The organism is Bacillus thuringiensis (assembly GCF_022095615.2).
GTDB lineage: Bacteria > Bacillota > Bacilli > Bacillales > Bacillaceae_G > Bacillus_A > Bacillus_A cereus_AG.
Genome location: NZ_CP155559.1, coordinates 4,570,708 through 4,612,500 on the forward strand (window position 1 = coordinate 4,570,708; position 41,793 = coordinate 4,612,500).

Here is a 41,793-nt window from a genome sequence, read left to right on the forward strand (position 1 = left end):
ACTTTCGTTCCTTTACCGCTTTTCTTTTCCAAATATCCTTCTTGAGCAAGTTCTTTAATCGCATTACGCACTGTAATTTTACTCACCTTGAACTCTTCTTCTAACTGCGGTTCGGAAGGAATATTCGTATGAATCGCATATACACCATGCAATATTCGATCACGAATAATATTTTTTATTTGTAAATATAATGGTCCTTTTTTCCTCGTTACGTTCACCGTTACACCCACTACCTTTCTACATCACCTACTGATGCCGTCATTGCCCGAAGTATATCCTTCTCTGATGACATTGGCGTATCACCGACGATTGTATGTGCAAGCATTCCAGCTGCTGACGCAAATGAAACAGCTTTCTCTGGTGCAAACTCTTCTATCTCGCCATGAATAATCCCGCTCGTATAAGCATCTCCAGCACCTATTCTATCATATACAGAAAACGTAAGTGTTTTTGCAAAAGTGAACGCACCATCTTTACATATAAATCCGCGAAGCGAATGTGTATTATCGCTATTAATAGAGCGATGTGTACCAGCAATTGTAGTGATATGATATGTTTTAGCAACCTTTGGAATAAGATCAACAAGTTGCGCCTCTCGCTCTGTCTCTTCTGTTTTCATTCCAAGAACGAACATTGCATCTTTTTCGTTCATCATAACGATATCAGCAAGAGCTAGCATTTCTTCATAATGCGGTTTCGCCTGCTCATATCCGTCTTCTCCCCAAAGAGATGGACGATAATTGCAATCAAAAACGACAGTGCCTCCGTTTTCTTTAACTGCTTTCGCTAAAGATTTCATATGATGGCGTACAGTATCATTCATCGCAAGTGTAATCCCACAAAAATGAACGATATCAATTTCCTTTGCGATTTCTTCAAATTGATACATTTCTTCACATGCCGTATTGAAGCTACTTTCTAATCGATTCGAATATGTAACGCGGCTTGCACGTGCTCCAAATCCATTTTCTAAAAAGTACATGCCGACATATTTACCGCCTCTTGAAACAAGCGAGGTTTGCACACCCAACTTTTGAATGTACGATAATGCCGCATCTCCAACCGAATTTTCCGGTAAAGTTGAAATAAGAAGCCCTTCATGCCCTAGATGAGAAAGCGCGGCTGCAACATTCACACCTGTACCAGAAAAGGAATAATTTAATGTGTTAGCTTGCGATAACAATTCATATCCCGGTACTTGCAGGCGCATCATTACTTCGCCAAATGCTGCAATTTTCTTACGCATATTGATCAACTAACTTCTTCACTACTGCTAGTAATTCACGGACATCTTCTGTTTTCGTATTGCCAGTTTCTTTATCAATAATAGAAGAGTACACGTGCGGGATAACTTGCTCTACGTTTGCTTCAAGCGCAATACGTACAATTGTTTCGAAGTTTTCTTTATCAATTCCGCCTGTTGGCTCTAATGCAAATCCTTCTTCCGCACATGCTTTCGCTACTGCACGATATTCTTCTTCATGAGCTAAACCTTTCATTGGGAAGTATTTCAATGAATTTCCGCCCATATCACGTACAAGTGCGATCGCTGTTTTAATTGGAACAATTGCTTTCTCTTCTCCAGCTGCACTAATTGGACCAGTAGAAATATTTACGTAACCTACTTTTCCTGTTGGTGATACTAAACTATTAATCCAGCTATCTTTGCCGCCAAGATTTGCACGCGTTGCTCCAACTGAAGGGAACACTTGGTTAATATGGCTACCAGGATAATGCTTCGCAATTTCAGCTACTACTGCCGCTTGGCGATTATCTCCTGCTCCTAGTCCGATTGATACAGCATCATCAATTTCTTTTCCGTATGCTTTCATCGCTGTCACTGCTTCTTCCACTGTTGGGTAGTCTTTTGATAACACTCCCACTACTACATACCCTTCTGCTGCTTCAAAAATATCTTTCGCATTTTCGATATTGTTCGCTAATACATTTAATGCTACGCGGCCTTTATAAAAACGTTTTTGAATGTTTGTCATTTTAGTTTCCCCCTACAATTTCTCTCATTTTTTCTTCAATTACATGTATGTCATCACCTTGAAGTGGACGTGGATCAATATCAAAGAATCCTTGTCTTACGCCGTAATCACGTGTGTAAATGGCAATTTCCCCTTCGCGTAATGCATTTACAACGTCTTTTGCTGATTTATTTAACTCGTTCTCGTTAATATGAATACGCGCTCTAAAGATTGCTCTTCCTGCTTCATCTTGAACAATCGTTACATTTACACCATTTAATTCTTTTAGCGGCATAAGTACTTGTAATAGCTCTTTTTCTTGTTCACTCTTATCTTCTTTTACTCCGTACTCATCAAGCGCTTGAAGTAAACCGAAAGTTGTTTCTTTCCCAACTTTCATACTTCTACCGCTGCAATGTAATTGCACTTTCAGCCACTCAATATATTTTCGTTTCCCGCCAACAATACCAGAAGTAGGCCCTTCAATTGCCTTTGAACCGCTATAAATGGCAAGGTCTGAATACTTCACATATTTTTGAATATCTTCTTCAGCTGCCGCATCGACAATCAGTGGTACGTTATTTCGCTGCGCCACTTCCCATGCTTCTTCAACAGAAATCATATTTTTTTGCACGGCATGATGGGATTTCACATACAGAATCGCTGCTGTATTTTCACCAATCGCATCTTCAATATGCTCTGCTTTCCCTTCGTTTGCGTAACCCACTTCAACAAGCTTACCGCCGCCTAAATAAATCATCGTTTCAACAGGAGCACCGTATTGAACGTTATGACCTTTTAACATAATCACTTCGTTTTTCGCGATGACCTCTTGATGAAGTCTTTCACTTTTACGACGGTTTCCTTCTGTAACGATACCAGCGATAGAAAGCGCAATTCCGCTCGATGCTGAATTTACAACAACCGCTGCCTCTGAATCTAGAATTCTCGCAATATGGTCTCCTGCTTTATCTACTAAATCAGCAATTTCCACATAATTTTGTCCACCATGTTTCATCGCATCCATAACTGTATCTGTCGGAGCGGATACACCTAAAATACTCATTCTACCGCTCGCATTAATCACTCTTTTTAATCCGTACTTAGCATTCAATGAATGACCCATTGATTACAACCCCTTTCGTATCAATTCTTCTTTCAGCAATGCGCTGATCCCCTTCTGAATCAATTAACGTAACCTTCTCATCTTTCACCGTAAATAAAGTTAAGTTTGCAATATCGCCTTCTTGAATACGACCAAGCTCTGGTTTCTTAAGCCATTCTGCCGCATTTTTCGTCACCGCATCAATTACTTCTTCTAGCGGATAACCTAAGTAAAGGAATTTCGAAAGAACGTGAGCCATACTATACACTGGACCGTGTATACGATTCTTCCGGTAAATATCTGTACTAATTGTATGAAAGGCAATATCGTGACGCTTCGCTGCTTCTGCTACTTTAAAAGAAAAACTAGCATTACCGTGACCAACATCTAAATGTACGCCGCGATTCACTGCATCTAGTAATACAGGTAGCGGTTTGCCTTCTTCATCAAATAAATTATTTTCTTTCCCGTTTAAGTAATGTGTGATCACATCATCTTTTTCTAAAAGAGGTACAACTTCCTCTATGCGAGGAGGTGCTGAACCGATATGTACCATAATCGGCAATGATGTTTCACGAGATAAAGAGCGTGCAACATGAAGCGGTTCAATTCCACTATCACAAACAACACTTTTACTCATTCTCGCCTTTAATCCGACGATTACATCTTTATACTTTTCTACTGCTTCTATTACTTTCTCTTTATCTATCCATTCCATATTGGATAGTTCATCAATTCGTTTCAAACCGATGCGAGAAATATTTAAAAAGGCAAATAAATTCGTTTTCGCCTGCTCTCTATTTTTGACTAAATCTGCAATGCGATCAGCTCCGCAGCTACCAGCATCAACAATTGTCGTTACCCCTTGCTTAACGCCAATTTCGTCTACCTCATCGCCATAAGGATCAAACTCTGGAAAAGCATGAACGTGCAAGTCAATCCAACCACTCGATACGTAAGTACCTGAGTAATCAAGAACCTTTCCACCTTCGCCAGCACCAGCTTTCGTCACCTGTGCGATTTTATTATTTTCAATTACAATGTCAATCTCTTCCCCGTTCACACGTTTCACATTACGTAGTACGAATCGTTCTGTCATTGTATTTCCACCCTTTTCTATAAGAAGCCATAAGAATACGCTTACATTAAAATTTCATTTTTTATATCTCTTTCACACGTTTAGCGTAACATAAAAAAAGGGAGAAGTAAATATAACGTTATAATGTTTAATTTTATATTAAAATATGAGTTTCCATTACATATTCGGACACCCTATACGCAGGAGGGATATTCTTGGGATTTCGAATTTTATTATTTATAATTTTAATCACTTTGTATGTACCAACAACAGTTAGCGCAGTCCCTCCATCACTCGCGGCTGCGTTTATCCGGGACCATCAGCTATGGATAAAGACAGGAAATCAAGAAATACAAATCACAAAAAATCGATATGTATCTTCTCCAAAATGGTCTTATGACGGTAGGTTTATTGGCTATATTGATAGTGATGAAGCGGGTAAAGAATCTAACTTATTCATTTATGATACGGAAGAGAAAATAAACTATCAGCCTTATGTAAGAGTCGTAACACCTGACTTTAAGTGGTCACCAAATAAAAATCAATTGGCTTACACTCATCAAGGTTTATTAAACGTTACAAAAATTAAAAACGGTCGCCCACAAGGTTTTGAAAATGTATCACTTGGGGTTAGTGATTTCGAATGGTTCCCGAACGGAAAGGAATTTATCGTCTCCTCACAATCCTGCTTACGTCCGACCGGATGGGGTACAATTCCACTTTATAAAATGCCAGTCGATGCAAATCTTGCTAAAGATAAAATAAAGCCTTTTTATACGATTCAAACAAATGAAACTGATTTATTTGCGATTAACGCTAACTATTTCAAGTGGAGTTCTGATGGAAAGTGGATTAGCTTTTTGGCTAGTCCTACTGCCTCTTTGGCAATGGATAGCAATACACTATGTGTTATCTCATCAAAAGGGAAATACTTTCGAACGATTGGTAACATGCTATGGTTCAAAGATTGGATGAAGTGGGCTCCATCAGCTAATCAACTCGCCTATATTTCAGGAGAAGGAAGGTTCTTTGTAGAAAATAAAAAATTCACAGTTGCAGACATGGTAACAGCAAAACAACAAAAGGTCTACACACCTGTCGGTTATGTAGACCTTGATTTAGAATGGTTTTCACCAAACAAAGTGGTTGTGGCTCGTGCAACAGAAAATAAGGTATGGAAAGAAGGTCCTGTTCCGACGATGTTTACAACACTTTATATAATCAATATAAAAACAGAAGAACAGAAACAAATCTCGTTCCCAAAACAGAATGAACGTGATGAAGCCCCTCAAGTTATTGGACCTTACCTTACTTGGCTTCGCAAGAAAACAAATGTATATAAAGGCGATGTCTGGATGAAGGATAGCTTACATAGTCAAGAGCATATATGGCTGAAAAATGTTGATGAGGCTCCAATCTTTTTTACTCGGAATGAACGTCATTGAAAATGTGTTCATTACAATCCTCATCATATAAAGTGAAACTTTAATCAGTGGGGGTTTTCTTCATCCCCCACTGATTATTAGCCCTCACCAATCGGACTTTTATGGGAGAATCAAGATTATCTATTCCTGAACCGTCACAATAACCCCATCCATATTATTCCCCGAAATTTCATACTGCTTATTCACCGGAACATTCACTTTCATATTCTCAGAAACTTTATAATAAGAAACAGTATATTTCTTACCTTCTACTTCAGTTGAAATCTCTTTTTCCTCTTTTAAAAACTCTAAATATTCCTCTAGTGTGAAATTCTTTTTTTGCATAATTGCGCTATGAGGTAGGCCGACATAACGGATATGCCACGGCTCATATTGAATGCCTGTAATGTTACTTTTATTTTTCGGATAACGTAATACAAAGCCGTGCTTCCATACGTTCTCTTCAATCCATTTTCCTTCAGGCGCTTTCTCCATTTTCTTTTGTGTTGAACCAACGTCCAGTGATAACCCTAAATTATGCTCACTGTATCCTGCTGGAAGTGCATAATCAGATCCCATTTTTTCATATAGCTGTTTTTGCTCTTGGAAATCTCTATAGCCACTACTAATCAAAAAATGGTTAACACTTTCTTTTCCAGCTGCATCGACAACGTTCAAAAACTTTTTTACAACATCCTTTGATAAGCGAAGGTTTCTATCAAATATTACATAGCCTCTTACTAATTCACTATTATGATTTACATTTATAATATCCGACCTAATACTATCTTTTTTAACTGGGTAATCTTTATTAACTAATAACAGATCCCCTTTATAAATTTGTTCTTTTGTAATCTCTATCTTTTCCATATTTGCAGTCTTTACTGCACTATTTTCTCCGCCAATTTTCACATCAATTTCTTTTTGAAATAACGGTGATATATAAACGCCTACACAGATTGTGCATGCGATAAAAAAAGAAATAAATACCCACTTTTTCATTTCTAGTTCCTCCTTAACGTAACTTACGTATAGAATAGAAAAAACTATTAAAATAAAAAGTGGGGTAAAGTTTAAATTTTTATTAAATTGTTACATTCTCGTCTTTTGGCAATCGTACTTCAAATATCGTTCTAACTACATTACTCTCAGCAGAAATTGTACCGTTATGTTGCTCGACAATGTTTTTCGCAATAAATAGTCCAAGGCCTGTACCACCTTGCTGCTCTGATCTTGCCTTATCACCTGTATAAAACATATCAAAAAGATACGGTAAATCTTCTTCTGGAATGCTATCTCCGTAATTCATAACTTGTACGACAACTTCTTCATTATCGATATACCCATTCAGATCAACAAATTGCCCATCATATCCGTATCGAACGGCATTTGTTAACAAGTTTTCAAATACTCTAGCTAACAATTTCCCGTCACCATTAATCGGTAAATGTGGATCAACATTCAATCTAGCTTCTAAATGCTGTTTCTCTAATAGCGGATATAATTCTTCATCTAGCTGTATAAGCAGCTCACTTATATCAATTGGCTTTTTATTTAGTTGTAACATGCCATAGTTCATACGTGTAATTTCAAATAGCTCATCAATTAAGCTTTCAAGCCTTTGTGATTTCGTAAAAGCAATCGTGGAAAAATGTTTAATTTGTTCCTTCGTCAAATTTTCATCTTTAAGAATTAAGTCTAAATAACCTAAAACAGATGTTAACGGCGTTCTTAAATCGTGAGCTAAGTTAACAATAAGCTGGTCCTTACTACTTTCCGCGAAGTCTCCTCGCTCCACTGCTTCCTTTAATTTCTCACTCGCTACATTCATTTCGCTTGCGATATATCCAAACTCATCATTTGATGAAACGCGCACTTGATTTGTAAAATCGCCGTTCGCCAAATGATGAATTCCATTTGAAATCTCATCAAAATATTTTACATAAGGCCTAGTAAGAAAGAAAAAAAACATAATGGACAGAGGGATGAAAATAATTAAAAAGAAATTAACATCTCCAATTTGTCTTACCATGGAACGAAATTGAGCTAACGGATCCTCATAGCGAACGACTAATTTATAATAAATCCTTAATCCTTCATAAATGAAATACGTTATGCCAGCAGCTAATATCATACTTAACGAAAATAGCATAACCATCTTCGAGCGAAAACTTCTCATCTTTTTAGCCATTGAAAGTATACCCTACTCCCCACACTGTTTTTATTAACTTATCCTTTCTTTTATCTTCCCCAAGTTTTTTCCGCAATGTGCGAATATGTACCATAACTGTATTTCCGCTTTCATAATAATCATCTGCCCATACTTGCTGAAAAATATTTTCCACATTGTACACTTTCTTCGGATGACTCGCTAATAAATATAAAATATCAAACTCTTTCGGTGTTAACTCAATTTGCTCTCCATACACGTTCACTGTTCTTCGCTCAGGATCAATAACGACTCCCCCTACCTCTAAAGCAGATTTATTCTCTGCTACTTTCGGCTGATTTAACGTAAGAAATCGGCGTAATTGTGCATTTACACGTGCGACTAATTCAATCGGTGTAAAAGGTTTCGTCATATAATCATCTGCACCTAATACAAGACCTGTCACCTTATCAAAATCAGATGTTTTCGCGCTTAAAAAAATGATTGGCATATGATGCTTCACGCGAATTTGACGCGTCACTTCATACCCATCCATTTTTGGCATCATAATATCTAAAACCACTAAGTCGATTGGCTGCTTTTCAATAATATGAACGGCCTCTTCCCCATCCGCTGCCTTCACAACGTGGTACCCTTCTTTTTCTAAATGTATCTCAATTAAATCAGCAATTTCTGCCTCATCATCCACTATTAAAATTGAAATGCGCTTCATTTTACTCCCCCTTTTTATACGATCGATTGTAAACTAGTCTATCCAATTTGTACAATACGAAAAGGTTACCCGTTAGAGTAACCTTGGTAAATAAAATTATATCGGCGATTTTCTAAATATATCGACTTACCGACAGTTAACGACGAAATTCGCCCGCTATTTTAAAGACTCAGCCTACCGCTCCAAAACAATCCGTTGCTTCGTGATTTCTGCTAGTCTCCCGCAATCTACCTCATACTCAGCTTCAATGCTTTGCGAAACCATTACTTTCCCGCCCTCAAGCATTACTTCCGGTGAAATAATATCCCTCTCCCAATGTCTACTAGAGGCAGATATATCGCCAGGAATCGTAAAGTTCGGCAATGAGGCGAGAGCAACATTTTGCGCTCGTGAAATCCCCATCTCCACCATACCGCCGCACCACACGGGTATGGTGTGCTCCATACAATAATCATGGATTTGAATCGACTCCGTTAATCCGCCCACTCGCCCTGGTTTAATGTTAACGATGCGGCAACTGCCAAGCGTAATCGCAACGCGCGCGTCTTCTAAACTATGGATGCTTTCGTCTAAACAAATGGGCGTTTCTATTTTCTTTTGCAGCTGTGCATGATCGAGAAAATCATAATCTGCTAACGGTTGTTCAATCATCATCAATTGAAATTCATCTAATCGTTTCAATTTCTCTGTATCCGCTAACGTATACGCTGAGTTTGCATCAGCCATTAACGGGATACCTGGGAACTCTTTACGAATCTCTTTCAATAACTCGTAATCATGCTCTGGCTTTATTTTCACTTTAAAGCGCTCGTATCCTTCTTCTGCGTACTTCTCGATTTGTTTTAACATAAACGGAATTGTATTGATACCAATTACAACACCGACCTCAATTTCAGGTCTAGTCCCGCCAAGTAACCTTGCTAGCGATTTCTGTTCACGCTTCGCATATAGATCCCAAACAGCACCTTCTATTCCCGCCTTTGCCATTCTGTTTCTCTTTATATGTTGGAACAAAACAGGTACTTCATTCGGATGAGAAATCTCCGCCTTTAATAAATCAGGTAATAAAAAATCTTGAAGTACATGTAGCGCTGTCTTCACTGTTTCTTCCGTATACCACGGTTCAGAGAACGCAACGACTTCGCCAAATCCAATGTATCCGTCCGTATCTTCTAATTCAATGACGATACTCTCACGCTTTTCATACGTTCCGTAGCTCGCAGCAAACGGGATTACGAGTGGCATTTCTGTTATATGAAGTGTCGCGTTTTTTATTTCCACCTACATCTCCTCCACTAATTGTCTTAACTCTCGTCTTAACAATTTTTTCGAAGCGTTTCGTGGCAATTCCTCTAAGAAACATGCTTTTTTCGGTACTTTATATTTCGCTAATTTCTCCTCACAAAAATGAAGAATTTCCTCTTCTGTTACCGCCCCGCTTTTTACAATAAAAGCAGCGGGTACTTGTCCCCATTTATCGTCAGTCATACCGACAACACCGGCTTCTGCTACCATCGGATGAGAAAGCAACACTTCTTCAATTTGGGCCGGATATATATTTTCTCCGCCAGAAATAATTAAATCACTGCGGCGATCTAATACGTATAAAAATCCTTCTTCATCTAAATAACCTAGGTCACCAGTGTGAAGCCATCCGTTTTGAATTGTTTCGCGTGTCGCATCTTCACGGTTAAAGTAACCGCCTGTTACGTTTGGTCCTTTTACTACAATCTCTCCTTCCGCAAACGGTGGTACTACGACGCCCTCTTTTTCAATACGAAGTTGGCACTGAAATAGTGGTTTCCCGGCTGATCCTACTTTCGTTAACATGTAATCTGCGGATAACGTACAAATTTGCGACGACGTCTCTGTCATACCGTACGTTTGATACACAGGAATTTCTTTATCTACACATATTTCTAATAACGGTTTTGGCGCTGGTCCTCCGCCAAGTAACATGCATCGTAAAGAAGATGGATATGTTCTTTCTCCAAGTCTCTCTAATAAATCAGTTAGCATTTTTGATACGACTGAAATAATCGTTACGCCTCTCGTTTGAAGTGCTTTATGAATAAAATCGGCATCATATTTCGGAACGAGTAAAATGCGCATTCCGTACATAATATTTTTCATTAAAAGAGATAGCCCGCCAACGTGGAACATCGGCATACAAGCTAACCAACAATCATCATCACGAAGCCCTAAGTTAAGCGAAGAACCGACTGCACTTGCCCAGTGATTACCGTACGTTAAAATAACGCCTTTCGGTTTCCCTGTCGTCCCAGACGTATAAATAATTGTCATCGCTTCTTCTAAAGAGAATTCTTCTTGTATAGAGGCTTCTGCCTTTGGCCCATTCATCACTTCAGTGAACGAATAGACAGGAACACCCTTAGCCTCAAAATCTTGATCCGTCACTAAACAAACAACTTCAGCATCATCCATTTGCCAAAGTAGCTCTTCTCTTGAAAGACGCGTATTTAAAAGTACAGCTACTGCACCTACGTAAGATAGGGCGTGAATAACTGAAATCATCTCCATACCATTTTTCATCAGAACAGCCACCTTTTGCCCCTGCTTCACTCCAACATGTGAAAGCTGTTCACAAACAGATACTACTTTTTCATGCAGCTCCATAAAAGTAACTTTCTCTTCCTCTATTTCAATTGCAGTGCGATCTGGTGTTAAAAATGCGCGCTGCTTTAACCAATTCGGCATCGTCTCCATAACTCATTCTCCTTTCATGAAAGAAAGAGACTTGATATGACATCAAGTCTCTTAGTTGTTTTGTTTCCGGTTTGATCACATCTAGCTACAGCGGCTAGAACAGTCGGTCGTTTCACGCCTTCCTACGAGGCAAAAAGCGCCTCTACGTCAGGAGTTCCAACGCCCTCTTGTTCTAAGCGAGCCGCTTCCGCTTTTGATCTCATCTAGCTGCGCCTCCTAGCCCCTTCCGTCTAAGAACCTTCCGCACGAGAAAGTAAAAAACACTTTCTGTGCGAAAGAACCTTAGCCAACGGGGCTAAACAGTCGGCTTCGCTTTTGATCAAGGGAAACGAGGGAATTGACCGAAGTCCGGACTGCGTTTTTCTTTGAACGCGTCGCGACCTTCTTTTGCTTCGTCAGTTGTGTAGTACAATAACGTTGCATCTCCAGCTAGTTGTTGAATACCAGCTAGACCGTCTGTGTCTGCGTTGAATGCAGCTTTTAGGAAACGAAGTGCCATTGGGCTGTTTGCTAAAATTTCTTGTGCCCATTGTACTGTTTCTGCTTCAAGCTCTTCTAATGGTACTACTGTGTTTACTAAGCCCATATCAAGCGCTTCCTGTGCGTTGTATTGACGGCATAGGTACCAAATTTCACGAGCTTTCTTGTGGCCTACCATACGAGCTAAGTAACCAGCTCCATATCCACCGTCAAAGCTTCCTACTTTAGGACCTGTTTGTCCGAATACAGCGTTGTCTGCAGCGATTGTTAAGTCACATACGATATGAAGTACGTGTCCTCCACCGATTGCATAACCTGCTACCATTGCAATAACTGGTTTAGGAATTGCGCGAATTAGACGTTGTAAGTCTAATACGTTTAGACGAGGGATTTGGTCGTCACCCACATATCCACCATGACCGCGAACTTTTTGGTCGCCGCCAGAACAGAATGCACGTCCACCTTCACCTGTTAAAATGATAACGCCAACATTTGCATCATCACGAGCGTGTGCAAAAGCGTTGATTAACTCCATTACCGTTTTTGGACGGAATGCGTTATGTACTTCAGGACGGTTAATCGAAATCTTTGCGATACCATTGTATGTTGAATAAATAATATCTTCGTAATTGCCTTCTGTTACCCATTCAATAGCCATTACAACTACCTCCTTGTATATTTCTGATCTCCTCTATAAGTGCGTCTTCCTTCTTAGATGAAAAAAGCATCACTGCATAGTTTTTAGAAATCCCTTTACTATTGTATCAAACTTTTCCGGTTGTTCCACATGAATTGCATGGCCAGCACCATCAATTTTGACAAATTTCGCGCCAGAGACGCATTTTTCGGTGTTTTTTAATATGCGAAAGAACTTTTTATCATGCTCCCCGTTCATTAAAAGAACAGGCATTTTTAAGTTTTGCAGCTCATCCCACCATGAAGGCTGTGCTCCTGTTCCCATGCCACGGAGGCTGTTTGCGAGCCCTTTTGGATTGTTAGCAAGCCTTTCTTTTCGCACTGCTTCTTGTACGCTTTTTGCTAGACTTTTTTGCGTTTCAAACAGCGGAATATTTTCCCACATCGATACAAAACTTCGGATGCCTTCTCGCTCAATTTTCTGAGCAAGTCGCTCATCTTTTTCACGACGTTCTTTCCTGTCCTCTTCTCGTTCAAGTCCAGCTGTACAATTTTCTAATAAAAGAGAACGTACATATTCTGGATATAGACATGCCATCGTAATCGCCAGTCTACCGCCCATTGAATAGCCAAGTATGTGCGCTTTTTCAATATGAAGGTAATCTAATAGTTCTTTCACTTGTAATGCCGCATTTCGAATATCATAATGCGTCACATTTTCAGGACTTTCCGTTTTTCCGTGCCCAACAATGTCTACTAAAATGACTTGAAATTGCTCGCTCCAAGAAGGAACGAAGGAACGCCACGTCTCCATGCTTCCCGTAAAACCATGAAGAAGTAGAAGTGGTTCCCCGCTTCCGACTACTTCATATTCATACGATACACCTTGCAGGGTTACGTTCATTTTGATTCACCTTGCAACGATGTAGTAATTACGTCCTGCGTTTTTGCCCATAATGCACGGTGTAATGTTAAGTTTTCATCACGGTTCGTACAAATTTCTACAACGTGTAAACCTGCCGTCGTCGTTCCCTTTTGTACCTCTTCTCGGAATTGCTCCCAACCATTTACACGGCTAAATGAACCGCCGTACATTTTGACAACATGCTCGTAATCAAGTCCAATTGGCGTTCCAAATAATGATTCGAAATGTTCCTTTTTCTCATATTGTGGTAAGAATGAGAAAATACCGCCACCATCATTGTTTACAACAACAATCGTTATATTTAATTCATGTAATTTTGCGGCTAATAATCCGTTTAAATCGTGATAAAATGATAAATCACCAATAACTAATACGAGCGGATCGCAAATAATACTCGCTCCTAAAGCTGTTGAAATGATTCCATCAATCCCGTTTACACCACGGTTTGCCATCACTTGAATATTTTTATCCGATGTGAAGAAGAATGAATCTGTATCACGAATTGGCATACTATTACTCGCAAATAATGTTGCCCCTTCTGGTAGTACGTGGACGATATCCGTAATAACTTTCCCTTCAAATGCAGTTTCATATGTTTCCATTTCACGAAGCGTTTCCTTCGTTTTTTCGTTTATATGTTGCCACATTAGGGACCAATCATTCTTTTTCATATCTGGTATTTTTTCTATTAGTGCCCTGCAAAATGCAATATCACTTGCCTGTACAACTTCTGTCGCAACTAGAGCTGGATCTCTCCATTGCCCAGATTCTTCAACAACGATATGAACAGCTTTCGTCTGTTTTTTAATGAACTGCGTTAATGCTTTCGAAACAGGCATACCACCAAAGCGAATCATAACTTCTGGCTTCCACGTTTCTTTTAACAATTCATTTCGTAAAAATGTATCGTAACAGTCGATTACCATCGCTTTATCGTGATGTCCGCTACGAATGTTAGAAAGTGGATCCGCTAATATTGGATATCCCGTTTTTTCAGCTAGTTCTACCGCAAACGCTGCGATTTCCGAATGACTATCATCTCCACAAATAATAAGCCCCTTTTCCATATGTGAAAGGCGCCCTACAAGAGAATCTACATATTCACTCGGCATCATCACGTTCCCTTGCTGAACTACTCCTGTATATTCCCCGCGTCCTTTATCCCATAAACTTTCTAATGAGAAATCTGGAATAAGCGGCTCACGAACTGGAAAATTAAGATGAACAGGTCCTTGCGGCGCTAGAAGTGCGCTTGCTATCGTGCGCTGCGTCGTCATGCGGGCATAATGATACATCGCTTCACTTGCTTCTGGAAGTGCCATCTCTGTAAATTGCTTCACAAATGTACCGTATAAATTGAATTGATTCATCGCTTGTGGCGCACCAACATCTCTTAATTCATGCGGTCTATCTGCCGTTAAGACGATAAGCGGCACTCGTGAATGAAAAGCTTCACATACAGCTGGATAGTAGTTCGCTGCTGCTGTTCCTGACGTACATAATAATGCAACAGGACGTTTTTTCGCCTTTGCGATACCGAGCGCAAAAAATCCTGCTGACCTTTCATCTACATGTAAATATGTGTTCATTCCTTCATGTTGTTCCATTAGTAGAGCAATCGGCGTTGACCGTGAGCCTGGACTAATGACAACATCACATACATTTAGACGCGTCAGTTCATCCACGAACGCGCCTAAATAATATGACAATGCTTCTATATGATTGTTCATTTCATTAATTCCTCCAAAGCACCAAGCATCGGTCTAAACTTCAAACTTGTTTCTTCATATTCAAGTTGCGGTACTGAATCAATTACAATCCCGCAGCCGGCAAATAAGGATGCTTTCTCGCCATTTAATAATCCGCAACGAAGTGCAACCGCAAATTCACCATTTCCTTTATCATCTATCCAGCCAATTGGTGCACCATATAATCCTCTGTCTAACAATTCAACATCACGAATCAGCTTCATCGCTTCCAAACGAGGTGTCCCGCCAAGAGCTGGTGTTGGATGTAATTCTTCTACCATTGTTAAAAGACTCGCATCGCCTTTTGCCTCTACAGGCGTATATAAATGAATTAAGTTCTTCGTTGTTAATAAGCCCGGACTTTCCGGAATATTAACAGATTCGCAGTGCTCATTTAATACCGACCTGATCATGTTCACAACATAACCGTGTTCAGCTAAATTCTTTTCATCATGAAGAAGCGTATTACTATTTCGTTTACTTTCTTCTATAGATTGACCATGACCAGTTGAACCAGCAAGACACATCGAAGTAAACTTCTCATCTTCTTTGCGAATTAATCTCTCTGGCGTCGCTCCTAAGAAGCATGCTCCTTTATAATCAAAAGAAAATACGTAACAATCCGGTTGTCCAATGCGAAGTGCTTCTAAAACAAGAGCAGAATCAATATGATGATCCATTTCTACTTTTAACTCCCTCGCTAATACAACCTTCTGCACGTTCCCCTGCTTCATCTCATCTTGCACTTTCTCAATGGCCTTCATCCAGCCTTTTGGATCTACTTCTACTTTAGAAGTAATTGTTAATTTCGATCCTTCTAGTGCACATTTACTCTCCTCAAAAATTTTCTCTTCTAAAGAAACAATTTCGTTATAAAGAGTTTCTGCACAATCTGTTGCTGAAACGAATGTATTCATTGTTAACCATGCTTTTTCATTTTTTACAGTTAATAAAAATGCCGGTAGTGAAAATGTAGTATCATCAAATTCTTTCCATAAGTCCGTTTTCTCTTTTTCTTGGTCAAATGAAAATCCACCAAATAAAAGAGGACCTGTTCCAAATTCGTATCTTTCTCTTTGTACAAATGCTTTCTCTTTTACTTTATCCCACTCGTCACGAGCCATTTGAAAGCGTTTGTGAGAAGAAGTTGCTATAGTGAAAACAGAGCCAATTCCAGCAAATATTACATGCTGAGCTGGGTCTGCAAAATAACATCTATTTTCGAATGCAATCCTTTTTCCTGCTGCATAAAACAGAAGCGGATCCATCCAGTCTATTTGTTTTACGAAGCTAACCAATATTTTTTCATCAGTTGCACGCTTAATGGCTGCAGCAAGAACTTCTTGCAAGCCTATTTGTTTCGTTTGAATCACAATTGTCTCCCCCCTATGGGCGAAAAATAGTCATAATTACGCTTGATTTTAAGATACACCTCAAACGAAAGGCCTGTCAACGTTTAGCAATTCTGAGAAATTCACCTTCTCTTCCTAGAAAATAAACGTTGACACTAAATGATGCTTTTTCTACACTTAGTTGTGTACAATATGTGACCAAAGGAGGATTCAACATGGAAATGAACGTCGAAACGAATTCCTCTCCTACGGCGCCAAAGCCAAGTAAGCAAACAGGCTGGCGCATTTGGTGGAGTTTACTACGTCCCCATACATTAACAGCAGCTTTCGTTCCTGTTTTCATCGGAACAGCCTATGCAATGCAGGTCGGAGGTATAAATCAAATACATCTCCCTCTTTTTCTTATGATGCTTCTTGCTTGTCTTCTCATTCAAGCAGCAACAAACATGTTTAATGAATACTTTGATTATAAAAGAGGACTCGATCACGAAGGGTCAGTTGGTATCGGTGGCGCTATCGTTCGTGATGGCATTCAGCCAAAAACAGTGCTTAACTTAGCATTTGGATTTTTCGGCATCGCAATACTATTAGGTGTTTATATTTGTATGAATTCTAGCTGGTGGCTTGCTGCAATCGGTCTTGTTTGTATGACTGTTGCTTACCTTTATACAGGTGGTCCACTTCCCATTGCGTACACACCATTCGGAGAGTTAACAGCCGGATTATTCATGGGTGTCATTATTATTGGGATTTCATTCTTTATTCAAACTGGAACTGTAACATCAGAAGTCATTTTATTATCTATTCCAAGCTCCATTTTAATTGGTGCCATTTTATTAGCTAATAACATTCGTGACTTGGATGGCGATAAAGAAAACGGCCGTAAAACGTTAGCAATTCTCGTCGGACGCGAAAAAGCCGTTGGTGTACTCGCTTCTATGTTCATCGTTTCTTATATTTGGACAATCGCTCTAATTATCGTTAACATCGTATCACCATGGATGCTTATCGTATTTTTAAGTGCACCGAAAGCATTGAAAGCGACGAAAGGCTTTATCGGCAAAAGCATTCCAATGGAAATGGTACCTGCAATGATTGCCACAGCAAAAACAAATACAATTTTCGGTCTCCTAATGGGAATCGGATTATTACTTGGATACTTCCTATAGAAAGGAGCTGCTTACGCAGCTCCTTTTTCCATACACCGACTTCCCGGCTGAAATTCATCTCATAATTCCTACTCTCAACGCTCATACTATGTAAAGAAACTGAATTGTAGGAAGGTGGACGACTATGTTAACTCCACAACAAATAAATCAATTTAAATCTATTTTAGAAAAACAACAGCAAGAAGTTGAACAAACGATACAAACTCATGAAAATGAAAACCGTGCATCTGAACGTGATTCAGTAGGAGAATTATCTAGCTATGACAACCACCCAGGTGATATGGCAACAGAATTGTACGAACGTGAGAAAGATTTCGGGCTCATCGAATTTTGGCATAAGCAGCTAGAAGATACGAAACATGCCCTACAAAAAATAGAAGCAGGTACGTACGGCATTTGCGAAGTGTCTGGCGAAGAAATTCCATTTGAAAGATTGGAAGCAATGCCGACCGCTACAACATGCATCCAGCACACGACAAATAAGTTAAATATGAATACACGACCAGTTGAAGAAGAAGTGTTGTCTCCTTCTTTCCACAAACATGATGAAGATCATTCTGTTGAATACGATGCGGAAGATGCATGGCAAGATGTTGCCAATTACGGAACGTCTGAAACACCATCTGATTTAGAAAGACAAGATTCAAAAAACTATAATGGCATGTACGTAAATAGCGAGGAAAATGTAGGCTACGTAGAGGATTTCGAAAACTTTATCGGTACAGATATGTATGGAAAAAACCCACAAGTTTTCGCTACGGAAGAGCATGAAGAATATGAACAAATGCTCGATGACTTTGAAGAGCGTACTTTCAAAGGCGAACTATCTTCAAATGAGTCAAGTTCCAAAGAATAAAAAAAAGCATTCCGAAAATCGGAATGCTTTTTATCGCTAGCTAATTAGTTTTTTGTAACGTTAGCTGCTTGTGGTCCGCGGTTTCCATCAACGATTTCGAAAGAAACTTCTTGACCTTCTTCTAAAGTTTTGAAGCCGTCGCCTTGGATAGCTGAGAAATGTACGAATACGTCTTCTCCGCCTTCAACTTCGATGAAGCCAAAACCTTTTTCGCCGTTAAACCATTTAACTTTACCTGTTTGCATGTCATGTACCTCCTAAATAAAAATGAAACTATGAATCCACATGAAAAGGTGGATATAAAGGACATGAATGTATAACAAGCTTACAGCCTTTAATACAACGTGCTTTATTTCCGTACCACATTATGTAGCTCAATAGTGTTTTCACTATATCATGCTATATCAAAAACGTCAAATGAGAACACTTTCAACCCATCGTTTTTTATAATTCTAGTATAACCTTAAATTTTCATTCTATTTTTATTCAAAAATTAACAAATCTACAGTATTCTAATTTCTTTGATTTCTGTACAATATAATTACTACATATGATGGGGTGAAAAAATGCAAGCACATGAAATCGAGTATAAATTATATGGCGATGATATGCAGTTTGTTGAAATTGAATTAGATCCTGAAGAAAGCGTTATCGCAGAGGCTGGCGCAATGATGATGATGGAAGATCATATCGAAATGGAAACCATTTTCGGTGATGGTTCTGGCCAATCTAGTGGTCTATTCGGTAAATTAATGGGCGCTGGTAAGCGTCTTGTTACAGGTGAAAGTATGTTTATGACTGTCTTTACAAATACAGGTCATGGCAAGCGCCACGTATCGTTCGCCGCTCCTTATCCCGGAAAAATTATTCCTGTTGATTTAACAGAATATCAAGGGAAAGTAGTTTGTCAAAAAGACGCGTTTCTTTGTGCAGCAAAGGGCGTTTCTATCGGGATTGAGTTTACGAAAAAAATTGGAACTGGTTTCTTCGGTGGTGAAGGTTTCATCATGCAGAAACTTGAAGGTGATGGGCTCGCTTTCATGCATGCAGGAGGAACTGTATATAAGCGTGAATTAAAACCTGGCGAAAAACTTCGCATCGATACAGGTTGTCTCGTTGCCATGACAAAAGACGTTAACTACGATATTCAATTCGTTGGAAAAGTAAAAACAGCCCTATTCGGCGGCGAAGGTTTATTCTTCGCAACGTTAGAAGGTCCTGGAACGGTTTGGATTCAGTCCTTAACACTTAGCCGTTTAGCAGCACGTCTTACAAGCCCAGCAGCTCAAAACAGCGGTGAAGGCAGCGTTTTAGGCGGACTTGGACGTCTTTTAGATGGGAAAGAATAAAGTGAAACTTTAATCAGTGGGGGTTTTCTTCATCCCCCACTGATTATTAGTTGAACCAATCGGACTTTTATGGGCAGTTGATCCCCCACCTAACTTCTTTGCTTTCGCTGAATTTTGAGGTGGGGGTCTTACTGCCCATTAAAGCGGGATAAAACAAAAAAAGATAGTCCCCTTCATAGGGAACTATCTTTTTTTTGACTGTATAAACCATTTTGAATCATATTGGATTCCATAACCTCATTTAGCCGCGCTTCTTCTTTATATTTATAAAGGTTCAAGCCTACTTTTCAAACTTTCTCAAAAGAATGAATCAAGTCCCTCACTGCATATATTGAACTATACCTTTTCTTAAGGAGGGCTTCCTTAATGCGTACTCCTTTATCCTTCGATAAAGATACTGCCATATTGTTAGCTTCTTGTTGTGAGTTAACGTATGAACAATATAAACAAAATGGGATTTTCGAAATACCAGATGGTTTTCAATATGTACAAGGCTTTCAAGGAAAAACCATTCAAACGACAGAATGGTTCGGATTCATACTAGAATCTGAGGATACAATTATTGTAGCTTTTCGCGGGACACAAACAGATACAGACTGGATTATCGACTCACTCGTCAATCAAAGACCATATCCATATGCTTTAAACAGCGGAAACGTCCATAACGGCTTTCTTTCTATTTATGAATCTTGCCGGGATTCTATTATGGATATGCTTGTATCACTACCAGCCCATAAAAAACTTCTTGCAACAGGTCATAGCTTAGGAGGGGCACTCGCTACATTACACATACTAGATGCACGTATAAACACTGCCTTCTCACAGTACGGTCTTTATACATTTGCCTCTCCAAAAGTTGGAGATATCGCCTTTCGAAATTATTATAAACTACAAGTAGCTAGTAGCTTTCGTTTCGTCAACTTATTCGATGTCGTTCCACTTCTCCCTCCCCGAAACATAAATTTTAATGATCGTGATTGGGAATATGCACACGTTCATCACAACATGACATTTACGAAAAATACAAAATCCGTTATAAATAATCATTCCATTACAACATACAAAACATGTCTGACTTCTCATTTTTAACCAGTAAACATTTGGAAATTATATATCCTTATACTATAATAATATATGAAATTATTTTTGGATGAGGGGACCTTACATGCTAAAATTTATCTTTGCACTTTTTCTCATTGTAATTTTTACGTTTACGGGTTTCTTTACATTTTCATACTTTGCGACAGGAGAATATGGTGGAACAGGTATCATATATACTGCCATCCCATTTCTTGCTTAAGCAAAAAAAGAAAACCGAGCTTAATGAGATTAAGCTCGGTTTTTTAAGCGATTATATTCCTCGTTTAAAAGTGAATACACTTTGTCTCCATGAATAAAAGCCCCTTCAAAAGGGACTTTCACTTAATACTGTGTAACCGCATTACCAATACCCCAAATTTCATTACTATACTGTAAAATTGTTCGATCACTCGCAAAATGACCAGATTGTGCAATATTTAAAATCGACATTTCTAGCCACTTCGTTCGGTTCTCATAAGCTCTACCAACAGCTTCTTGCCTTTCCGCATATGGACCAAAATCTCGCAGAACGAAGTATTCATCATTTTGAATAACGAGAGAATCGTAAATCGCTTCAAATTCAGCTCCCGAATGTGCAAAGAAACCATTCGTTAACTGATCTACTACTTTTTTAATATGCATATTATGATGATAATAATCACTTGCACGATATCCACCATTTTGATAGTAATGAAGAACCTCTTCCGCCGTTAAGCCGAAAATGAAACAGTTATCATCACCGACTCTGTCTTTTATTTCAATATTAGCTCCGTCTAACGTGCCGAGTGTAATCGCACCATTCATCATAAATTTCATATTACCTGTTCCTGATGCTTCTTTACTCGCAGTTGAAATTTGTTCACTTACATCGGCCGCTGGGAATATATCTTCCGCTAGAGACACTCGATAGTTTTCTAGAAAGATAACTTTCATATATTGGCTTACGTACGGATCATTATTCACTTTCCTTGCGAGTTCATTGATTAATTTAATAATTTTTTTCGCATAGTAATAGCCAGGTGATGCTTTCGCTCCAAAAATAAAAGTACGCGGATAAAATGTAAAACTAGCATCCTCTTTCAAACGATTATACAAATATAAAATATGAAGAACATTTAATAATTGTCGCTTGTAAGCATGCAGTCTTTTTACTTGCACATCAAAAATAGAATTAGGATCAATTGTAATCCCCATTTTATTATGAATACGCTCCGCTAAAATCTCTTTACGCTCTTGTTTTACCTCTGCAAATTTCTCTTGGAAACTCGCATCGTGTTGAACTGTTTGCAAGGCTTGAAGCTTAATCGGTTCTTTCTTCCACTCTGTTCCAATCGCCTCTGAAATAAGGTTCGTCAGCTGCGGATTCGCCTTCATTAACCAGCGTCTATGAGCAATTCCATTCGTTTTATTATTAAACTTATCTGGATAAAACTCATAAAACAATCGCATTTCACGTTGCTTTAAAATTTCCGTATGAATTTTCGCTACACCATTAACACTATGGCTACCGACAATTGCTAAATGAGCCATTTTCACAAGATCATGCGCAATAATCGCCATCTCCTCAATACGATGCCATTCATATGGATAACGTTCCCAAAGTTCGTGACAGAAACGTTCATTAATCTCTTCAATAATCATATAAATTCTCGGCAATAACGGTTTAAAAATGTGAATTGGCCACTTCTCAAGTGCTTCTGATAACGTCGTATGATTCGTATAAGAAATCGTTTGCGTCGTTATGTACCAAGCTTCTTCCCATGCTAGTTTTTCTTCATCTAATAAAATACGCATCAGTTCTGGAATCGCCAAAACTGGATGTGTATCATTAATATGAATCGCAATTTTCTCATGCAATTGGCGAAGGTCACCATATCTGTCTCTATGCAGACGAACGATATTTTGCAAACTTGCTGATACGAGGAAATACTGTTGTTTCAAACGAAGTATTTTCCCCTCATCATGCGTATCATCTGGATATAAAAACTCCGATACCGCCTCTGTTTCACGCTTATATTTCAAAATATCTTTGCAATTTTGCGGGAAAGGAACTGGTTCAGCATTCCAAAGTCTGAGTGTATTTACAGTATTCGTCTCATAACCTACTACTGGAACGTCATATGGTACTGCCATAATCACTTCTGCATTCGTATGCCTGAACTCTAAACGCCCGTCAATGTATAGCGATTCAACATTGCCGAAATAACTTACTTCTACAGCTTGATCATGCCTTCTTACTTCCCATACGTTTTCATGAAGAAGCCACTGTTCTGGAAATTCAACTTGATAACCATCAACAATTTTTTGATCAAATAAGCCGTGCTTGTAGCGAATTCCACAGCCATGACCTGGTAAGTTTAAAGATGCAAGCGAATCAAGGAAACAGGCTGCTAATCGTCCAAGTCCACCATTTCCAAGACCTGCATCTGCTTCCACCTCTTCTAGTTGTTGCAACGAAATACCAAGCTCAGAAAGTCCTTGCTCACATACATCCCTGATGCCTAAATTTAATATATTACTTCCAAGCAAACGTCCAAGTAAAAACTCAATGGATAAGTAATACATTTGCTTTCGCTCTCCAGATCGATAGCTTTCGTTCGTTGCAATCCATTGACTATTCATATACTCACGTACCATGTATCCCAGCGTATTGTATTGATCACGAGTTGTAGAATCTTTGAAACTTTTCCCATACATCGTCTCTAACTTTTCTAGAAAAGCTGATTTGAAGCTTTCAACATGAGTAAACATTTCTTCACCACCTACATGTTATTCCATGAGACTTTTATACAATTTCTTATAGGCAAGAGCTGATTTCTCCCAGCTATAATCTTCAGTCATCGCTTGCTTTACAAGCTGCTCCCATACCGGTTTATCATGATAAAATTCAATTGCACGATGAACTGTGTGCAACATGTCATGTGCATTAAAGTTCGTAAAACTGAAACCATTTCCTTCTCCAGTTTCTTCGTCATAAGATTGTACAGTATCATTTAATCCGCCTGTCTCTCTTACAATCGGAATTGTACCGTACGCTAATGCGATAAGTTGTCCCAGTCCACACGGTTCAAATAGTGATGGCATTAAGAATAAATCACTTCCCGCATACACTTGGTGAGCTAACTCTTCATTAAATCCGATATACACTTTTACCTTCTCGGGATATTCGTATGCCATCCACTCAAAGAATTGTTCATATTCCGAATCACCTGACCCTAAAATAATACATTGTACATCTTTCTCCATTATTTCACGGAATACAGTACGTACTAAATCAAGACCTTTTTGCTTCGTTAATCTAGTTACCATTGAAATAATTGGTGTATCTTCTTTTTCAGGCAAACCAAAATAACGCTGCAATGCACGTTTATTTTCATTCTTTTCCTCTAATGACTCTGCATCATACTGAGCAGTAATATACGAATCCGTTTCTGGATTATATACGCTCGTATCAATTCCATTTACGATGCCGCTAAGCTTCCCATTATATTTGCGTAACAACCCATCTAACTTCTCACCGAAAAACTCATATTGAATTTCCTCTTTGTATGTCGGGCTAACCGCTGTAATTTGATCAGAAGCGATAATACCACCCTTCATAAAGTTCACATTTCCATAAAACTCTAGCTGCTCACTACGGAAATATTCATCACCAAGTTCTAATAAGTCGTACATCACTTCAGGAGGAAATACACCTTGGAACTGCAAGTTATGAATCGTATACACCGTTTTAATATGCTCATATAATGGGTTATCTTGATACTTTTCACGCAGTAAGAAATTCACCATAGCTGTATGCCAATCATGGCTATGAAGAACATCCACTTCGAAATCAAGATGAGGAATACACTCTAAAACTGCTTTCGAAAAATAAGAAAAACGCTCTCCATCATCATAATGACCATACAGAGAATCCCTCTTAAAATAATATTCATTATCTATTAAGTAATACGTAATCCCGTCTTGCTCACCTTTTAAAATTCCGCAATATTGATTTCTCCACCCAAGCGGGACGTTAATTACTTTATGTAACGTACATCCATCCCTTAATTTTTGCGGAATAAGACTATAATTTGGGAGTATAATGCGAACGTCCACACCTAATTTTTTCAGCTCTTTTGGGAGCGCACCTGCTACATCAGCTAATCCTCCCGATTTAACAAATGGTACACATTCTGATACTGCAAATAAAATATTCACTTGTTGTCCCACTGCACGAAAAGCTTATACGACTTCCCTTGCAGCTTCCTCCCTTCGAGTTTTCATTTGAATGAATGCTTTAATCAGTGGAGGAAAAACCCCCACTGATCTTTTTAACGAATTTACCGAAAGAATTCTCCTTCCTCAACCGTATGAAGGGCAATAGCCCAACGGTAGGTCGGAGATGAATTTCGGTTTGGCATAGCCAAAAACTTTTGATAAACTAACTATATGAAGTTCTTTGATAACTTGATATAGAAGGTTGCAGGAAGAAAATAGAGTGCGAAAACCAAGCCATATTCGGTTCCTGCGTAAAATATCAACCGTACGAAAAGAGCGTCCAAGCGTTGGACATCTAGGGGTGGAACACCCCGAAGTAACGCTCAGGGAGACGAAAGGTTACTTTCGTCGTGGAACTGAGAAGCTCCCACTTCAAGTTTTGCTAAGTGGCGAGTAGTTCACGAATAACTATTAATCGTACTATTTTGAATGCTTCCTTTTTCTACAACATATGGCTCATCCACGTTTCCTTTTAAGACAACACCATCACCAATGTTCACGTCTTTATCAATAATAACACCGTCTATTATACAGTTATCTCCAATTTTGCTCTTTTGCATAATAATGCTATTACGGACAATTGAACCTTTCCCAATTTTAACAGAACGGGAGACAACACTATTTTCTACTTCACCTTCGATAATACTGCCGTTTGCAATCATTGTATTTTTCACGGCTGCACCCTTCAGGTAACGAGTTGGTGGTTCATCTTTTACTTTCGTAAAGATTGGTGCTTCTTTCTTAAATAATTGCTTCCAAATAGCAGGCTGCAAAATTTCTAAGCTATGTTTATAGTAACTTTCAATCGAATCAATAATAGCTACATATCCTGTATGCTCATACGTAGCAATATGCAGTGATTTTCCGCGCTTTTCTCTCACTACATCAAATAAACTGTATTGCTCCACATCTTTATATGTCTCGAATAAATCTAACAATAATTGTTTCTTTAACACGTATGTTTGAAGCGAAACCCCTTCATGACAAACTTCAGTAATATCAGCTTCCGTATGTATATGTCGCTCTAACACCGCTTGAAAATTTAATGCTGTTACGAGATGGCTATTCGTAATAACGACATACTCTTCTCTGGCTCTTAGAAAATAATCAATATGTCTTCTAAAATGTGCAAAAGACCCAAATTCATCTTGGTCACATTGGCAATTTGGTGGGAATAAAAACAGTCCATCTCTTTTTCTATCTAAATCCCACTGTTTTCCTGAACCAACATGGTCCATTAGCGAACGGTTTTTATGACTTGTAAAAACCGCTACACTATGAATATTAGAATTCACCATATTTGAAAGCATGAAATCAATGAGTCGATAACGGCCCCCAAACGGTAACGCCGCTAGTGAGCGATGCCCTGTTACTTTCTTTAAGGAAGGAAAACTTCCCGTTGCATTAATAATTCCTAACATTTTTTCTCCCATTCATTTCATCCCCCTTTTCTATTTCCCTTCAGCAATTAGTACTACATCGTCGACATTTTTTTCTGGACGAATAATTGTTCCATCTTCAATAACCATTTCCGATCCAACAATCGCTCTTTCAATCACAACATTTTTACCAATCTTCACTCCTGGCATAACGACAGAATCAATAACCATACTACCTTCTTCCACCGTCACCCCTTGGAATAATACAGAATGCTTCACGTCCCCTTCAATGACGCATCCTTCGTTAATAAGTGATTCTTCTACTTTTGCCTTTTCAGCAATATATTGAGGTGGCTCATTTGGATTTACAGAATAAATACGCCAATTACGATCGTTTAAATTCAGCGATGTTTCATCACGAAGTAAATCCATATTCGCTTCCCATAAGCTTTTCACCGTTCCAACATCTTTCCAATATCCTTCAAATGGATACGCCATTAGCTTTTTCCCTTCATCTAATAAAAGCGGAAGTACATCTTTTCCGAAATCATTACTAGATTCAGGATTTCTTGCATCCATCTCTAAATACTCTTTCAAAATTGCCCAGTTAAAAATATAAATTCCCATTGATGCAAGATTACTTCTTGGAAATTGCGGTTTCTCTTCAAATTCAACAATCTCCATCTCTTCGTTCGTATTCATAATACCGAAACGACTCGCTTCATCCCAAGGCACTTCAATAACAGAAATCGAAACGTCTGCTTCTTTCTCAATATGGTAATCTAGCATTTTACTGTAATCCATTTTATAAATATGGTCGCCAGATAAAATCAGGACATACTCTGGTTCATATTGACTTAAATAGTTTAAGTTTTGATAAATGGCACTTGCCGTACCTGTGTACCACTTCACACCTGAAGACTCCGCATAAGGAGGTAATACTGTGACTCCACCGCTTACTCGGTCTAAATCCCAAGCATTGCCGATTCCGATATAATTATGAAGTTCGAGTGGTTGGTATTGCGTTAAAATCCCCACCGTTTCAATACCAGAATTCGCACAGTTGCTTAGCGTAAAATCAATAATGCGATATTTACCACCAAATGGAACAGCTGGCTTGGCTAAATTTTTTGTTAATGCACTTAATCGACTACCTTTTCCCCCTGCTAGTAACATTGCTACGCACTTTTGTTTTTGAGCCATCTTGTTTTTTGCTCCCCTTTCTCGTCTTCACTGGTCGTAATATGGATACGCCAAATGGTGGAATTGTAATTTCTACATGTGCCGCTTGATTATGATACGGTTCTTGAATCGTCTTGAGACGTTTCTTATTCACTTGACCCGATCCGCCATATTGCTCAGCGTCACTGTTTAAAACCTCGTTATAATACTCGAAATCTGGCAAACCTACTTTATAGTTTTCATATGTAGCTTTCGTAAAATTACATACGACAACTAACGCATCCTCTTTTTTATCCCCTTGGCGGATAAACGAGAAAATACTTTGCTCATGATTATTAGCATCTATCCACTGAAATCCTTCAGGTGAATGGTCAAGCTGCCAAAGTGGTTTGGAGCGCTTATACAATGCTATGAGCTCTTTAAAGTAATCATGCATATAACGATGCATTTCAAAGTCATGTAAATTCCAATCCAAATCTTCAAGGTCTTTCCACTCATCAAACTGCCCAAATTCTCCTCCCATGAAAAGTAATTTCTTTCCTGGGTGAGTAAAGAAATATCCATATAATAAACGAAGTTGAGCAAACTTATCCCAGTAATCTCCTGGCATTTTATTTAATAACGACTTTTTCCCATGAACGACTTCATCATGAGAAAGCGGTAATATGAAATTTTCAGAGTAAGCATATATTAAAGAGAACGTCATTTTCTCATGAATATACTTCCTGTACTCAGGCGCACACTCCATATATTTCAGCACATCATTCATCCAGCCCATATTCCATTTGTAATTGAACCCAAGCCCACCTTCATACGTTGGAGCTGTTACAAGTGGCCAAGCTGTTGAATCTTCTGCTGTCATAAGAAAATCTTCATCTTCTGCAAACACCGCTTCATTTAACTCTCGTAAAAATGAAACAGCGTGCTCATTACTTTGCTCCTGTCCTTCTTTATTCCAGTACAGCATGTTCGCAACTGCATCCACCCTGAAACCATCAATATGGAAATATCTCATCCAAAATAAAGCATTTGAAATTAAAAAATTACGTACTTCCCTCTTGCCTAAATCAAAATTAACAGTTCCCCATACTAGGTTTTCTTGTACATCTATATCTTTATATTCATAAGTCGGTGTCCCATCAAACAAATATAAACCGTGAGCATCTTTACAAAAATGCCCCGGCACCCAATCTAAAATGACACCGATTCCATATTTATGACATTCATCGACAAAATACATCAAATCATGTGGCGTGCCGAATCTACTTGTCGCTGCATAATATCCCGTTCCTTGATATCCCCAAGAACGATCATATGGATGCTCAACAAGCGGCATAATTTCAATATGTGTAAATTGATGTTCCACCACATACGGAATGAGCTCCTCGGCCATTTCTCTGTAAGAATACAGAGCGCCATCTTCTTTCTTTTTCCAAGAACCGAAATGTAATTCATAAACTGTCATCGCTTCTTTATAAATCGATTTTTTCTTTCTCTTACGAATCCAGTTTTTATCATTCCATTCATATCCCTCTATATCAAAAACTACCGATGCCGTATTTGGTCTTATTTCTGCATATACTGCGTAAGGATCTGCTTTTAAAATCACATCACCGTCCATCGTTTCAATCGCATACTTATATATCTCATTCTCTTCAATATGCGGTACAAACAAGGACCAAATCCCCTCTTCTGTCACTTGTAGCATCTTATGTTTCTCATAATCCCATTCATTAAAATCTCCAACAACACTCATTGCTTTCGCATGAGGAGCCCATACTGTGAATCGTACACCTCGCATCCCATCTTCCGTCACAATATGTGCCCCAAAGATGTTATAACTGTCATAGTACTTTTCTGTATGAAACTCATCTCGTTTCACTTCTTCACAATTTATTACATCCAATATGTTCACCTCACCAAGATGACAGAATTTTTTTACTCTTTATCATTTCTGCGAAAAACTGAAATATCCTTGTTATTTTTTAAAAAATATTCGTTTTTTTCTTTAATTTCGCTTAAAATATTCAAATTCACTGTGTAAAATATCGAATTTTGACGAATATTCATTGCAAACGCTTCATTTTCTACTAGTCTTTCATCCTATTATTTATTTCTCAACCTTTATTTCATTAGATCTATCCTATTTTACTCGCCATTTATCACTTAAAATCGCAACAAAATAATCTGTCATAAAAAAATGTTTCTCAACATTTTTTGTCATAATTTTATTGAAATGGAAAATTCATAAGCATATACTTGTTCTCAATAAAGAACATCGAACCTTCGCAAATATAATTCATACTGAAACACTATGTTTACTCTATCCATACTCTAGGTGAAAGTTTGATAAAAATTAAATTAGGGGGGCTTTCTTATGTCATTAAAACAAAAGGTTGGGATGGGAGTTGTCACAGCTTCACTTGGCTTATCCCTTACATTCGGCGGTGTATTCGCCTATTTCAGTGATTCTGAAACATCTAGTAACTCCTTTCAAGCTGGTACACTAGATCTTTCTATTAATCCAAGTGTAATCGTTAATGTGAAAGATTTAAAGCCAGGCGACTTTATTGAAAGAAACTTCAAACTTGAAAACAAAGGGACATTGGATATTGCAAAAGTAGCACTTGAAACATCCTATGAAGTTACAGATGCAAAGCAAAATAATGATGGTGAAGATTTAGGCGATCACATCATCGTCAAATTTTTAGTGAATGATGGAAAGCCATCTAATCCAAACGATGATCACGAAATTTTGTGGGAAACAAAACTATCAGAATTAAAAACTATGAAACCTGAGGATGTAGCTACTTCTCTAGAACGTCATAACTTAATTGATGGTATTAAATCTGGTGAAACAGATTACTTACACGTTCTCTTCTCCTTTGAAGATAACGACCAAGATCAAAATAAATTCCAGGGTGATTCCTTACAGCTAAACTGGACATTCCACGCAGAGCAAACACCAGGCGTGGAGAAATAAAATTTAAAATATAAATTATCGGAGGCCTATATATGAAAAAGAAAAATCGTTTTGTTACCGGAATTGTAACGGCTGGCGTTCTATTTTCAACTGCCCTTCCGTTCAATGTACTTGCTGAAAATCCTATTAATCAAATTGACTCATCAAACGCTCAATCTTTACTATCAAAGCTCTCTAAAGACCAGCGTCAGGCATTACAAACGTTAGATGCCAATCCTGGTTTTACTATTTCGCCAGATATTAATACGAGTAGTTCTGAGCCAGTAAATATCATTGTAGAATTTCAAACTGCACCAGTAAAAATTAATGAATTGAAACAAAAAGAAAAAGGATTACAGGCTGCTCCTGAAAATATAAAAGCACGTATTGATCAAGAGCATAAAGAATTCCAAGAAGGATTAAAACGCCTTCACCAATTCAGCCCATCAGTAAAATCAGGGAATTTCCAGTCTGTACAAATTAAACGTTCTTATAAGCATGCGATCAATGGGGTTGCTCTAACGTTACCTGCAAATACAGTGGAAGAATTGTTACGAATTGGCGTTGTAAAACGTATTTGGAAAGATTACGAAGTGAAATTAAATTTACCAAAACAAGCGGAGCAAAAAGCACCTCAAAAACTAACAGATAGCATTCCGCAAATTGGTGTAGATAAGTTACATAGCGAAGGCATTACCGGAAAAGGAATTAAAGTTGGTGTATTAGACACAGGTATTGATTACAATCATCCTGACTTAAAAGACGTGTATAAAGGCTATCGCGCAAAATCTGGCGAAGATTCTAGTAAGGTAGATCCAAACTCCGTAAAAGGTTGGGACTTTATTAATAACGATGCCGATCCGATGGAGACTACTTATTCAGAATGGCAACAATCCGGTGCTCCTGAATTTGATGATCGTGGTTCTTCCTTCTACACGGCACACGGTACTCACGTAGCAGGTATCGTTTCTGCTCAAAAGAAAAACAAATCAGATTCCGCAGTAAAAGGTGTTGCACCTGACATTGAACTGTATAACTATCGTGTACTCGGTCCTTATGGAAGCGGAGATAGTTCTGGTATTATCGCTGCGATCGATAAATCTATTTCTGACGGTATGAACGTCATTAACTTATCGCTAGGTGACGATAGCAACAATCCGCTTGATCCAACTTCTATCGCTGTCAATAACGCGATGCTTTCCGGTGTTGTTACAGTCGTTGCTGCTGGAAACTCTGGTCCAAATCCAGCGACACTCGGATCACCAGGTGCTTCTCCCTTTGCTATTACAGTTGGAGCAAGTGACAGCTCTATTTCCTTACCGAAACTATCAGGTCATGCTGGACAATTACAATTCTCTAACCTAATTTTATTCGGAAAAAACTTCACTGATAAAATAGAGGATTTCAAAGGACAATCTTTACCTATTGAATCTGTAGGAATCGGTACTCCTGACGAGTTTAGTAAAAAAGATGTAAAAGGAAAAATCGCTCTCGTTGCACGTGGTACACTCTCATTTGATGAAAAAATTGCTAACGCAAAACAAGCAGGTGCAAAAGCCGTTATTATTTATAACAATGTGGATGGAGAAATTCCTTTCTACGTTGGCGAAAGCACAAAATACATTCCAGCATTCCGACTAACGAAAGAAGACGGGGAAAAACTAAAAGCTCAAATTGAACAAGGCAGTACCTCTTTAACTTTCGATGAAATCAACTACATTCAAACAGAAGGCGACCATCTTGCAGACTTTAGCTCACGTGGCCCTGTTACATCAAATGATGATATTAAACCTGATATTACAGCGCCTGGTGTTGCTGTCCTTTCAACAGTACCTGAATATATTAACGATCCACAAGAAGGCGAAAACTATGACGTTTCCTATGAGCGTATGCAAGGAACATCTATGGCATCCCCTCATATCGCGGGTGTTGCTGCACTTATTTTACAAGAACATCCAGAATACTCTCCGTTCGATGTAAAAGCATCTCTAATGAACACAGCTGATGATTTAAAAGAAAAGTATTCTGTATATGAAGTTGGAGCTGGACGAGTAGATGCGTACAACGCTGTTCATACAGAAGCAAGTTTTAAAGTGCTAGATACAACAAAAACAGTTGTGAATGATGAAGTAATTGAAGTACCAGAAGAAACTGGATCCATTGCATTCGGGAAGTTTTATCAAAAAGACGGTGAAGCTCTTGAACAAAAACGAAATATAAAAGTGGAAAATCATAATAAACAAGAGAAAAAAGAATTTAAAACAGAAATTTCTTATACACCAGCATCTTCTGCTATTAACGATGCTACCGCAAACGGTGTAAAAGTTTCTGTTCCAGAAACAATTACGCTTGATGCTGGCAAAGCGGATGAAATTGAAGCAAAAATTAATGTTCCAGCCGGTGCAAAGCAAGGCCGCTATGAAGGATATATTCATATTACAAATACGAAAAACAAAGAGGAAACGTATCAAATTCCGTTCTCTATTCGCGTATCAGAGCCTGGTATTGAAAATGCGATATTATCAAGAAAAGCAATTTCAACTGATACATCGAAATTTAATCCATACGGTGAATCATATGTTCACGGGGCATTCCAATTAAATAGCGAACTTGAAACGTTAGATCTTATCGTGAAAGATTCCAAAACAAATAAAGCACTCGGCTTCATTGGAACGTTAAACACGAGTGGCCTAAAAACGGATGTGTATTACTACTTAGATTCATTCTTTAACGGCAGAGTGTATCCTTTCACAAATGATCCTGCGAAACCAATCGGTGATGAGAAAATCAACTTACCAGAAGGAGACTACACAATTGAGTTTGTTGGCTATGATAAAGCTGGGAAAGCACGTGTGAAAGGTGATTATGTCGTAATTGATAATACACCGCCAGAAGTGAAATTAACTGGATTAAAACCTGGCATTTATGAATTAAATGAAGAAAATTATACAGTAGAAGATGGTAAAAAAGCGTTATGGATTAAAGGAAATGTGTATGATTCGAACGTTGACTACTTAAAAGGAAAAGGGCTAAATATTACGCAAGAAGCGAATGGAGTTATGTATTATGACTATTCTCCATACTTGCATAAGTTTTTACCTATTAATGCAAATGGTGACTTTAAGGTTGGCATTACTCCTGAATCCTTTAAAGTGGAAGGCCCAATGAACACAGGCGTATATATTTTCGATTATGCAACTGCAGGAGCTGACTATCCAAGTGGTGTAAATAACTATTGGTTTATCCCGCAAGGAGCTCAATATGCGAAAACTAGTTATGATAAAAAAGAAGTATATAAAGGTGATGAATTCACTGTGACGCTAAACGCCAAACATGTGAAACAATTTGTTGCTGGGGAATTTAACGTGAAATTCCTAGAGAAGAACTTCAAATTTGCAAATGCGAAATTGAATCCTACTTTTGAAAAGCTCCTTTCTGAAAAAGGGATAACGGCAAAAGTACATGAACCGAAACTAGAAGCAGGCTCTGTTACGGTTGGCGGTGCTATCGATGACAAAAACTTTGCTGGATTAGATGGTGATTTCCCGTTCATTGATGTAACGTTCAAAGTAGAAAACGATGAATTTTATGAAGCAAATGCTCAATTAGAGTCAGCAGTGTTTGTATACTGGAAACCAGGAGAAACAGCGCCAAATAGAATGCGTGTCCTTCAAGATCAATCATTCTCAGTAATGTCCTTAAACTCACTAGTAGAAGGAAATATTAAACCTGGTGCATTCTTAAATGAACGTGGATATTTAGATGAAAAGTTCGATTATACAAAGCTTGGCGTAAAAGTATATGCGACTGATTCTTACCGTCATAAGTTTGAAGACTCACTTGATAAATACGGTTACTTTAAACTAAATGGACTACCTGTTAATAAACGCGACTACAACTTATACGTAGAGGTTCCAGGACATTTAACAAGCCGACTAACAACGAAATTAGGTACTGAGAAAGATGGTAAGCTACTTGGCCAATATTATTATGCACGCTTTGATGAAAACCTTGCAGGTGATGTAAATGGTGATAAAGTAATTGATATGAAAGATGCAGAAATTATTGCTAGCAACTATGGTAAAAAAGGACTATCTGTAAAAGACGGCGACCTTAACAAAGATGGCATTGTTGACGAAAAAGATATTCGCTTCGTTGAAAAGAACTTCTTGAAAAAAGGTCCTGATGCATCTAAATCACAAACACCTGTTGAAAAATCAAAAAGCGGTACACTTGCAGATATTTTAAAGAAATTAGGATTAACTCCTAAAAAATGATAATAATAAAGAGCACTCTATATAAAGTAGAGTGCTCTTTTCTATAAACGACCCTTATCCAGCAAAAGGGGTATATTGGGGATATACAAGGGAAACCGGAAAAGGAATTTATATTAAATTATATAAAAACTCAGAGGTAGGAAGCAGTTTCCCGCCTCTGAATTATTTAGCGATTATTATAGTACTGGTGCCATTGTTTCTTTTAATACTTTTACAGAATGAGCGAATTTCACTTTTTCTTCTTCATTTAGCTCAAGTTCTACGATTTCACGTACACCTTGGCGGTTAATAACAGCTGGAACACCTACGTAAGCATCTTTCTCACCATACTGACCTTCAAGGTATGCAGATACAGTTAATACGCTGTTCTCGTTGCTTAAGATTGCTTTAGTTACACGAAGTAGTGACATACCGATTCCGTAGTAAGTTGCGCCTTTACGCTCGATGATATGGTAAGCTGCATCACGAACATTTTCGAAGATTTTATCTAAGTCTTCTTGATTGTACTGCTCGTTGTTAGCTAAGATTGTTTCTAGTTTTTGTACACCTACAGTAGCGTGGCTCCATACTGGAAGTTCAGTGTCACCGTGCTCACCAACGATGTAAGCATGAACGTTACGTGGATCTACATCTAAGTAGTCACCTAACATGTAACGGAAACGAGCAGAGTCTAAAGTAGTACCAGAACCGATTACGCGCTCTTTTGGTAATCCAGATTCTTTCCAAGTTACGTAAGTTAAAATGTCAACTGGGTTTGTTGCAATTAAGAAGATTCCATCGAATCCGCTATCCATAATACCGCGAACGATTTGTTTAAAGATCTTTGTATTTTTCTCAACTAAGTCTAGACGAGTTTCACCTGGCTTTTGTGGTAATCCAGCAGTGATAACAACTAAATCTGCATCTTTACAATCTGCATAGCTACCGCTCCAAACTTTTGTTGCTGCTGGAGAAAATGGTACCGCATGGCTTAAGTCCATTGCTTCTCCTTCTGCTTTTGCTTCATTAACATCTACAAGTACAAATTCTTCAGCTACACCTTGGTTAATCATTGAGTAAGCATAACTACAACCTACAGCTCCTGTTCCTACTAATACTACACGATTGATACCTTTTTTCATGTTAATTTCCCCTCTCTATTGTTCACATCTATTTTTTATGATTGTTTAAGTAATTAATTAAAATACTAATTTAATGTTGTTTAACTTCTTTACACTCATATTGTAGCATGTATCATTGTGAATTACTTCACAAATTATGACCTATTTGTGAACTTTTTCACATAAAGTGTAAAGTTATTAGAATAGGTGTGGAATCAATTTCAATGGAGGCGTTTTCTTTAGATTGTGAATAAAAATAGTGTGATTCGATTACTCCCTGTAACTACCTTCATTTTTTATAATCCAAATCCTAATAGTCGAAAAAGAAATCGTATTATAAGATTAAACTAACACATTATCCCCTTACAAAATGGATGTTAGTTGGCCTATATAGAATACAGTGAAATAAATCGATTAGCATATTCTTTAACACCTCCCTTTTAACCATTACCGTATATTAATAAAAAATATCAGTTAAAATCATGCATTCTTTTCTAATAATAAACCATTCAATATAAGTGATAGGCTACGCAAAGCTTTAGACAAATGCATCTCTGCATCTTCAGAATTCGCAATCCAACAAGCAAGGTCCACTAGTCCACCATTTATGAATCTTGCTAATGCTTCACAATCCGTGTTTTCAATAATACAGTCCTTCATTAGTTGCTGAAGCATCTCCGCCATCGTCACTAAGCATTGTGACTGTGATGATTGATAATAACTAGTTCCTAATACTGCTGGTGCATCACGAAGTACAATTCGCTGAATTTCTGGATTAAGTGCCATTGATAAATACGCACGACAACGCCCAACAAACCCTTCCCATTTTCCTTCCGCCTCATCTGATACTTTTCTTAATTTATTATCCATTTCCATATCAATTTCTTTTACAACCGCTTCTAACAATCCTTTTTTATCACCAAAATGATGATAAATTGCACCACGTGTTAAACCGACAGATGCTGTAAAATCATCCATAGACGTGTTTACATATCCAACTGTACCAAAAGCATCTCTTGCTGCACTCAGCAATTTTGCACGTGTTTCAATGATCATTTCTTCTCTTGTTTTTCTACCCATCTTTTCCTCCTACTTCTATTCATTCCCTTTATTCAAAATGAATCCTATTATAGTATCGTTCTCTATGTAAAAGAATAACTCCTTTTATCGTTAGCTCTCTATCCAACGATAAAACTTTCTAATTGACATACGCATCGTATGTTAATATGATATTGGCATACGGTGCGTATGTCAATTATTTCTAGCTTACAAGATAATATAACTGCTTACCTATATCCTACATTGACTCACTGCCCATTTTTATAGAAGGTATTAATGAACAAAGGAGGAGTTAAAAGCATGAAGAATGTATATGTAAACGTCAAATACTTTGGTGATTATTATGTTTAATTCCTACCGTGAGATTTTCAATGCTCCTGGTACAAAAGGATTCTCATTAGCAGGATTTATAGCTCGGATGCCCATATCAATGATGGGCATTGGTATTGTTACAATGTTATCTCAGTTACGTGGTGACTATTGGCTTGCCGGAGCCGTTGCAGCCACCTTCACATTATCATCAGCTTTACTAGCTCCTCATATTTCTCGTATGGCTGATCAATTAGGGCAATCACGTATACTTCTTCCGGCTACAGGTATCAGTATTTTCTTTACAATCCTCTTACTTCTATGTACGAAATATGAGGCTCCTTATTGGACGCTATTTCTATCCGCCTTATGTGCAGGTTGTATGCCAAACATGTCGGCCATGGTGCGTGCACGTTGGGCTAAACTATACCGTGGATCCCATAAATTGCATGCAGCATTTTCCTTCGAATCGGTCGTCGATGAAATTTGCTTCATCATTGGTCCTGTATTATCCGTCAGTTTAAGTGTTATGTTCTTCCCAGAAGCAGGACCACTTTTATCATCTGTTTTTCTTACAATCGGGGTATGCCTATTCACCATGCAAAAAAGCACAGAACCACCTGTACACCCTCACGACATTACAAACAAAGGAACAGTATTTAAAATTGGTACATTACGAGTGCTTGTATTCACACTCATCGCCATAGGTACTATATTTGGCACAATAGATGTCGTTAGTGTAGCTTTTGCTGAACATCAAGGAAACACAGTAGCTGCTAGCTTTGTGCTTTCCATCTATGCAATTGGTTCCTGCCTGGCAGGTCTAACTTTCGGTACTCTTAAACTCCGTACTCCACCATATAATCAATTTTTAATAGCAGTCACACTTTCCATGATAACAATGCTGCCACTAGTTTTCGTAAACACTATTACTTGGCTAGTAGTCATTGTTTTCTTTGCAGGGTTATCTGTCGCTCCTACTATGATCATTACTATGGGGCTTGTGGAAAAAATCGTACCTGAATCAAAAATAACCGAAGGAATGACTTGGGCAATTACAGGACTTGGTATTGGAGTCTCCCTAGGGTCAGCGATAGCTGGTTTAGTTATTGATACCTTTGGAGCTCGGGCAGGATTTAGTGTGGCTATTATAGCAGGAGGCCTTGCCTTAACTATTGCACTTTTAGGATACAAAACTCTTCAATCCGCATATAGTCATGCTGTTATGAAACCGGATGGGCATTCAGCAGAGAGTTAAAACATATTCAAAAAATAGGATTACCTCTTCTTATGTATAAGAAGAGGTAATCCTATTTAAATTAATATAACTTTTTTAAATTTATTATTTATAATCTGTTATAGCTTCTTCTATATCTATACACAACAAAAAAGAGATAGCAGATTATGCTATCTCTTTTAGTATGACCCGTACGGGATTCGAACCCGTGTTACCGCCGTGAAAGGGCGGTGTCTTAACCACTTGACCAACGGGCCAGTTCTGGCAGAGAAGAAGGGATTCGAACCCTCGCACCGCGTTCGCGATCTACTCCCTTAGCAGGGGAGCCCCTTGAGCCACTTGGGTACTTCTCTATAATATGGCTCCGCAGGTAGGACTCGAACCTACGACCGATCGGTTAACAGCCGATAGCTCTACCACTGAGCTACTGCGGAACAATTATGGTGGGCCTAAATGGACTCGAACCATCGACCTCACGCTTATCAGGCGTGCGCTCTAACCAGCTGAGCTATAGGCCCATAAATTGAAAAGCGGGTGAAGAGAATCGAACTCTCGACCAGAGCTTGGAAGGCTCTTGTTTTACCACTAAACTACACCCGCATTAAATTGTAAATGGTGAGCCATGAAGGATTCGAACCTTCGACCCTCTGATTAAAAGTCAGATGCTCTACCAACTGAGCTAATGGCTCATTTTGAAAGTGGTGCCGACTAGAGGACTTGAACCCCCAACCTACTGATTACAAGTCAGTTGCTCTACCAGTTGAGCTAAGTCGGCTTGCGACTTCAAAATGGTGGCTCGGGACGGAATCGAACCGCCGACACGAGGATTTTCAGTCCTCTGCTCTACCGACTGAGCTACCGAGCCTTTATGTAAAAAAATGGCGGTCCCGACCGGGGTCGAACCGGCGATCTCCTGCGTGACAGGCAGGCATGTTAACCACTACACCACGGGACCATTTGGTTGCGGGGACAGGATTTGAACCTGCGACCTTCGGGTTATGAGCCCGACGAGCTACCGTGCTGCTCCACCCCGCGATGATAAAATATTTAATTTAGAAAAAATGGAGGAGGTAGAGGGATTCGAACCCCCGCGCGACTCTCGCCACCTGTCGGTTTTCAAGACCGATCCCTTCAGCCGAACTTGGGTATACCTCCGAGATATAAACCTTTAGTGGTGGACCTTGTAGGACTCGAACCTACGACCGGACGGTTATGAGCCGTCTGCTCTAACCAGCTGAGCTAAAGGTCCTTTATGGTAGCGGCGGAGGGGATCGAACCCCCGACCTCACGGGTATGAACCGTACGCTCTAGCCAGCTGAGCTACACCGCCATAAATGATATTAAAACAAGTGGAGCCTAGCGGGATCGAACCGCTGACCTCCTGCGTGCAAGGCAGGCGCTCTCCCAGCTGAGCTAAGGCCCCATGTTTTTGGAAAATCGGGAAGACAGGATTTGAACCTGCGACCCCCTGGTCCCAAACCAGGTGCTCTACCAAGCTGAGCCACTTCCCGTTAATAAAAGCGCGCCCGAGAGGAGTCGAACCCCTAACCTCTTGATCCGTAGTCAAACGCTCTATCCAATTGAGCTACGGGCGCATATGGTGCCGAGGGCGGGGGTCGAACCCGCACGGTGGTCACCCACCGCAGGATTTTAAGTCCTGTGCGTCTGCCTGTTCCGCCACCCCGGCATGTCATATTGAAAATTGGAGCGGAAGACGGGATTCGAACCCGCGACCCCAACCTTGGCAAGGTTGTATTCTACCACTGAACTACTTCCGCAAGACATGTATGAGTTATTTTATTAAAAGTGCGGGTGAAGGGAGTCGAACCCCCACGCCAAAGGCGCTAGATCCTAAGTCTAGTGCGTCTGCCAATTCCGCCACACCCGCATATTAATTATTTAAAGAAAAAATGGGGCGACTGATGGGAATCGAACCCACGAATGCCGGAGCCACAATCCGGTGCGTTAACCACTTCGCCACAACCGCCATGATTTTCTGGTGCCGACTAGAGGACTTGAACCCCCAACCTACTGATTACAAGTCAGTTGCTCTACCAATTGAGCTAAGTCGGCTAAATGGTGGAGGATGACGGGATCGAACCGCCGACCCCCTGCTTGTAAGGCAGGTGCTCTCCCAGCTGAGCTAATCCTCCATTTGCCTGGCAACGTCCTACTCTCACAGGGACAAGGTCCCAACTACCATCGGCGCTAGAGAGCTTAACTTCCGTGTTCGGTATGGGAACGGGTGTGACCTCTCTGCCATCATTACCAGACTGTATTCATTTAAGACAAGAATCATTGTAACTTATTTAACTTTTAAAGTCAACAAGTTTTTTTATATTCTTTCAAAACTAGATAACATTGCTTCATATTATATGGTTAAGTCCTCGATCTATTAGTATTCGTCAGCTCCACATGTCACCATGCTTCCACCTCGAACCTATCAACCTGATCATCTTTCAGGGATCTTACTAGCTTACGCTATGGGAAATCTCATCTTGAGGGGGGCTTCATGCTTAGATGCTTTCAGCACTTATCCCTTCCGCACATAGCTACCCAGCTATGCCCTTGGCAGAACAACTGGTACACCAGCGGTGCGTCCATCCCGGTCCTCTCGTACTAAGGACAGCTCCTCTCAAATTTCCTACGCCCACGACGGATAGGGACCGAACTGTCTCACGACGTTCTGAACCCAGCTCGCGTACCGCTTTAATGGGCGAACAGCCCAACCCTTGGGACCGACTACAGCCCCAGGATGCGATGAGCCGACATCGAGGTGCCAAACCTCCCCGTCGATGTGGACTCTTGGGGGAGATAAGCCTGTTATCCCCGGGGTAGCTTTTATCCGTTGAGCGATGGCCCTTCCATGCGGAACCACCGGATCACTAAGCCCGACTTTCGTCCCTGCTCGACTTGTAGGTCTCGCAGTCAAGCTCCCTTATGCCTTTGCACTCTACGAATGATTTCCAACCATTCTGAGGGAACCTTTGGGCGCCTCCGTTACACTTTAGGAGGCGACCGCCCCAGTCAAACTGCCCACCTGACACTGTCTCCCGGGTCGATAAGACCCGTAGGTTAGAATTTCAATACAGTCAGGGCGGTATCCCACCAGCGCCTCCACCGAAGCTAGCGCTCCGGTTTCAATGGCTCCCGCCTATCCTGTACAAACTGTACCAAAATTCAATATCAGGCTACAGTAAAGCTCCACGGGGTCTTTCCGTCCTGTCGCGGGTAACCTGCATCT

Annotated in this window: 31 protein-coding genes, 22 tRNA genes and 2 rRNA genes (2 of these 55 cut by a window edge); 9 read left to right on the top strand and 46 right to left on the bottom strand. The window is 39.2% G+C overall.

All coding sequences use genetic code 11. The annotated features are described in order from the left end of the window. The 5 genes in view from KZZ19_RS23730 to KZZ19_RS23750 are tightly spaced (at most 1 nt apart) and all read right to left on the bottom strand, a layout consistent with a single transcriptional unit that may run on beyond the window. Positions 1–230: the start of a GntR family transcriptional regulator gene (locus KZZ19_RS23730; RefSeq protein WP_000539282.1), read on the bottom strand. 496 nt of this gene lie to the left of the window's left edge; the window shows 230 of its 726 coding nt (coding positions 1–230); the start codon lies at positions 228–230; the stop codon falls past the left edge of the window. Beyond that, the gene (locus KZZ19_RS23735) at positions 230–1,246 is read right to left on the bottom strand and encodes a sugar kinase (RefSeq protein ID WP_237981488.1); all 1,017 of its coding nucleotides are present in this window, start codon (positions 1,244–1,246) and stop codon (positions 230–232) included. The genes KZZ19_RS23730 and KZZ19_RS23735 overlap by 1 nt, the downstream gene beginning before the upstream one ends. Next, positions 1,239–1,994 carry a 2-dehydro-3-deoxy-phosphogluconate aldolase gene (gene dagF, locus KZZ19_RS23740; protein WP_000181913.1) on the bottom strand — a complete coding sequence of 252 codons (756 nt, stop codon included), beginning with the start codon at positions 1,992–1,994 and terminating at the stop codon, positions 1,239–1,241. Before dagF ends, KZZ19_RS23735 begins: the two co-directional genes overlap by 8 nt. A 1-nt stretch (position 1,995) precedes the next feature. Beyond that, positions 1,996–3,099 carry a DgaE family pyridoxal phosphate-dependent ammonia lyase gene (locus tag KZZ19_RS23745; RefSeq protein WP_237981487.1) on the bottom strand — a complete coding sequence of 368 codons (1,104 nt, stop codon included), beginning with the start codon at positions 3,097–3,099 and terminating at the stop codon, positions 1,996–1,998. Further along, positions 3,077–4,177, bottom strand: a complete 1,101-nt coding sequence (locus KZZ19_RS23750; protein WP_237981486.1) for an amidohydrolase/deacetylase family metallohydrolase — start codon at positions 4,175–4,177, stop codon at positions 3,077–3,079. Before KZZ19_RS23750 ends, KZZ19_RS23745 begins: the two co-directional genes overlap by 23 nt. Before the next feature lie 194 nt (positions 4,178–4,371). Here KZZ19_RS23750 and KZZ19_RS23755 point away from each other — a divergent pair, with 194 nt between their 5' ends. Then, positions 4,372–5,601 (top strand): translocation protein TolB, encoded by a 1,230-nt coding sequence (locus KZZ19_RS23755; protein WP_237981485.1) that lies wholly within the window; start codon positions 4,372–4,374, stop codon positions 5,599–5,601. Positions 5,602–5,721: 120 nt separating this feature from the next. Here KZZ19_RS23755 and KZZ19_RS23760 read toward each other — a convergent pair whose 3' ends face one another. The 9 genes from KZZ19_RS23760 to KZZ19_RS23800 all read right to left on the bottom strand — a co-directional run bounded on the left by KZZ19_RS23760 (position 5,722) and on the right by KZZ19_RS23800 (position 16,351). After that, positions 5,722–6,582: a M15 family metallopeptidase gene (locus tag KZZ19_RS23760; protein ID WP_237981484.1), complete on the bottom strand. Its 861-nt coding sequence runs from the start codon at positions 6,580–6,582 to the stop codon at positions 5,722–5,724. An 82-nt stretch (positions 6,583–6,664) separates the two neighbouring features. Beyond that, on the bottom strand, positions 6,665–7,771 hold the full coding sequence (locus tag KZZ19_RS23765; protein WP_237981483.1) for a sensor histidine kinase: 1,107 nt from the start codon (positions 7,769–7,771) through the stop codon (positions 6,665–6,667). Beyond that, entirely contained in the window at positions 7,764–8,462 is a 699-nt protein-coding gene (locus KZZ19_RS23770) for a response regulator transcription factor (RefSeq protein WP_088098163.1), read from the bottom strand. The genes KZZ19_RS23765 and KZZ19_RS23770 overlap by 8 nt, the downstream gene beginning before the upstream one ends. Before the next feature lie 174 nt (positions 8,463–8,636). Continuing rightward, a complete protein-coding gene (menC, locus tag KZZ19_RS23775; RefSeq protein WP_237981482.1) occupies positions 8,637–9,743 on the bottom strand; it encodes an o-succinylbenzoate synthase in 1,107 nt (368 codons plus the stop codon). Then, positions 9,744–11,189 (bottom strand): o-succinylbenzoate--CoA ligase, encoded by a 1,446-nt coding sequence (locus tag KZZ19_RS23780; protein ID WP_237981481.1) that lies wholly within the window; start codon positions 11,187–11,189, stop codon positions 9,744–9,746. A 319-nt stretch (positions 11,190–11,508) separates the two neighbouring features. Next, positions 11,509–12,327, bottom strand: a complete 819-nt coding sequence (gene menB, locus KZZ19_RS23785) for a 1,4-dihydroxy-2-naphthoyl-CoA synthase (RefSeq protein WP_000963892.1) — start codon at positions 12,325–12,327, stop codon at positions 11,509–11,511. 69 nt (positions 12,328–12,396) lie between these two features. Continuing rightward, positions 12,397–13,209, bottom strand: a complete 813-nt coding sequence (gene menH / locus KZZ19_RS23790; RefSeq protein WP_237981480.1) for a 2-succinyl-6-hydroxy-2,4-cyclohexadiene-1-carboxylate synthase — start codon at positions 13,207–13,209, stop codon at positions 12,397–12,399. Continuing rightward, complete coding sequence (menD, locus tag KZZ19_RS23795) at positions 13,206–14,960, bottom strand: 2-succinyl-5-enolpyruvyl-6-hydroxy-3-cyclohexene-1-carboxylic-acid synthase (RefSeq protein ID WP_237981479.1); 1,755 nt, start codon at positions 14,958–14,960, stop codon at positions 13,206–13,208. The genes menH and menD overlap by 4 nt, the downstream gene beginning before the upstream one ends. Further along, positions 14,957–16,351, bottom strand: coding sequence for an isochorismate synthase (locus tag KZZ19_RS23800; RefSeq protein WP_237981478.1), 1,395 nt, complete (start codon positions 16,349–16,351; stop codon positions 14,957–14,959). The genes menD and KZZ19_RS23800 overlap by 4 nt, the downstream gene beginning before the upstream one ends. 194 nt (positions 16,352–16,545) lie before the next feature. Here KZZ19_RS23800 and KZZ19_RS23805 point away from each other — a divergent pair, with 194 nt between their 5' ends. Beyond that, a complete protein-coding gene (locus KZZ19_RS23805) occupies positions 16,546–17,499 on the top strand; it encodes a 1,4-dihydroxy-2-naphthoate polyprenyltransferase (protein WP_237981477.1) in 954 nt (317 codons plus the stop codon). A gap of 124 nt (positions 17,500–17,623) precedes the next feature. Next, positions 17,624–18,355 carry a yteA family sporulation protein gene (locus KZZ19_RS23810; protein WP_237981476.1) on the top strand — a complete coding sequence of 244 codons (732 nt, stop codon included), beginning with the start codon at positions 17,624–17,626 and terminating at the stop codon, positions 18,353–18,355. 44 nt (positions 18,356–18,399) lie between these two features. Here KZZ19_RS23810 and cspD read toward each other — a convergent pair whose 3' ends face one another. Continuing rightward, a complete protein-coding gene (cspD, locus tag KZZ19_RS23815; RefSeq protein WP_001193051.1) occupies positions 18,400–18,600 on the bottom strand; it encodes a cold-shock protein CspD in 201 nt (66 codons plus the stop codon). Between the two features lie 321 nt (positions 18,601–18,921). Here cspD and KZZ19_RS23820 point away from each other — a divergent pair, with 321 nt between their 5' ends. From KZZ19_RS23820 to KZZ19_RS23830, 3 genes are all read left to right on the top strand, one after another. Further along, complete coding sequence (locus KZZ19_RS23820) at positions 18,922–19,704, top strand: TIGR00266 family protein (protein ID WP_237981475.1); 783 nt, start codon at positions 18,922–18,924, stop codon at positions 19,702–19,704. Positions 19,705–20,070: 366 nt separating this feature from the next. Then, entirely contained in the window at positions 20,071–20,793 is a 723-nt protein-coding gene (locus KZZ19_RS23825; RefSeq protein ID WP_237981474.1) for a lipase family protein, read from the top strand. Positions 20,794–20,869: 76 nt separating this feature from the next. After that, positions 20,870–21,004: a hypothetical protein gene (locus tag KZZ19_RS23830; protein ID WP_265413101.1), complete on the top strand. Its 135-nt coding sequence runs from the start codon at positions 20,870–20,872 to the stop codon at positions 21,002–21,004. Between the two features lie 122 nt (positions 21,005–21,126). Here KZZ19_RS23830 and glgP read toward each other — a convergent pair whose 3' ends face one another. The 5 genes from glgP to glgB form a co-directional block, all read right to left on the bottom strand. Continuing rightward, positions 21,127–23,535 carry a glycogen phosphorylase gene (gene glgP / locus KZZ19_RS23835; protein WP_237981473.1) on the bottom strand — a complete coding sequence of 803 codons (2,409 nt, stop codon included), beginning with the start codon at positions 23,533–23,535 and terminating at the stop codon, positions 21,127–21,129. Positions 23,536–23,553: 18 nt separating this feature from the next. Then, positions 23,554–24,984: a glycogen synthase GlgA gene (glgA, locus tag KZZ19_RS23840; RefSeq protein WP_237981472.1), complete on the bottom strand. Its 1,431-nt coding sequence runs from the start codon at positions 24,982–24,984 to the stop codon at positions 23,554–23,556. A gap of 458 nt (positions 24,985–25,442) precedes the next feature. Next, a complete protein-coding gene (gene glgD / locus KZZ19_RS23845; protein WP_088098174.1) occupies positions 25,443–26,477 on the bottom strand; it encodes a glucose-1-phosphate adenylyltransferase subunit GlgD in 1,035 nt (344 codons plus the stop codon). An 18-nt stretch (positions 26,478–26,495) separates the two neighbouring features. Beyond that, complete coding sequence (gene glgC, locus KZZ19_RS23850; RefSeq protein WP_237981471.1) at positions 26,496–27,626, bottom strand: glucose-1-phosphate adenylyltransferase; 1,131 nt, start codon at positions 27,624–27,626, stop codon at positions 26,496–26,498. Further along, positions 27,574–29,511 carry a 1,4-alpha-glucan branching protein GlgB gene (gene glgB / locus KZZ19_RS23855; protein WP_237981470.1) on the bottom strand — a complete coding sequence of 646 codons (1,938 nt, stop codon included), beginning with the start codon at positions 29,509–29,511 and terminating at the stop codon, positions 27,574–27,576. Before glgB ends, glgC begins: the two co-directional genes overlap by 53 nt. 471 nt (positions 29,512–29,982) lie before the next feature. Here glgB and KZZ19_RS23860 point away from each other — a divergent pair, with 471 nt between their 5' ends. Both KZZ19_RS23860 and KZZ19_RS23865 read left to right on the top strand, forming a co-directional pair. Next, positions 29,983–30,588: a CalY family protein gene (locus KZZ19_RS23860; RefSeq protein WP_098341977.1), complete on the top strand. Its 606-nt coding sequence runs from the start codon at positions 29,983–29,985 to the stop codon at positions 30,586–30,588. Between the two features lie 32 nt (positions 30,589–30,620). Further along, complete coding sequence (locus KZZ19_RS23865) at positions 30,621–34,844, top strand: S8 family serine peptidase (protein WP_237981469.1); 4,224 nt, start codon at positions 30,621–30,623, stop codon at positions 34,842–34,844. A 176-nt stretch (positions 34,845–35,020) separates the two neighbouring features. On the opposite strand, the gene KZZ19_RS23870 is transcribed toward KZZ19_RS23865, so the two are convergent. Next, positions 35,021–35,965, bottom strand: a complete 945-nt coding sequence (locus tag KZZ19_RS23870; RefSeq protein ID WP_044737443.1) for an L-lactate dehydrogenase — start codon at positions 35,963–35,965, stop codon at positions 35,021–35,023. A 459-nt stretch (positions 35,966–36,424) separates the two neighbouring features. Further along, entirely contained in the window at positions 36,425–37,024 is a 600-nt protein-coding gene (locus KZZ19_RS23875; protein ID WP_237981468.1) for a TetR/AcrR family transcriptional regulator, read from the bottom strand. A gap of 322 nt (positions 37,025–37,346) precedes the next feature. Between KZZ19_RS23875 and KZZ19_RS23880 the strand changes: the two genes are divergently transcribed. After that, entirely contained in the window at positions 37,347–38,570 is a 1,224-nt protein-coding gene (locus tag KZZ19_RS23880) for an MFS transporter (RefSeq protein ID WP_088098179.1), read from the top strand. A 164-nt stretch (positions 38,571–38,734) separates the two neighbouring features. Here KZZ19_RS23880 and KZZ19_RS23885 read toward each other — a convergent pair. The 24 genes from KZZ19_RS23885 to KZZ19_RS24000 form a co-directional block, all read right to left on the bottom strand. Continuing rightward, positions 38,735–38,806: transfer RNA gene (locus KZZ19_RS23885), tRNA-Glu, on the bottom strand. 5 nt (positions 38,807–38,811) lie between these two features. Beyond that, positions 38,812–38,902 (bottom strand) — tRNA-Ser (locus KZZ19_RS23890). Positions 38,903–38,908: 6 nt separating this feature from the next. Continuing rightward, positions 38,909–38,983: transfer RNA gene (locus KZZ19_RS23895), tRNA-Asn, on the bottom strand. 7 nt (positions 38,984–38,990) lie between these two features. Continuing rightward, positions 38,991–39,067, bottom strand: a tRNA-Ile gene (locus tag KZZ19_RS23900). Between the two features lie 11 nt (positions 39,068–39,078). After that, positions 39,079–39,149: transfer RNA gene (locus KZZ19_RS23905), tRNA-Gly, on the bottom strand. 13 nt (positions 39,150–39,162) lie between these two features. Further along, positions 39,163–39,238, bottom strand: a tRNA-Lys gene (locus tag KZZ19_RS23910). A 10-nt stretch (positions 39,239–39,248) separates the two neighbouring features. After that, positions 39,249–39,324 (bottom strand) — tRNA-Thr (locus KZZ19_RS23915). Positions 39,325–39,338: 14 nt separating this feature from the next. Then, a tRNA-Phe gene (locus KZZ19_RS23920) sits at positions 39,339–39,414 on the bottom strand. A gap of 14 nt (positions 39,415–39,428) precedes the next feature. Next, positions 39,429–39,504: transfer RNA gene (locus KZZ19_RS23925), tRNA-Asp, on the bottom strand. A 3-nt stretch (positions 39,505–39,507) separates the two neighbouring features. Continuing rightward, positions 39,508–39,584: transfer RNA gene (locus KZZ19_RS23930), tRNA-Met, on the bottom strand. A gap of 27 nt (positions 39,585–39,611) precedes the next feature. Then, positions 39,612–39,704 (bottom strand) — tRNA-Ser (locus KZZ19_RS23935). Positions 39,705–39,721: 17 nt separating this feature from the next. Next, positions 39,722–39,798: transfer RNA gene (locus KZZ19_RS23940), tRNA-Ile, on the bottom strand. Positions 39,799–39,802: 4 nt separating this feature from the next. After that, positions 39,803–39,879, bottom strand: a tRNA-Met gene (locus KZZ19_RS23945). A 20-nt stretch (positions 39,880–39,899) separates the two neighbouring features. After that, positions 39,900–39,972: transfer RNA gene (locus KZZ19_RS23950), tRNA-Ala, on the bottom strand. Between the two features lie 14 nt (positions 39,973–39,986). Then, positions 39,987–40,060, bottom strand: a tRNA-Pro gene (locus KZZ19_RS23955). Positions 40,061–40,070: 10 nt separating this feature from the next. Beyond that, positions 40,071–40,144: transfer RNA gene (locus tag KZZ19_RS23960), tRNA-Arg, on the bottom strand. 3 nt (positions 40,145–40,147) lie between these two features. After that, a tRNA-Leu gene (locus KZZ19_RS23965) sits at positions 40,148–40,236 on the bottom strand. A gap of 16 nt (positions 40,237–40,252) precedes the next feature. Beyond that, positions 40,253–40,327 (bottom strand) — tRNA-Gly (locus KZZ19_RS23970). 29 nt (positions 40,328–40,356) lie between these two features. Next, a tRNA-Leu gene (locus KZZ19_RS23975) sits at positions 40,357–40,437 on the bottom strand. 23 nt (positions 40,438–40,460) lie between these two features. Next, positions 40,461–40,536 (bottom strand) — tRNA-His (locus KZZ19_RS23980). 10 nt (positions 40,537–40,546) lie between these two features. Beyond that, positions 40,547–40,622, bottom strand: a tRNA-Thr gene (locus KZZ19_RS23985). Positions 40,623–40,626: 4 nt separating this feature from the next. Then, a tRNA-Val gene (locus KZZ19_RS23990) sits at positions 40,627–40,702 on the bottom strand. A 4-nt stretch (positions 40,703–40,706) separates the two neighbouring features. Continuing rightward, positions 40,707–40,822: ribosomal RNA gene (gene rrf, locus KZZ19_RS23995) — 5S ribosomal RNA — on the bottom strand. Between the two features lie 102 nt (positions 40,823–40,924). After that, positions 40,925–41,793: ribosomal RNA gene (locus KZZ19_RS24000) — 23S ribosomal RNA — on the bottom strand; it runs 2,053 nt beyond the window's last position.

Excerpts from the sequence above, each read along its gene's own strand:
- KZZ19_RS23820 (WP_237981475.1), top strand. The coding sequence starts at position 18,922 with ATGCAAGCACATGAAATCGAGTATAAATTATATGGCGATGATATGCAG.
- KZZ19_RS23735 (WP_237981488.1), bottom strand. The coding sequence starts at position 1,246 with ATGCGTAAGAAAATTGCAGCATTTGGCGAAGTAATGATGCGCCTGCAA.
- KZZ19_RS23830 (WP_265413101.1), top strand. The coding sequence starts at position 20,870 with ATGCTAAAATTTATCTTTGCACTTTTTCTCATTGTAATTTTTACGTTT.
- menD (WP_237981479.1), bottom strand. The coding sequence starts at position 14,960 with ATGAACAATCATATAGAAGCATTGTCATATTATTTAGGCGCGTTCGTG.
- menB (WP_000963892.1), bottom strand. The coding sequence starts at position 12,327 with ATGGCTATTGAATGGGTAACAGAAGGCAATTACGAAGATATTATTTAT.
- KZZ19_RS23880 (WP_088098179.1), top strand. The coding sequence starts at position 37,347 with ATGTTTAATTCCTACCGTGAGATTTTCAATGCTCCTGGTACAAAAGGA.
- KZZ19_RS23860 (WP_098341977.1), top strand. The coding sequence starts at position 29,983 with ATGTCATTAAAACAAAAGGTTGGGATGGGAGTTGTCACAGCTTCACTT.
- KZZ19_RS23875 (WP_237981468.1), bottom strand. The coding sequence starts at position 37,024 with ATGGGTAGAAAAACAAGAGAAGAAATGATCATTGAAACACGTGCAAAA.
- KZZ19_RS23760 (WP_237981484.1), bottom strand. The coding sequence starts at position 6,582 with ATGAAAAAGTGGGTATTTATTTCTTTTTTTATCGCATGCACAATCTGT.
- KZZ19_RS23770 (WP_088098163.1), bottom strand. The coding sequence starts at position 8,462 with ATGAAGCGCATTTCAATTTTAATAGTGGATGATGAGGCAGAAATTGCT.
- KZZ19_RS23765 (WP_237981483.1), bottom strand. The coding sequence starts at position 7,771 with ATGGCTAAAAAGATGAGAAGTTTTCGCTCGAAGATGGTTATGCTATTT.
- KZZ19_RS23810 (WP_237981476.1), top strand. The coding sequence starts at position 17,624 with ATGTTAACTCCACAACAAATAAATCAATTTAAATCTATTTTAGAAAAA.
- KZZ19_RS23870 (WP_044737443.1), bottom strand. The coding sequence starts at position 35,965 with ATGAAAAAAGGTATCAATCGTGTAGTATTAGTAGGAACAGGAGCTGTA.
- dagF (WP_000181913.1), bottom strand. The coding sequence starts at position 1,994 with ATGACAAACATTCAAAAACGTTTTTATAAAGGCCGCGTAGCATTAAAT.
- KZZ19_RS23865 (WP_237981469.1), top strand. The coding sequence starts at position 30,621 with ATGAAAAAGAAAAATCGTTTTGTTACCGGAATTGTAACGGCTGGCGTT.
- glgP (WP_237981473.1), bottom strand. The coding sequence starts at position 23,535 with ATGTTTACTCATGTTGAAAGCTTCAAATCAGCTTTTCTAGAAAAGTTA.
- KZZ19_RS23745 (WP_237981487.1), bottom strand. The coding sequence starts at position 3,099 with ATGGGTCATTCATTGAATGCTAAGTACGGATTAAAAAGAGTGATTAAT.
- KZZ19_RS23780 (WP_237981481.1), bottom strand. The coding sequence starts at position 11,189 with ATGGAGACGATGCCGAATTGGTTAAAGCAGCGCGCATTTTTAACACCA.
- glgD (WP_088098174.1), bottom strand. The coding sequence starts at position 26,477 with ATGGGAGAAAAAATGTTAGGAATTATTAATGCAACGGGAAGTTTTCCT.
- menH (WP_237981480.1), bottom strand. The coding sequence starts at position 13,209 with ATGAACGTAACCCTGCAAGGTGTATCGTATGAATATGAAGTAGTCGGA.
- KZZ19_RS23825 (WP_237981474.1), top strand. The coding sequence starts at position 20,071 with ATGCGTACTCCTTTATCCTTCGATAAAGATACTGCCATATTGTTAGCT.
- glgC (WP_237981471.1), bottom strand. The coding sequence starts at position 27,626 with ATGGCTCAAAAACAAAAGTGCGTAGCAATGTTACTAGCAGGGGGAAAA.
- KZZ19_RS23805 (WP_237981477.1), top strand. The coding sequence starts at position 16,546 with ATGGAAATGAACGTCGAAACGAATTCCTCTCCTACGGCGCCAAAGCCA.
- KZZ19_RS23750 (WP_237981486.1), bottom strand. The coding sequence starts at position 4,177 with ATGACAGAACGATTCGTACTACGTAATGTGAAACGTGTGAACGGGGAA.
- cspD (WP_001193051.1), bottom strand. The coding sequence starts at position 18,600 with ATGCAAACAGGTAAAGTTAAATGGTTTAACGGCGAAAAAGGTTTTGGC.